We start from the raw sequence: 57,671 nt of genomic DNA, 5'->3' as shown, positions 1-57,671 counted from the left end.
GTGAAAAACTGTATTATCCGGCATCTTATGATAACGTTATTTCAGTGGCATCGGCGAGCTATAAGTTTCCAAAGGTCACTGATAATATTAAGTATGAAGAAAGTGGCAACCCATATGGTGAAAACATACGGGGCTTTTTAGGTCGAACCATAGGATTTAAGGATACCTCAACTTTCAGTGAACCTTTTAGCTATGGGGCATCGCTTACCACCTTAAATAAAGAAGTGGATTTACTGGCCCCGGTTCCTGGACAGTTAGCCATGGGAAAATATATTACTTCAGGGACTATTGAATATGTAATGGAGGCAACATCGCCAGCGGCACCTTTGGTGACAGGGACCGTAGGATTAATGCTTTCCTTGTACCCTTGTTTAGCCATAGATGAAATAGAATCAATTTTGAAACTTACTTCGATGAACATAGATGCTATCGGCGACAATAGTAAATATAAAGGGAATTATGGTGCCGGGATTCTACAAACAGGCGATGCGGTTGAAATGGTGTTTCAAATGGTACAGGAGGGTGAAACCGTCACGATATCAAATCAAGACTTTAGTCGATGGGATTTTAGACTGACCACTTATTCTGAAGAGGTGAGAATTGAAAACCAAAAATTTACTGGAAGTAGTACCCTGAATCTTACGACCAAGGAAAGAATTGTACTCGGACCTAATACCGTTTTAAAGCCTGGTAAAGCGGGAAAGATTTCCTTAAAAATTGATCCAAGCCTTGCCCCGGAATGCGAGTTGAAGTTGCGGGATCCGTCAATATTAGTCGATGGTCGGTAGCCGGTAGTCTGCAGTCTGTTGTCAATAGAAGGAAGCGTATTGTTATTTTCCAGTATCTAACACCTACCACCTTTATGCATAAAGCATAAAGCTTACCGCCTATGGCATCTAAACCGTCTTCTGCACCACCTCAAAAATCTGATTTTCATCGCATTTTAAGGTCTTGGATGGATATTTTAGAAGAAGCGCATAATCGTGCGTAGCCATTAAAATGGTATTGCCATTTTTGTTGATTTCCTGAAGTACTTCCATTACCTCCACACTGGTCTGTGGATCAAGGTTTCCAGTAGGCTCATCGGCTAGAATCAATTCGGGATCGTTAAGCAGTGCTCGGGCAATGGCAACCCGTTGTTGTTCTCCTCCCGAAAGTTGATAGGGATATTTGAAGGCTTTGGTTTTCATCCCGACTTTCCCCAATACTTCTTCAATTTTGGATTCCATTTCCTTTTTGTCCTTCCAACCGGTTGCGGTGAGGACGAATTTCAAATTATCCTTTACGGTACGGTCATTCAATAATTGAAAATCTTGAAAAACCACGCCCAATTTACGCCGGAGAAAAGGAATATCCTTTTCCTTTAAACTCGCCAAATCGAAGCCAACGATTTCACCTTCACCCTTCTGAAGCGGAAGATCGCCATACAGCGTTTTCATAAAACTACTTTTTCCTGTTCCGGTCTTACCGATTAGGTAGACGAATTCGCCTTCATCAACAGAGACAGTGACATCGGAGAGCACCAGATTGTCACGTTGAAAAATAGAGGCATCCTTTAAAAATAAAACAGGTTTCGACATAGTGGGTAACTAGAGTTTGGGTTGTCCAATTGGGTTAACGCATCAAAAATATTGTTATTCTTCTAGTTTGGAAAGTTTTTCTTGCAAGGCTTCAATCTGTTCCTGTTGTTCTAGGGTATACAGCGTTAATTCCTCAACTTTCTCCAATAACAAAAGATTCATTTCCTTCAGCGACATTCCCTCTTTTTTCATCGTTTCAGCAGAAGGAACCTTCGGCAAATGATAGTATTTTTCGATATAGGCTTTCAATTCACCTAAGGTTAGCATCCTGTAATTCAAGAATTCCGTGTCACTTTCACCAAAATACGTGTGAAACACATAATCGGGTGCCACCGCGCCATCGAGATCGACCAACACTTCTTGGGTATGGATTTTTCCTTTCACGGTAAGCAGTTCATCTGGGCGTTCGGTACCAATACCAATTTTACCATCGCGTTCGGAAAGATTTTTAAACGGATTACGTTGTGCCGAAACGCTACAGGTTAAAAAGCTGATCGTAAGTATAATAAGGTATTTCATGGTGAATAGCATAAGTTGATTTTCAATTTTAAAGGTACTCGAAATTTTCAAGAGCGTATTAAACCTTTCTTAAAACATACTTATCGCTACTTTTTTCCGTTTTCAAAACTGAGACAAACTATTACTTTTGTTTTTCAAAACCCCTACGTATGCGTCACAACCTCGCAGTGATTCTAATCTCACTTTTTATATCCACTTTTTCCTTTGCCCAACGTACAGCAGTCGACACCCACGAGCTAGTCGATTATCGTAAGGCCTTGGAGCTATATAATAACAATCAGTATTTAGCCGCCCAGAGCCTTTTTTCAAAGGTGAAGCAAACCACCGATCAAGAAAGCATCGCTGGCGATTGTGCATACTACATCGCCAATTGTGCCGTTCGACTGAATCAACAGGATGCCGATCAGTTAATGGAGGAGTTTGTTGAAGAATATCCTACGAGTATCAAGCGTAACGATGCCTATATTAATGTAGCGAACTATTATTTCGAAAATGGAAAATATGCCTATGCACGAAAATGGTACGACAAGGTAGATGAGGGAAATTTGCCTAGGAGTGAACGCGAGCGCTACTACTTCAACAATGGGTATGCTTATTTTAAGAGCAATCGCTATTCTGAAGCTAAAAAGTACTTCAACAGAGTTAGTAATTCTGAAAAATATGGGTCACAAGCCAAGTATTATTTAGGCTATATGGCGTATGAAGGTGACGACTACCAAGAGGCAAACCAACAATTTGAGGCGATACAGGGCGATGAGCGCTATGCCGAGGATCTTTCCTATTATCAGGCCGATATGAATTTTAAGTTGGGAAACTTTCAAAAGGCGATCGACCTTGGTTCAGCACAATACGACCAAAGCAATCCGCAGGAGCGGAGCGAGCTTTCAAAGATTATAGGAGAGAGCTACTTCAACCTCGAAAAATATGCAGAAGCGATTCCTTACTTAAAGGAATATAAGGGAAGAAGAGGGAAGTGGAACAATACCGATTATTATCAATTAGGATATGCCTATTACAAGCAAGGAGACTATCAGCAAGCCATTAATGAATTCAACAAAATTATCGATGGAAAAAATGCCGTTGCCCAAAATGCATATTACCATTTAGCCGAAAGCTACCTCGAATTGGGTCAGAAGCAGCAAGCCTTAAACGCGTTTAAGAATGCTTCGGAAATGGATTTTTCTTCAGAAATTCAAGAAGATGCTTTTTTAAACTATGCGAAATTGAGCTATGAAATTGGAAATAGCTATGAAAGTGTGCCCAGTGTACTACTTTCTTTTATCGAAACTTATCCTGATAATAAAAACAATGAAGCCTTACAGGATTTATTAATCGATTCTTATATCACCTCTAAAAACTATGAAGCCGCCATCGAGCTGTTGGAAAATAACCGACGTTTCGAAAACAAGTTAGCGTATCAGAAAGTAACCTTTTTTAGAGGGTTGGAATTGTATAATGAAGGTAACTACAGTGAAGCGGTTTCACTCTTCAATAAAAGTTTAAAAGAACCACGCGATGCCTATTACACAGCTCGTGCAACCTTCTGGAAAGCGGAAAGCGATTATCAGGCCTCTAATTTTGAAGAAGCATTGATTGGCTACAAGCAGTTTCGTCAGTTGCCGGAGTCCTCTCGAACGCCTGAATGGAAAAATTATCAGTACAATTTGGCGTACAACCAATTTAAGTTGAAGGAATATGCCGGCGCCATCGAAAACTTCAAAGGCTTCCTCCAGTCCAATTCGTCCGATGGCGCCCGAACAACCGACGCCTATCTTCGGTTGGGCGATAGCTACTTCGTCACCAGCCAGTATTGGCCAGCGATGGAAAACTATAACGAGGCCATTTCAAAAAACACCCCTGATAAGGATTATGCAAGTTTCCAAAAAGCGATCAGCTATGGTTTTGTGGATAGAGTAGATCAGAAAATCGAAGGCCTGCAGTCTTTTGTTTCCGATTTTCCGAATTCTGTATATAAGGATGATGCTTTGTATGAACTGGGGAATACCTACGTAGCCCAGGACAGAAATGCCGATGCGTTGAAAACCTACGACCGACTTATCCGCGATATGCCAAACAGCAGTTATATAGCGAAGACGTTGATGAAAAAAGCGTTGATTCTGGATAATACGGGTAATAGTAATGAAGCCTTGACGCTCTTCAAACGTGTGGCAAACGAATATCCCGCAACACCTGAAGCCATGCAAGCGGTGTCGTCGGCGAAGTTGATTTACATCGATCAAGGGCGTGTAAACGAGTATGCCGAATGGGTAAGTCGATTGGATTTCGTGGAGGTACAGAATGCCGAATTGGACGATGCTACCTATCAAGCAGCCGAACAACCCTATTTGGAGAATAAATCGGAAGTGGCGATCCGTCGCTTTGAAGACTATTTGAACGATTTCCCGAATGGCAAGCATGCATTGGAAGCTCATTTCTATTTAGGTCAGTTGTACTTCGCCAACAATTCTTGGCAGAAAGCAGAACCGCACTATGAATTTGTGGTGAATAAAGAGCGAAGCGAGTTTACCGAGCAAGCCTTGGCGCGAATTTCAGAGGTATATCTTGCCGAAGATAATTACCAGAAAGCACTGACGAACTTGAAACGTTTGGAAGCCGAGGCAGATTTTCCACAGAATATCATCTTTGCGCAAACGAACAGTATGAAAGCGCATTATGAGTTGAAGCAATATGGAGAGGCGGTTACCTATGCTGAAAAAGTACTGAACAATCCAAAAGTGGATACTTCCATAAAAAGCGATGCGCAAATTATTATCGCTCGAGCCGCCATGCAGACAGGCGACGAGGTGAAGGCTGAAAAGGCGTATGCTGAGGTACGAAAGATGGCGACCGGAAAGTTAGCAGCCGAGGCTTTGTATTATGATGCATACTTCAAACATCAAAATGGAAACTATAAAGCTTCAAATGAAGCCGTGCAGTTATTGGCAAAAGATTATTCGGGCTATAAGCGATTTGGCGCTATGGGCTTGGTCTTGATGGCGAAGAATTTCTATGCGTTGGACGATGCTTATCAGGCGACCTATATTTTGGAAAATGTGATCAATAATTTCACCGATTTCCCTGATATCGTGGAAGAAGCACAAACAGAACTGACAGCCATTAAAGCAACGGAAGCCAAGACTAATGCTTCGGTAGAAACCGAAGGCAACTAATTCATCACTCAAAAAAATCAAATTCATTCTATGTTCGAATTCATGAATTCAATGCATAAGTTATATCAGAAGCTAACGAATCGTAGCTATTTTCATTTTTCACTCGTAACCATAACGTTTCTTTTTCTTGGATCCGGAACGTTGATGGCCCAAGAAGAAGGAGAGGAAGAAAACGATCTTGGAACCGAGGTGGTCAATATCGTGAAACCGTATACCCCAACTATCAGTGATGCTTTTAAGGTAATGGAAACACCGGTACTCAACGATTCGGTAGTGACGCAAAAAAAGGAAGTGGAGTATCAAATTTTTTCGGTTCCGGTAGCGTCAACCTTCACGCCCGCAAAAGGAAAGGCCGAAACGGTAGAAAAGGCAAAACCGGTTACTGTTTATGACAGCTACGCAACCTTAGGTTTTGGAAGCTATACCAGTATTTTGGCTGAGCTCTACAGCAATTTTGAGATTAGCAGAACCGATAATGCGGGATTTTATTTTCGACATAATTCATCGCAAGGCGACATCGATGGCGTATTATTGGAAAACAAATTCTACGACACCCAACTTGACGGTCATTATACCAGCCGTCAGCGTTATACCTCCTATCATCTAGAAGGGGGAATCGAACATGAGATTTATAATTGGTATGGTTATTATAATGTTGATCCAACCTTTATTCCAGATCCTGATTTTATCAATACAATAGACCCACAACAGTCGTATTACGGAGGCTATCTTGGAGGTAGCATATTAGTAGATGATTCCTTTTTTGAGAAGGTTTCTGCCAAGTTGCGGTACACGGGCGACGCCTTTTCCAGTTCCGAATTTAATATCACCGCTAGCCCAGAATTTCGATTTCCATTAACCGATTTTGCTATATCGGTGAAAGGCGATGTTGATTATCTTACGGGAAGTTTTGAAAAATCCTATTTTTCGGACCAGGGAATAGCTTATAATACGTTGTTGGCTGGGGTAACGCCAGCATTGGAGTATACCGATGAAGATCTTTCACTATCCATAGGAGCAACTTTAGTAGCCGGCTTGGACCTAGAGAATAGCGCGTCCGACTTTTATATCTATCCACAGATTCAGGCCTCCTATCGACTGGTCGATGAACTGTTAATTGCCTACGGTGGTGCCGAAGGCGGTTTGGAGCAGAATACTTATTATCAATTCAAGGAAACAAATCCGTTTATATCACCAACCCAAGGGATTGTGCCCACAAGCAATTTATATGAAGGTTTTGCGGGAATCAAAGGGAAACTGACCAATTCGGTTGGCTATAATCTTCGTGCAAGCTATGGAAAAGATGAAAACAGCCCATTTTTCTACAGTCAGGTTCCCGCCGTTGGGACAAATCTTGATGAAGGCTATCGCTATGGAAATTCTTTTGGAATTGTATACGACGACATGAATACCTTGTCCATTTTTGGAGAGTTGAAGGTGGAACCTAATGAAAATTTCTCGCTGGGAATCACGGGTGAATTTTTTAGCTACGACACCGAGTCACTCGACGAGGCCTACAATTTACCTATGTTGAAAGCATCCTTGTATTCGAATTTTGAAATTACCGAAAAGCTATATGGAGGTGCCTCCTTGTTTTTCGTAGGAGAACGTGAAAGCATTCGTTTTGCGATTAGTCCGGAGTCCAGTATTCAACCAGAAGAACGAACCCTGGATGCCTATTTGGATGCCAATCTTCACCTAGGATATAGAATTACCGAACGATTGAACATTTTCGTTAAAGGAAGCAACCTACTCAATGATAATTATGAGAAATGGGATAACTTTCCGGTACAAGGCATTCAAGGCTTGCTAGGTGCTACTTATAAATTCGATTGGTAATCATGAAGGTTATTACGAATTACGAATCGGTTGAACAATCCATTCAATCGCATCAACCTATACTGCTTTATTTTTCTTCCAATACCTGCGGAGTGTGTCAGATTCTTCGACAAAAAGTTTCTGATATGGTTAAAAATCAATTTCCGGATATGGTACCACTCGAGGTGAAGGTTTCCGAAACGCCTGAAATAGCCGCCAAGCATATGGTGTTTTCAGCGCCGACTATATTGGTGCTTTTTGATGGGAGGGAAGTGATACGCGAAAATCGAAATGTTAGTTTGCCTCAATTTGAGTCCGCTGTGGCTAGAATTTATTCCCTTTGGAAGAATGCTTCGGAAGAAGGCTAGAATAAAGACGCTTTCCCTATTTTTGCTGAAAATTTCCGACCATGAAAAATATTTTCTTCTTTGGTGCACTGATTTTAATGCTTAGCTGTGCTCCCGAAAAAGTACCTGCCGATTTATTGGTGAAAAATGCAACGATTTATACCGTAGATGATTCTTTTTCTGAAGCTTCAGCCTTTGTAGTGAAGGATGGTAAGATATTGGAACTCGGTTTAAAACCCGAACTAGAGCTGAAATATTCCATAGCAGAAACCTATGATGCCAAAGGACAAACGATTGTACCCGGTTTGTATGATGGTCATGCGCATTTCTATGGCTTGGGAACCGTGCTTCAGCAAATAAACCTTGTCGGAACACAAAGCTATGACGAAGTTCTGGAAAGAGTACAAGCGTTTCAGCAGGAGAAACAGATGGACTATATTATTGGTCGCGGTTGGGACCAGAACGATTGGGAGATGAAGGAATTTCCAACGAAAAAAGAATTAGATTCCTTATTTCCTGATACGCCTGTAGCGTTAACACGGATCGATGGGCATGCAATGGTTGCGAATAATAAAGCCTTGGAAATTGCCGGTATTACAAATGAAACGAAATCGGAGGGTGGTGAAATAGAAAAATTCGACGGCGAACTAACCGGAATCCTTATCGATAACCCAATGCTTTTGGTGGAAGATTCCTTCCCAAAGCCAACGCGTGAGTTCAACATTCAGGCTTTGATGGATGCTCAGGAAATCTGTCTGAAAAACGGCCTTACTACCATCAACGATGCAGGGTTAAATCGAGACGTAATCGAATTGATTGACAGTTTACAGCAATCGGGCGATCTGAAAATGCGCATCTATGCTATGGTCAGTAACTCGAAAGATAATTTAGACTATTACTTAAGTGAAGGGCCTTTTAAAACCGATCGACTGAATGTCCGTTCCGTGAAAGTGTATGCCGATGGTGCGTTAGGGTCACGTGGTGCGGCGATGCGCCAACCCTATAGCGATAAAGAGGGGCATTTCGGTGCTATGGTAACAGAGGCAGACAGCTTGGAAATGCTCGCTAGGCGCATCGCCACAGCAGGTTTCCAGATGAACACGCATGCTATTGGAGATTCTGCTAATATTGCTGTAATTCGCGCTTATGAAAAAGCATTAAAAGGAGAAGAAGGTGCTCGTTGGAAAATTGAACACGCACAGATTGTAAGCAACGGCGACTTCGATCACTTTTCTAAAAATATTATTCCTTCCGTACAACCTACCCACGCTACCAGCGATATGTACTGGGCCGAGGATAGGGTAGGGGAAGATCGGATTAAAGGAGCCTATGCATACCAAACCTTACTGGACAATGCTGGAATAGTTGTGTTGGGAACCGATTTTCCGGTGGAAGAAGTGAACCCCATGTATACATTCTATGCTGCAGTGGCTCGTAAAGACCTACAGCACTATCCTGAAGGTGGCTTTCAAAAGAAAGATGCTCTTAGCAGAAAAGATGCGCTTCGCGGTATGACGCAATGGGCCGCCTATTCGAATTTCGAAGATTCGGAGAAAGGGAGTTTGGAGAAAGGAAAGTTTGCCGACTTCACAGTACTAGATCGTAATATCATGGAAGTTCCAGAGGACAGTATTCCGAAAATCAAAGTGGTAGCAACTTTTATAAACGGTGAAAAGGTTTACGGTGCTCACGTGGAAGCTGTCACTTCAACAGAAACTGAAACGCGTCATTAGATTATAATCCACCTTTCGCCTGAAGGTCTTCGATACACAAAGGATCAAGCTGGGGCACATTGCTTCTGCTTTGAAGAAACCGTTGTAGGACGCTTCGCTGTATGTTATTTGCTTCAAAATACATTAAACAATTTTCAACCACACAGTGACGTCCATTTGAAGGATCCTCATGATTATCATGGATATCATCTTCCAAGATATTAACTAATCCTAGCAGATGTCCAAATTCATGCTGAACGGTGGTGCTTTCTAAAACTTCCAACGAACTTGCTGGATTATTGGCTATTAGCGTTTGTAATGTTTGCTGATAAATTACTATCGAGGTATTTCTATACGCGGTTCCGAGTGTTACCGACGTATCGGTGTCGTTATTAGACTGGCCATCAATAAACAGTACAAAAACCGCTATTGTCCCATCCTCCGTGAACTGCGTTCTATTAGCATCCTCTATATCACGAATCTCGTCAGTGGTATACGGACTCCCGGTTGGAAACCCAATATTGGTTTCTACAATACTGACCCCGCCAGGCTTGTTTAACCGAGCTTCTAAAAACTGCTCTAGTGAAGACAATGTCTGCTCGGTAGGACGTGTTGCTGGTGTATGGGCAATTTCAATGATTAGGTTAGAATAAGGAGCTTCGTTCAATAAATCTTCCGCAGAACGCCCCAACGCTTTTTTGTTCTCAGCAGTTGGATCGTTGGAAGCACCATCATCATCTTTTTTACATGAAACTAGAACGAAAAGTAAACTAAATAGAAGTAGAATTTTAGGGGCAAAGGAGTTCATGTTCAATTTTTTGTATTTTTAACAAACATAACCGTTACAGTTGTAGTATGAAAACAAAGGTTTTGTTTTTAACGCTTTTTATGATGATTTGGTATTCCGGGAATGCCCAAGAAACGATTTCGCAACAACTGCTTATAGATTATTTTGAAGTTAATGGCACACAACGTCAGTATAATGAAGCATATGACAATCTGTTGCTTATGCTGCCTTCGCAATTTGAGGATACTATTGCAGAAAATGTCTGGAGCGAGTTGAAAGTTGAAAAGGAAGCGCAGGTTCTCGCTATGTTACAATTGCTTATTCCCGTTTATGAGAAGCATTTTACAGAGGAAGAAATCCAATCGATGTTATTGTTTTACCAAACCGATGCCGGCCAACAATTGGTAAAGGACCCAAATAAGTTGTCGACAGCACAACAGGAAGCCATTTCAGATTTTTTCCAAACACCTGTCGCCCAAAAGATATCGTCGACACATACAGCACTTTCTACCGATATTGCTGCTATTTCTGAGAAATGGAGTAGTGACCTTTACCGCGATACGATGGACGCTCTTATTGAAAAAGGTTACACTCCGAAGCAATAAAAACCTGTTCCATTACCTTTGTAGAAATCTTCAATTCATTTCTATGGACGAAATAATTCGTCAGTTACCCCAACGTGCCGCCGATGTGGCAAAGGAGAACAAGCAATTCTTCAAAAAACTGAAGAAAAAGCCTCCGAAGCACCTCGATTCTCTAATGCAGGAATTGCATGCCGACGAATTCTCACGAACCGATTGTTTGGAATGCGCCAATTGTTGTAAAACTACGGGACCACTCTTCACCCAAAAAGATATTGAGCGTATCGCGAAGCACTTCAGAATGAAGCCCAGTCAATTTATCGACACCTACCTTCGCATCGATGAAGAAAACGATTATGTACTGAAGGAAGTTCCTTGTACCTTTCTAGGACCTGATAATTATTGTAGTATTTATCCCGTAAGACCCAAAGCATGTCGGGAGTTTCCGCATACCGACCGAAAGAAATTTCAACAGATTTCAAACCTCACTATGAAGAATGTTGCCATCTGTCCAGCCGCTTTCAATATCGTGGAGGAAATGAAAAAACGACTTAAATAATATCTATCGTCGACCCGCAGGGTCTAAAGCACCCTGCGGGTCTAAAAGGCCAATCAATAAAGCAGATACGGCTGTCGCATCTTATCATACACTTCCAAATCGCGCAACCATTCCTTACGAATTTCGGGATAGGTATAGCCTTCTTCAATTTGCTGTTGCAATTTTTCAGTTCCTGCCAATTTCACAAAGAAATCGTTGAAAAAACTAGACTTCTTGCCATAGCCGACATAGGCTTCAATCAACCATTCCAAATTCAATTTGTCTAATCTCCTAGTTTCACGCAAATCCAATCCGTTACAATTTTCGCCTTTAAACTTTGGGTATTTGGCACCTTCATTCGGTTGTGGGGTGAAGGTGAAGGGAAAGTATTCCTTCGGAAGGGAAGGAGCTCCAAAAACCTGAAACTGCATATCGGTACCCCGACCTGCACTTACGATGGTACCCTCAAAGAAACACAGACTTGGATATAAGTTGATTGCCGTATCATTGGGTAAGTTGGGGGAAGGCTTCACCGGTAAGCTATATTGCATTTCCTTGTCGTAATTTTCAACGGGAATGACGGTAAGGTTACATTTAACATTTTTATTCAACCACCCTTCTCCGTTAATCATGTTGGCATATTCACCTATAGTCATGCCATGAACTACAGGTACTGGATGCATGCCGACAAAACTTTTATGTTTCATTTCCAAGATTGGACCGTCAATATAATGGCCATTAGGGTTCGGACGATCCAATACCAACAACGGAATGTTGTTTTCAGCACAGGCTTCCATCACGTAGTGAAGTGTTGAAATATAGGTATAGAATCGCGCCCCCACATCCTGAATATCAAACACCATCATATCGATACCGCTCAACTGCTCTGCGGAAGGTTTTTTGTTGTTTCCATAAAGGGAAACAATCGGCACTCCGGTTTTGGTATCTATGCCATCCTTCACCACTTCACCAGCATCGGCGGTACCGCGAAAGCCGTGTTCCGGAGCAAAGACACTTTTGATATCGATTCCCTTTGAAACCAACCGATCCACCAAATGAAGCTGTTCTCCCTCTACTTCAACAATAGAGGTTTGATTGCCTACCACACCAATTTTCTTGTTCTTTAAAAGCGGAAGGTATTTTGATTCTTGATCGGCCCCAGTTCGGATGGGTTGCTGCTGGTCGACATTTTCGACGGAGGCAATAGAATCTTTGGAAATATCGGCCATAGGCTTTTCACTTTCTTGTGAAGGATGATTTCCACAGGAAAATGTCAGTAATAGCAATGCGAAAAGTGTATTTTTGAGCAAAGTTGTCATATAGGTGAATCTGGAATTTTTCATAGCAAAACGCATCATTGCGTCCAAGGATTATAAAAGTAGTGTTTCGGCTCCGATTATTAAAATTGCCATCACTGCAATCGCTTTGGGCATCATCATGATGTTGGTTAGCATAGCGACGGGCGTCGGATTGCAACAAAAGATTCACGAGAAGGTTTCGGCCTTTAATGGCGATATCATTATCTCTAATTTCGACACCAATTATTCCAACGATTCGCAGCAGCCGATTTCCAAAAACCAGGACTTTTATCCAAATTTTGATGCTGTTGAAGGGGTTTCTCATGTACAGGTTACCGCCTTGAAAAGTGGGGTTATCCGTACTGAAACCGACTTTGAAGGAATTGTGGTGAAAGGGGTTGGAGACGATTTCGATTGGCAGTATTTTGATGAGTTCCTAACGGAAGGTCGTTTACCCAATTATAGCGATAACCTAAACAGTGAAATCCTGATATCGGAATATTTGGCCAACCGGCTACAATTGAAGTTAGACGATAAGGTGGTCACGTATTTTATGCAAGATGGAAATAACGAGCGTGCCAGAAGTCGAGGGTTCGACGTGGTAGGCATTTACAATAGTGGCTTTCAACAGTTCGACGAACAATTTTTGATAGCCGATATTCGTCATATCCAACGCTTAAACAATTGGGAAGACGATCAGATTGGCGCTTTTGAAGTATTCGTCAACGACTTTGATAATATCCAAGCTATCGGCAATGCCGTATACGATCAAACGGCAAGTACTTTAGATTCGCAGACTATTCGTGAAAAGTATGGAAGCATCTTTGAGTGGTTGGACCTATTCGATTTCAACATCGCACTTATTATAGGGATTATGATTTTGGTGGCGGGCATCAACATGATAACGGCCTTATTAGTCTTAATCTTGGAACGCACGCAGATGATCGGAATTCTAAAAGCATTGGGTACTTCCGATTGGAGTGTCCGGAAAGTGTTTTTGTACAATGCGATGTATTTGATCGGGGTTGGACTGTTTTGGGGAAATGTAATCGGATTGGGATTGCTGTTCGCGCAGAAATATTTCAAACTATTTCCGTTGAATCCAGACACTTATTATGTATCGGAGGCACCAGTGTATCTTGATATCAGCTATATTATTTTTCTTAATGTCGGAACCTTTCTGCTCTGCTTGTTGATGTTGCTGATTCCTTCCTATATCATTTCGCGTATTTCTCCTGTAAAGGCGATGCGATTCGAGTAAAATGAAACGAGCCCGTAGTTGTTGCAACCACGAGCTCACGAGATTTCAAACTATCGATATATTATAAGCGATAGCCAACCCCTAAACCGATAAGCCACGGATTGATGTCTACTTCGGCCCCAACGGTTGCTCCTAGAGCTGTCGTAGCATCTACAGTAGCATCGGTGCTGAGAAATAGTTTTTTCACATCAGCATTGATAAACCAATGGTCGTTGAAGCTGTAGTCCAATCCTCCTTGAAGAGCAAAACCTATGTTGTTATCATAACTTACCTCGTCTGCTACAGGTCCCTCATCGGCACCCCAAAAAATAGTATAGTTTATACCAGCCCCAACATAAGGCTTCAAATTGCCGCCAGTAAAGTGATATTGAGCGGTTAAAGTAGGTGGCAGCAACCAAATGGAGCCTAAATCAATATCGCCTACAGCGGTATCAATGGCTGTTACATCATGCTTGGTAGTACCTAAAATTAATTCGGCAGCGATGTTTTCGGTGAAGAAATAGGTAATGTCCAATTCAGGGATGACAGTGGTAGAAATTTCGGCGTCGCCACCAATAACATCAATCGTTGCACTTTCGTCTGGCGTAACAACTACACCACGCAATCGAAATTGCCAAGGAGAAAATTCGTTGGAAGCAGCTGCCTCGTTGTCTTGGCTCATGGCACTGAACGGAATCACGAATGAAAGGAATAATCCAAAAATCACTTTTTTCATAATACTATATTTAGAATGGTTAATAGTGTTTTTAACACTTGCAAAAGTAGTCTCCAATTTCAGCTGGAGATATGACAATTATCACAATTAGGAAGATTTTCAACCTATGCAATAGTGATGTGATGGCATATATTTTCCGATATCTCCGTAGCTGTTTATGTATCAGAAAATTGAAGGATAAGGGGAAGGAGGAAACCCTGTTCTAGACTTCTACATTTCCTTTAAAATTACGTACATTTGCCGCTGCAAAAACACGCCATGAAATACGCAAAAAACATACTGGAAACCATAGGCAATACCCCTTTGGTGCAAATCAATAAACTGGCAGAGGGCATCCCCGGAAAAGTCCTTGCCAAATATGAGACTTTCAACCCTGGTAATTCGGTAAAGGATCGGATGGCACTTAAGATGATAGAGGATGCCGAAGCCGATGGTCGATTGAAGCCTGGCGGAACCATCATTGAAGGTACTAGCGGAAATACCGGAATGGGATTGGCACTAGCCGCTATCGTAAAAGGCTACAAAATGATCTGCGTAATTAGCGATAAGCAATCCAAAGAGAAAATGGATATCCTTCGTGCCGTGGGAAGTAAAGTTATCGTTTGTCCAACCGATGTGGCGCCAGACGATCCACAGTCGTATTACAGTACCTCCAAACGACTGGCGGAAGAAACACCCAATAGTTGGTATGTAAATCAATATGATAACCCCAGCAATACCAAAGCGCATTACGAAAGTACAGGTCCTGAAATCTGGGAACAGACCGATGGAAAAATCACACATTTTGTAGTAGGTGTGGGTACCGGTGGAACCATCAGTGGAGTGGGGAAATACTTAAAGGAACAAAACCCTAACGTGAAAGTTTGGGGAATCGATACCTATGGTAGCGTGTTCAAGAAATACCATGAAACAGGGGAGTTTGACGAAAATGAAATCTATCCCTATATCACTGAGGGCATCGGTGAGGATATTCTTCCCGAGAACGTGAATTTTGATATTATCGACGGGTTTACCAAGGTCACCGATAAAGAAGCGGCGCTATGGACGCGTAAATTGGCACAAGAAGAAGGGATGTTCTTAGGAAACTCCGCCGGTGCTGCCATGAAAGGTGTTCACCAGTTGAAGGAACATTTTAATGAAGATGATGTAATCGTTGTTTTGTTTCACGATCATGGTAGTCGGTATGTGGCCAAGATCTACAACGATGAGTGGATGAAGCAGCAGGGGTTTATATAGTGAGTTGTAATGAATGCTTAAGTGAACTATAATGAAAGTTAGAAGACTGAATAACCTTTTCTTAATACCATTTTTATTACTTTTTTCATGTTCTCCGAATTCTGAAGACTCTCAAGAGTACGACTTCTCCTTTTTGATGAATAAAGAATGGAAAAGAGTGCATTTTAACCTTCCAATGGAATTCGATTTTAATTTAGATGGTGTTTCCTCGACGGATATGATAGAAGAATTTGAATGTTTAGGAAATACCTCATTTAAGTTGTTACATGATAATAGCATACACTATCAATTAAGCTTTCTATCGGTTACATTGTCTACTTCACACCCAAACAATCCAGACTATATTCAAGAATATTATTGTGATGAAGAAGGTGTAGGGATTAATTTCTACGCGTCATTTAAAATGTTAGACGAAAATACCTTTAGAATTGAAAGATATCCTGAGTATAATAATAGTTATTTGTTTGGGGATGAGTTTATTGCCATATTCGAAATTGTAGATGATAAATTGGTGAGGAGGTATTCTAGAAGGCACCCGACATCTTACGATGAGGAAAATCAGGTTTATAACTACGAAATAATTGAAGTAGAAGAGGTTTTTGAGTATTACTAATCATTAAAGCGGGGAGTGATATTAATTGATTTTTCATTTCTTTAAAGAATCGTTCATTGCACCTACCCTCTATTTTTACTACCTTAGTGAACGTTTCATCAATGCGTCACTATTTTGAAAGACACCATTCGACGACCAGCACAAAAACTATTTAAATACCTTCGAACCAAGCCACTTCCGGTCAATGCTCGGGAGATTTTGGCTTTGGAACGGACAAAATTGGCAAACGAACGAACGTTTTTAGCCTATGTTCGGGCATCCCTTTATCTATTGTTGGGCGGACTGGCACTTTTGGGTCTAGAAGACTTTAGAAGCATTCGCTGGTTAGGCTACATAGCCCTTTTTGCATGTGTCGTGTTTTTGGCAGTCGGAATTGTTCGATATATTTCCCTAACACGCCGTCTTCGTAAATGGAACCGTATTCTCTTCACCGATATTCATCCCGAGGATCCCATAAAAAAAGTTAAGGAAAGCGATTAATTTCGTATTTTACTAGTCTCGCTCCCCAGCACAATCTTATAAGGTTATGCGCGAGGAGTTTCTTCATTTTATCTGGAAGTATCAAAAGTTTAGCAAATTAAGCCTTCAAACCGTTTCGGGTGAAACGATTGAAATAAAGTCACCTGGACAGCACAATCATAACAGTGGCCCCGATTTTTTTAATGCCTCCCTTCAAATTGATACCCAAAAATGGGCGGGAAATGTAGAGATTCACCTTCGTGCTTCCGATTGGTACGCGCACGGTCATGAAAGTGACCCTGCTTACGATTCGGTGATTTTGCATGTAGTATACGATTATGATAAGGATATATTTCGAAAGGATGGAAGTGCTATCCCTACGCTGGAGTTGAAAAATTATTTGGATTCAACAATGCTTCAACAATACCAAAAACTCTTTGAAGTAAATCGAAATTGGATTCCGTGTCAGGACATGATTGCTACCGTATCTGAATTCACCTTAAAAAATTGGTTGGAACGTTTGTTTATCGAACGGCTAGAGGAGAAGGCGACTCCAATTAAAACAGAATTGAGTAAAAGTCACTACCACTGGGAAGCCATCTTTCTCAGGCGATTGCTTATCTCTTTTGGGTTGAAGGTGAACCGAGAACCTTTTAGTCTTATCGCCCGTTTGCTTTCCTATGAAGTGCTTCAAAAAACAAAATCGAATTTGTTTCAGCTGGAAGCCTTGCTTTTCGGTATGGCAGGTCTCTTAGTGAAAGATTTGAAAGACGAATACTATCTAGAACTTCAAAATGAATATGCCTATCTCTGTCAGAAGTTTCAGCTTTCACCAACCGTTCAACAAATCCCGAAATTTTCAAGACTACGACCCCCTAACTTTCCTACACTCCGACTTGCCCAATTTGCAGCATTGCTTCACCAACACGACCGACTTTTCGATGCGTGTATGCAGTTGAAAAATAGCGAAGAGGCATATGCCTTCTTTTCCGTAAGTCCTTCCGACTATTGGAAGATGCATTTCAATTTTGGCACCACTTCTTCACCCAAAGAAAAAAGCCTATCAAACTCCTTTATCGATTTGCTTCTCATTAACGCCGTTCTTCCTATCAAATTTCAATATGCGAAGCATCGGTTTACAGAAGACCCAGAAACAATAGTCGCGTTTTCGCTTCACCTAAAACCCGAAACCAATACCATCATAAAACGCTTCAAAAAACTTCAACTTCCAGTAGCTTCTGCCATGGAGAGTCAGGCATTGCTTCAACTATATAATCAGTATTGCATTCGAAGTAAGTGCTTAGATTGCGCCATTGGGGCAAGCCTTTTAAAGCCTTAAAACACTTATAATAATTCGTGGAAATTCTGTAATTTGCAGGGAAATGTCTTTGGTATATAACATACGCCATTATTTGGAGCGACACGGATTTTACGTCTCCTCTCGCTTGGCCGATCGATTGGGAATGCGGGTGAAGAACGTACGTTTATTTTTTATTTACGTTAGCTTCGCCACCTTTGGGGTGGGCTTCGCTATTTACCTTACGTTGGCATTTTGGTTACGGTTAAAAGATCTGGTATATGCCAAACGAACTTCCGTTTTCGATTTATGATTAGACTCGTACGTTCCAAAATAACGGGAGCCTTGCTGCTATTATTGGCCGTTTTTATGGCTGGAGTATTCGGATATCGCTTTTTTTCCGATTATACGTGGGTCGATGCTATCTATATGACGGTCATCACCATTACGACTGTTGGATATGGAGCCGTTAAACCGATGAGTCCGCCCGAAAAGATTTTTACATCCATCCTCATCATTTCGAGTATCTTTATAGTGGGGTATGCCATCTCCGTCATTACCGAATACCTTTTGAGTAAAAGCAATATTGGAAATTTTAAACAGAAGAAAGTGCAGGAACAAATCAATTCGCTAAAAAATCATGTTATTGTCTGTGGCTACGGCCGAAATGGAAAACAGGCAGTAGAGAAACTTCAGGATTATAAACAATCGTTTGTGGTCGTGGAAATGGCGGAAGAGATTATCGAACGTTTGCAGGAACTGGATATCCCATTTGTACAGGGGAATGCTATCGAAGATGAAACGCTTCAGAAAGCTGGAATTGAAAGAGCTTCTACTTTAATATGTGCATTACCGAGCGACGCCGACAATTTGTTTGTCGTATTGTCTGCCCGACAGATGAAAAAAGACCTAAAGATTATCAGTCGGGCAACCGAAGAGACCAGTTATCAAAAACTGAAACTGGCAGGAGCCGATAATGTCATCATGCCCGATAAGATTGGGGGCGACCATATGGCAAATTTAGTGGTAACCCCAGATTTGGTGGAGTTTCTGGATAACCTTTCCGTTTCTGGTGAAATGGATAGTATAAACGTAGAGCAGGTGCCGTTTAGCCATTTTTGTCCCGACGGTCAGGAACGCGCTATTTTGGATTTAGATATCCGTAAAAAAACAGGTTGTTCGGTAATAGGGTATCAGTCGTCGGATGGCGAATATATCGTGAACCCAGATCCATCTATGAAGTTGAAAAAGGATTCCAAACTTATTTTAATCGGAAGGCCGAATCAGATTAAAAACCTTAAAGAATTATATAACGTTTAAGATTATGTTAACTATTTAGCGCCCTATTTATTTGAATTGGGCATTTTTTTTAGCATATTGTCGCGGCTAAAAACAGAAAATCAACTAAAAATCTATGATGAGGAAATTATTTCTTTCACTATTTACAGTGCTTTCACCACTGATGCTTTTTGCACAGGAATTAAGTACTTCAGAAAAAATTGATAAGGTATTTAGTGACTATACCGGATGGTTTGTAGAAGCTATTTTTTACGAGATACCCTTCTCCGATACCTTTCAAATTCCATGGGTGCTAATCGTATTGATAGGAGGTGCATTGTACTTCACTATTTATTTTAAACTGATAAACTTTACCGGATTCTGGACAGCGATTAAAGTAGTCCAAGGAAAGTACGAAGACATTGAAAAACACGGCGCCGATACCTTATATGGCGACCAAACCCCAAATGAGGGTGAAAATATAATTGAAACTATTCGCGACGATAGTGCCGAAGGAGAGGTTTCCCACTTTCAAGCACTAACCGCAGCGCTTTCAGCAACCGTAGGACTAGGGAATATCGCCGGTGTGGCGGTAGCACTTTCCATTGGAGGTCCTGGAGCAACATTCTGGATGATCTTGGCCGGACTTTTAGGGATGGCTTCCAAATTTGCAGAATGTACATTGGGTGTAAAGTATCGTGATGTTGGTCCCGATGGAACTGTATACGGTGGACCGATGTACTATCTCACCAAAGGTTTGAAAGAACGTAGCAGCAGCTTGGCTGGAGTCGGAAAAGTATTGGCGGTTTTATTCGCCATTTTCGTGATTGGTGGTTCTTTCGGTGGCGGAAATATGTTTCAGGCAAATCAGGCTGCAGCGCAGTTTGTTGAACTATTCGATTTCCAAAATGAAAATGCTGGTATGTATTTCGGAATTATCATGGCTTTTTTGGTAGCTATTGTAATTATAGGAGGAATTAAGCGAATCGCTTCGGTAACAGAGAAAATCGTTCCATTTATGGCTGGTATCTATGTATTGGCCGCCTTGATAATATTAGGTGCGAACTTCACATTGATCGATGATGCCTTTGGACTTATTTTCGAAGGAGCGTTCTCTGGACTTGGAATTGCCGGTGGTTTAATCGGTGTAATGATTCAGGGTATCCGTAGAGGAGCGTTCTCGAACGAAGCGGGTGTAGGTTCTGCAGCCATTGCGCACTCCGCGGTACGTACAAAGTATCCTGCAAGTGAAGGTATCGTAGCACTTCTAGAGCCGTTTGTTGATACAGTGGTAATCTGTACTATGACAGCCTTGGTAATTATTATAACAAACTACGATGCTGGTTTCTTAGAATACGGAACGCCGATTACAGAAGGTGTTGAAATTACGGCCTCGGCCTTCGATACCGTAATTCCGCACTTCTCGGTAATCCTAACGGTGGCGGTAATCCTTTTTGCGTTCTCTACAATGATTTCTTGGTCATACTACGGAATGCAAGGATGGAAATTCCTTTTCGGCCGCGGTAGAGTAACCGACTTAGTATATAAGGTTCTATTCTTGATATTCGTGGTAATTGGAGCTTCTATTAGTTTAGGTTCTGTAATCGACTTTTCAGATGCGATGATCTTTGCCATGGTAGTGCCAAACATCATTGGGGTTATGTTCTTGACACCTGTAATTCGAAAAGAATTGAAAAAATATATGAATGCTATCAACAAAAAGGAAGATGCTTTAGACGAAGGAGCAGACGACCTTACGAAGCATATGTAAAAATTTCGTACTTTGCACTAATACAGTAAAATGACTCCCCAGCAACTTAAGTTGTTGCGTCATGCGAAACTGGAAATCCCATCTCGAGTTCAATAGGAACCAACGAGGTGGGATTTTTTCTTTGGTAGTTGTTATCATAGTACTGCTTTTCTGGTATTCCAAAGTGAAGCCTTCGGAAGAAATGACTCTCGACATTACATCTCCTGAGATTGTATCCCTTCAGCGTCATGTCGATTCCTTAAAGCGAATCAAACTAGCCAAAAGTTCCCCGAAGCTATATCCCTTCAACCCAAATTTCATTACAGATTATAGGGCATATGTATTAGGGCTTTCTGCTGAAGAACACGACCGATTGTTGAAATATCGTGCAGAAGGAAAGTGGATCAACGCTGCAGCCGATTTCAAAAAAGTGACGATGGTTTCAGATTCTTTATTGGATAGGATTAGTCCCTACTTCAAATTTCCAGAATGGGTGAACAAACCGCGAAAAGCTACCTTCACTCAAAAGAATTCCTATGTTGAAAAATCTTATACCGAAAAAATAGATCTTAATGTCGCAACAGCCGAGCAGCTTCAGCAGGTTTACGGTATTGGGCCAGCGCTGAGTGAACGTATTGTAAAATACAGGAATAAGTTAGGCGGCTTTTCGGCCGATATTCAACTCCATGAAGTATACGGACTAAGAGCAGATGTGATAGAAAAAGTGCAGCAACAGTTCACCGTAAAAACACCCAAACCCATCGAACGGATGAACCTGAATACGGCTTCCGCCTCCGACCTTGCTACCATTCCCGGAATATCGTTTGAAACCGCTAAGGAAATATGGGAATTCAGGCGATTACGGGAACGTGTGAACGATCTTTCAGAACTTTCGGTATTAGCGACGATCGACCAAAGAAAATTAACACTATTTCAGTTATATTTGTATGCTGAATAAATTCCAGATCATGCCTTCAGCAAATTTCAGGGTATGGCTTCCAATAAAAAAATTGCAGTTCATGAATGACATGTATTTTACAGAAGAGCATCATTTTTTCAGAAAAAGCTTTCGCGAATTCCTTCAGAAGGAAGTAGTACCACACATAGAAAAGTGGGAAGAAACCGGGACCATCGATCGGTTCATCTGGGAAAAGATGGGAGAGATGGGGTATTTCGGAATTTCATATCCCGAAAAGTATGGCGGACTTGACCTTGATATTTTTTATATGGTCATTTACCTAGAGGAATTACAGCGCGTGAATAGCGGTGGTTTTGCGGCCGCTATGTGGGTGCACCCATATTTGGCAATGACACATTTAAATGCCGAAGGAAGCGATGCCATTAAGGAAAAATATATGCCACCGAGTATTACGGGTGAAAAGATCGGTTGCTTGTGTATTACCGAACCTTTTGGAGGGAGCGATGTTTCAGGCATGCGCACCACTGCGGTGAAGGAAGGCGATCATTATATCCTAAATGGTTCGAAGACCTTTATTACGAATGGTATATACAGCGATTATCTTATCGTCGCTGCCAAAACACACCCGGAACTAGGGAACAAGGGGATTAGCATGTTCATTATGGATAGGGATACGCCAGGCATCAGTGCCACCAAATTGGATAAACTCGGGTGGCGTGCCAGTGATACCGGTGAAATTGCCTTCGATAATGTGAAGATTCCTGCAGAGAATCTGTTGGGTGAAGAGAAAAGTGGCTTTCCGTATATCATGCAGCATTTTGCTTTAGAGCGACTGATCATGGGAATCAATGCCCACGCTCGAAGCGAATGGGCTATCGAATATACCCTTGGCTATATGAAAGATCGTGAAGCCTTCGGAAGAACAATCGATAAGTTTCAGGCTTTGCGACACAAAATGGCACAGTTGGCGAGTGAAGTAGAGGTGGTAAAAACATTTAACTATGTTACGGCCAAACGATTGGGACAAAACGAATATGTGGTGAAGGAGGCGTCTATGAGCAAGCTTATTTCAACAAAAGTATCGGATGAGGTAGCCTACGATTGCCTTCAAATGTTAGGCGGTTATGGCTATATTGAAGAATATCCATTGGCCCGAAACCTACGCGATAGTCGATTAGGTCCGATTGGCGGTGGAACTTCAGAAATTCTGCGGGAAATTATTGCCAAGATGATCATCGACGGCAAGGATTATAAGCCGGCCACATAATGTAAAACCTAAATTTCAGCCCCAATGAGCATCGAAACCCTTTCATTTCAACTCAAAAGAATGAAAACACCAATTCTTACGGTATTGCTGCTGATTTTTTTCAGCATTTCGGCAGTAGCCCAAAAGGAAGTTCGTGGAACGGTTGTCGATACACTCGGACAGTTTCCCATTGAGAGCGCCAGTATTTATGTGAAGAATACGACTATAGGAACCATCAGTAATATGGATGGTAAGTTCTCGCTAAATGTTCCGCAGGAGAACCTGCAGGATACCCTGGTTATTTCCTCTATCGGGTATAAAAGCTTTAAAAGTACGGTAGAAGCTTTCGAAAACGGTACTACCATTTACCTATTTGAGGATATCGCATCCTTGGATGAAGTCTTGATCGTTGCCGATAAGCGTCCGAAAACGGGTAACGAAATCGTATTGCGAGCTATTGAAGAATTGCCGGAGACCATGCCGGATAGCGCTTATATCCAGCGTGCATTTCTTCGTCACCGCGAACGAAACAAAAAGGAATATAAGTGGCTCATTGAAAGTGCGCTTAGCGTGTACGATGCCGGTTATGGGTCGGACAGCAGGGATAGTTTATTGATCAATGTAGATGAGGTCCGAAAGAGTTATGATTTACGTGAAGTGGATAGTCTTTTTGCCTATACCGCTTATTTAAAAAGTAGAAATCCGCGTTTCAAAACGCTTCAGAATCGAAATTTGAATCGGGATACTATTGCGACTTCAACCTTAGTGAAAGCGATTAAGTGGAATGATGAACGGGTGAATGGGCTAGCAAATTTGTTTCAGGGAAAGCTAAACTTGGTCAGAAATGCAGGAAACCCTGGAGCGTTGTTTACGGATAAGATGCTTGAGGAACATCAATTTCGGCTAGATACGGTTCTGGTTGAAAATGATGAGAAACTCTATAAGATTGAAATTTCCAAAGGCGCCGATTTTGTTGGGTTGAATACACCTGGAATTTACAATGAAGGGTTTGAGCCTAAGGGATGGATTTATATTTATTGGGACGATTTCGCCATAAAGAAAATTGAATACAATCTGGTTGCTGCTTCCGATGTTCAAAAGCGTAGAAGTAAAAGCCTGTTGGGCACTTTGGAAAATCACAAATTAGTATTGGATTACCGTCGCTATAACGAAAAGATGTATTTGAATTACATCAATTACGAGACCCCAAAGTTAGTCAAGGTCGGCGACAGATCTACCGATGCGCAGCTGGAGGAGAACGCTCAGGATCCGGATGAGCAATTTTACTATACCATTCAGGAAATCCTCTTTACCGAAATAATTGAAGACCCTGGGAAAATTGAAGCAGAACTTCAGAATAAAGAATGGAATGCCGATGTCTTTTCGCCTAAACCGTACCACCCTAGCTTCTGGAGAAATTATAACGTACTGTTGGAAAGTGAAGAGGAGGAGAAATTGATTCAAGACCTTAGCCGACGTGCTACTTTGTTTCAGGAGTAATTTTTAGGCGTAAGCTACTGCTATAATAAAAATGTTTGTTATTTTTGCACCTCCAAAAGAGAGGAGGTGATGACACTATGTTAATTATACCAGTTAAAGACGGAGAAAATATCGATAGAGCGCTAAAGCGTTTTAAGCGTAAATTTGATCGTACAGGAACGATGCGAAAGCTACGTGACCGTCAGCAGTTCACGAAGCCATCTGTAAAGCGTCGTGCAGAGATTCAAAAAGCACAATATATCCAAAATCTTAGAGATCAGGAGGAGAACTAATATTCCATCCTGCTAAATATTGAAATCCGTTGGAAATCGTACCTTTACGTTCCAACGGATTTTTTTATGCCCTTTTCAGACTTTTCCGATTACCTATTGCTAGAGAAGCATTATTCTGCCCATACGGAGAAGGCCTATTTAAAAGATATCGAAACCTTTGCTGGTTTCTTGAAGGAAACATTGGATTGCCCACATCCCAAGGAAGCGAATTATGCCATGATCCGTAACTGGATTGTAGCTTTGTTGGATGAAGGGGTTTCGCCACGGAGCGTCAACCGTAAAATGTCTTCCCTAAAAACCTACTATAGGTTTTTGTTGAAGACCAAGCAGGTTTCGGTAAACCCGATGCAAACACACAGGGCGTTAAAAACACCCAAGAAAGTACAAACGCCTTTTTCTGAAAAAGAGGTTGCTGAAGTGCTAGAGGATTTGGAGGATGCTGACGATTTTGAAAGTGCACGCGATAGATTATTGGTCGAACTTTTTTATACGACTGGAATGCGCCGTGCAGAGCTAATAAATTTGAAGATATCTGATGTATCCAAAACCAATGCAACGGTAAAAGTCTTAGGAAAGCGAAACAAGCAACGCATCGTGCCGTTGCTACCTACCGTATTGGAAAGTTTAGATCATTATCTGAAATTTCGGGGTGCTATTGCAGCTTCAGAAGAGCGATATATCTTCCTGACAACCAAGGGTGTTAAAATGTATGACACGCTTGTCTATCGAATCATTAATTCCTATTTTAGTAAGATATCACAAAAGGCGAAAAAAAGTCCGCATATCCTGCGACATTCCTTCGCCACCCATTTACTGAATCAAGGCGCAAGCCTTACCGCGGTGAAAGAGCTTTTAGGGCATTCCAGCTTGGCATCGACGCAAGTGTATACGCACAATAGTATAGCAAAGCTTCGAGAGGTTTATAAAGGCTCTCACCCAAGAAATACAAAATAGTAATTTAATACTTCTAGCCTATGAAAGTAAATGTGCAAGCGCCCAACTTCGCGGCCGATCAAAAACTGATTCATTTCATCGATCGTAAACTCTCAAAACTCGAACAGTTTTATGATCGAATTGTTTTTGCAGATGTTTTTTTAAAAGTGCAAAAAACCAGTGAAAAGGAAAACAAAATTGTCGAAGTGCTGCTCAGTGTTCCAGGCGACGATCTGATTGTCAAGAAGGAAGCGAGAACCTTCGAAGAAGCAACCGATGTTTGTACGCGAGTACTGGAACGACTACTGAAGAAAAGGAAACAAAAACAACGCGCATTTTCCTAACAAATTTTTTCAAAAAAGTTTTTTTAAAAAGGAAAATTACATACATTTGCAGTCCGTTAGAAATAGCGGACTTTTTTATGCTGAAAAATTGGGGTAAAAAAGGTCTCAAAAGCCGATGTAGCTCAGCTGGCTAGAGCAGCTGATTTGTAATCAGCAGGTCGTGGGTTCGAGTCCCTCCATCGGCTCTTTGAAAAGTTGAAAAATTGTATCAGGAAAATCTAAGATCTTACTGGTTTTTAAGGTTTTGATTTGGGACGAGAACCTGCCCGTCCGTTCAGGCGGGGTTTATCCTGAGCAAAGTCGAAGGGAGTCCCTCCATCGGCTCTTGAATTTTCCTGCGAAGGCAGGAATCTCAAGCAACAAATGTTGTATTGAAATGTTGAAAAAGGAAATATTCTAATTTCGAAATGTGAATTGGAATAACGGGGAGATACTCAAGCGGCCAACGAGGACAGACTGTAAATCTGTTGTCTTTCGACTTCGCAGGTTCGAATCCTGCTCTCCCCACTGGCAATTTTCGATAAGCTGGCGTCAAAAGCTCGCTTTTGAAAGGCGGCGTTTGAAAATTGCAGTGAAGGGTCCTCCCTTCACGGATCACGAGCGTAAGCGAGTAATCCAAGGTTCGTTGAAAAACCGAGGCGTTTTCCGAGGCTCGCTTTTGAAAGGCAGCGTTTGAAAATTGCAGTGAAGGGTCCTCCCTTCACGGATCACGAGCGTAAGCGAGTAATCCAAGGTTCGTTGAAAAACCGAGGCGTTTTCCGAGGCTCGCTTTTGAAAGGCAGCGTTTGAAAATTGCAGTGAAGGGTCCTCCCTTCACGGATCACGAGCGTAAGCGAGTAATCCAAGGTTCGTTGAAAAACCGAGGCGTTTTCCGAGGCTCGCTTTTGAAAGGCAGCGTTTGAAAATTGCAGTGAAGGGTCCTCCCTTCACGGATCACGAGCGTTAGCGAGTAATCCAAGGTTCGTTGAAACGATTAAACTTGTGGTTTGAGAGCGTTTTTCCTCAAGGTGCAGGTTATTTGAAATCATGGTGCAATAAAGTTTGCGATTTTGTTTCATTGCTTTTGTATAGGCTGGAATTTATCGCTATCTTTGCACGCCTTTTCAAGGTTTCAATCTTGAAATAAAGTATAAGCGGGAGTAGCTCAGTTGGTAGAGCGTCAGCCTTCCAAGCTGAATGTCGCCGGTTCGAACCCGGTCTCCCGCTCAAAAGGTAAATGAATCGCAAGGTCTTAATGAGATCGGGTGAGAAGTTTATCCCGAGCGAAGTCGAGGGAAACCCGGCTTGCCCGTCCGAAGTGAAACGGAGGTGGGTCTCCCGCTCAAAAGGTAAATGAATCACAAGGTCTTAATGAGATCGGGTGGGAAGTTTATCCCGAGTAGCTTTCTACTCAAGTGTATTCCTGCTGCCGCTTACACTGGTTATGTAATCAGTGGTGGTACAAGTCAGGAATCTGTCGTTGATTATAATAGCAGCGTACAGGTTCAACCCTTAATGCCGGTGTAGCTCAGGGGTAGAGCGTTTCCTTGGTAAGGAAGAGGTCAGGGGTTCAATTCCCCTCATTGGCTCAACTTTGTTAATAATTGAACACTAATATATAACTAAGATTAAATTAATACAAGATGGCAAAAGAAACATATGATCGGTCGAAGCCTCACTTAAACGTGGGTACTATTGGCCACGTAGATCACGGTAAAACTACATTAACAGCTGCTATTACTAAGGTATTGGCAGACGCTGGTTATTCTGAAGCACGTTCATTCGATCAAATCGATAACGCACCTGAAGAAAAAGAGCGTGGTATCACAATTAACTCTTCACACGTAGAGTACCAAACACAAAACCGTCACTATGCACACGTTGACTGTCCTGGTCACGCCGACTATGTAAAGAACATGGTAACTGGTGCTGCTCAGATGGACGGTGCTATCTTGGTGGTTGCTGCTACCGATGGTCCTATGCCACAAACACGTGAGCACATCCTTCTTGGACGCCAGGTAGGTATTCCACGTATCGTTGTGTTCATGAACAAAGTTGACATGGTAGACGACGAAGAGCTTTTGGAATTGGTTGAAATGGAAATCCGTGACCTATTGTCTTTCTATGAGTACGATGGTGACAACGGACCTGTTATCGCTGGTTCTGCTCTTGGAGCGTTGAACGGTGAGCAAAAGTGGGTAGACTCTGTATTGAAATTGATGGAAGCAGTTGATGAGTGGATCGAGCTTCCAAAACGTGATGTAGAGAAAGACTTCCTGATGCCAATCGAGGATGTATTCTCTATTACAGGTCGTGGTACTGTTGCTACTGGTCGTATTGAAACGGGTGTAGCAAATACTGGTGATTCTGTAGAAATCATCGGAATGGGAGCTGAGAAATTGAACTCTACAATTACTGGAGTTGAAATGTTCCGTAAAATCCTTGACCGTGGTGAAGCTGGTGATAACGTAGGTATCTTATTGAGAGGTATTGAAAAGAGCCAAATTTCACGTGGTATGGTAATCACTAAGCCTGGTTCTGTAACGCCTCACGCGAAGTTTAAAGCAGAGGTGTATATCTTGAAAAAAGAAGAAGGTGGTCGTCACACGCCATTCCACAATAACTACCGTCCACAGTTCTACGTACGTACAACTGACGTGACAGGAACAATTAACCTTCCTGACGGTGTTGAAATGGTAATGCCAGGTGATAACTTGACGATTACTGTTGACCTTATCCAGCCTATCGCAATGAACGTAGGTCTTCGTTTCGCTATCCGTGAAGGAGGACGTACAGTAGGAGCTGGTCAGGTAACTGAAATCCTAGACTAAGATCTAAGTATATATAAAGGCTGAGGTGTCCCGCCTGCGCGGGATGCCTTGACTTTTATTACGGGTTTAACTTGCTTCTGACTTTAGTCAGGATAGGAGAGGCCCTTAAAAACGGGCGTAGCTCAGCTGGTAGAGCAGTGGTCTCCAAAACCAAAGGTCGTGAGTTCGATTCTTACCGCCCGTGCAAATAAATTCCATAACAATGGTCGATTATATAAAAGAGTCCTATAACGAACTGAAAAACCACGTAACCTGGCCAACTTGGTCAGAGGCGCAACGCCTAACAGTGGTAGTGGCTGTCTTTTCCATCATTTTGGCATTAGCTGTATTTGGTGTCGATAAAGTATTTAGCCGTGTTATAGAGATGTATTTTGAATGGATTAAGTCGTAAATATGACTGAAACGAAGAGTGCAAAAAAATGGTATGTGGTCCGTTCGGTAAGTGGCCAAGAAAATAAGATCAAGGAGTATATCGAATCCGAGATTACCCGCTTGAATCTTGAGGACTATATTGAACAGGTCCTAGTGCCTACCGAAAAAGTGATTCAAATCCGCAACGGAAAGAAGGTAAACAAAGAACGTGTTTATTTTCCTGGATATATTATGATCCAAGCGAGTTTGGGCGGTGAAATTCCACATATTATTAAGTCTATCAACGGAGTGATTGGTTTCCTAGGGGAAACCAAAGGAGGAGATCCAGTGCCGCTTCGCCAAAATGAGGTGAACCGTATGCTTGGAAAAGTAGATGAATTGGCCGTTGAAGATGAAAGCATCAATATTCCGTATGTAGTCGGAGAAACAGTGAAGGTTATCGATGGACCGTTTAACGGGTTCAACGGTACGGTCGAAAAAATCAATGAAGAAAAGCGCAAGCTTGAGGTGATGGTGAAGATTTTTGGACGTAAGACCCCATTGGAGCTTAGCTATATGCAAGTTGAGAAAATTTAAGTGTTACACGCTATATAAATAGGTTTTTTCTTACGCTTCCACACAAGAAAAAATCGCAGTAAAATCAAAACAATGGCAAAAGAAGTAGATAAAGTAGTAAAGTTGCAAGTTCGTGGAGGTGCCGCTAACCCGTCGCCACCAGTTGGACCCGCTTTAGGTGCTGCCGGTGTGAACATTATGGAGTTCTGTAAGCAATTCAACGCTAGAACCCAGGACAGGCAAGGAAAGGTTTTGCCGGTCGCGATTACGGTGTATAAAGACAAGTCTTTCGAGTTTGTTATTAAAACACCACCCGCTGCCGTACAGATCCTAGAAGCTGCTAAAGTCAAAAAAGGTTCGGGAGAGCCACACGCCAGAAAGGTAGCTACTATTACTTGGGACCAAGTAAAAGCGATTGCCGAAGACAAAATGCCAGATCTTAATGCGTTTACCGTAGAGTCTGCTATGAAAATGGTAGCAGGTACTGCAAGATCAATGGGAGTTAAAGTTAAAGGCACTGCACCTTTTTAAACAAGAAAAAGAATCTATACAATGGCAAGATTAACAAAAAAGCAAAAAGAAGCATTGCTGAAGGTAGAGGATAAAACCTATACCGTTGCGGAAGCTTCTGCTTTAATAAAGGAAATCACCAACGTAAATTTCGATGCCTCTGTAGACTTGGCCGTACGTCTCAACGTAGACCCTCGGAAAGCAAATCAGATGGTGCGTGGGGTTGTTACCCTTCCACATGGTACCGGAAAAGACGTGAAGGTTTTGGCTTTGGTAACTCCAGATAAGGAAGCTGAAGCAAAAGAAGCTGGAGCAGATTATGTTGGGTTAGACGAATATCTCGATAAGATCAAAGGAGGTTGGACCGACGTTGATGTAATCGTAACCATGCCTAGCGTAATGGGTAAATTGGGGCCTCTAGGACGTGTTCTTGGACCTCGTGGGCTTATGCCTAACCCTAAGACTGGTACGGTAACGATGGACGTTGCGAAAGCTGTTTCCGATGTGAAGGCTGGTAAAATCGACTTTAAGGTTGATAAAACCGGAATCGTTCACGCAAGTATTGGAAAAGCCTCTTTCGATGCGGAAAAAATCGCTGGCAACGCTCGCGAATTATTGACCACATTGGTAAAACTGAAGCCTCAGGCCGCTAAGGGTGTGTACATCAAGAGTATTTTCATGACAAGCACAATGAGCCCTAGTGTTGAAATCGACACCAAGCGTTTCACTGAGCAGTAAAATTTAGAACTTATGACTAGAGAAGAAAAATCACAAGTAATAGAAAATTTGACTGCACAGTTAGCTGAGAACACCATCATTTATTTGGCGGATATCTCAGGGCTTGATGCAGGAGATACTTCAAAACTACGTCGCGCTTGCTTCAAAGCTGGAGTTAGCTTAAACGTAGTAAAGAACACCTTGCTTGCAAAAGCAATGGAGAGCAGCGAAAAAGATTTCGGTGAATTAACCGGAACATTAAAAGGGAACACCTCATTGATGGTTTCCGATACTGGAAACGCACCTGCTAAGGTAATAAAGGAATTCAGAAAAAAATCTGAGCGTCCAATCCTTAAGGGAGCATTTATCGAAGAGGCCATCTTTGTTGGAGACGACAAGCTTACAACGCTTTCTGAAATCAAATCGAAGGAGGAAGTTATTGGAGACATCATCGGATTGCTTCAATCGCCTGCTAAGAACGTTATTTCAGCGCTTAAGTCTGGTGGAAGTACCATCGCTGGTATCGTAAAAACCCTATCTGAGAAAGAAGGGTAAACAACAATAGCACTAATTCAATTACATATTTAAACAATTATTTTAAAACGATAGAAAATGGCAGATTTAAAAGATTTTGCAGAACAATTGGTTAACCTTACCGTAAAAGAAGTTAACGAGTTAGCCGAAATATTAAAAGAAGAATACGGAATTGAGCCTGCAGCTGCTGCAGTAGCCGTAGCTGGCGGTGCCGCTGGTGGTGGTGAAGAAGCTGAAGAGCAAACGGAATTCGACGTAATCCTTAAAGCTCCAGGTGGGTCTAAACTTGCAGTTGTAAAACTTGTTAAGGAATTGACTGGTGCTGGACTTAAAGATGCTAAGGAATTAGTAGACAACGCTCCTTCTCCAATTAAGGAAGGTGTTGCTAAAGACGAAGCTGAAGCAGTTAAAGCTCAATTAGAAGAAGCTGGAGCAGAGGTTGAGCTTAAGTAAGCTCGCACTGTTTCAAACCTTACGGTTTAGGCCATCCGGAAGTCCCGGAGAGGCCTAAACCATTTTGCGTATATAAAGGTTTCCACTTTCTGAGTATACGCACCTCACGTTATTTGTAAATTAAAATACCGTCCATAGATGGCAGCAACGCAAACTGAAAGATTGAATTTTTCTTCTGTACAGAATAAGCCGGACTATCCGGATTTCTTGGACATCCAGATCAAATCCTTCCAGGATTTTTTCCAGTTGGAGACCAAATCAGAAGAAAGGGGTAACGAAGGGCTCTACAAAACCTTTTTGGAAAACTTTCCGATTACCGACACCCGAAACCAATTTGTACTAGAGTTTTTAGACTATTTTGTGGACCCGCCGCGATATTCCATTCAGGAATGTATCGAGCGTGGCCTTACCTATAGCGTTCCCTTAAAGGCGCGATTAAAATTATACTGTACCGATCCAGAACACGAGGATTTTGAAACTATTGTTCAGGACGTGTACCTCGGAACCATTCCGTATATGACTCCCTCAGGTACATTCTGTATCAACGGAGCAGAACGCGTAGTGGTGTCTCAGTTACACCGTTCCCCTGGTGTGTTCTTCGGACAGTCTTTCCACGCAAATGGTACAAAACTGTATTCTGCGCGGGTAATTCCTTTCAAAGGATCATGGATTGAATTCGCGACCGATATCAATAGCGTCATGTACGCCTATATCGATCGTAAAAAGAAATTACCGGTAACAACGCTTTTCCGTGCTATCGGATTTGAGCGCGATAAGGATATCCTTGAAATTTTCGACCTAGCGGAAGAGATCAAGGCTACGAAAACCGGACTTAAAAAATACTTGGGCCGCAAACTCGCTGCCCGTGTGCTAAAAACTTGGCACGAAGACTTCGTAGATGAAGATACCGGTGAAGTGGTATCAATCGAACGTAACGAAATCGTATTGGATCGCGATACCGTTCTTGAAAAGGAGCATATTGACGAAATTATCGATTCTGGAACAAAAACGATTCTTCTTCATAAGGAAGACAATCAGCAAGGGGATTATGCCATCATCCACAATACCTTGCAGAAGGATCCTACGAACTCGGAAAAAGAAGCGGTAGAGCATATCTACCGTCAATTGCGTAACGCCGAACCACCAGACGAGGAAACCGCTCGCGGAATCATCAATAAGTTATTCTTTAGCGACCAGCGCTACAACTTAGGCGAAGTAGGACGTTACCGAATGAACAAAAAACTCGGTCTTGATATCGACATGGAAAAGCAAGTGCTTACCAAGGAGGATATCATTACCATCGTAAAATATCTAATCGAACTTATCAACTCGAAAGCAGAGATCGATGATATCGACCACCTTAGTAACCGTCGTGTTCGTACCGTGGGAGAACAATTGTCATCTCAGTTTGGAGTAGGATTGGCGCGTATGGCGCGTACCATTCGTGAACGTATGAACGTTCGCGATAACGAGGTATTTACGCCAATCGATTTGATTAACGCGAAGACACTTTCTTCCGTAATCAACTCCTTCTTCGGAACCAACCAGCTTTCACAGTTCATGGATCAGACCAACCCATTGGCAGAGATCACGCACAAGCGTCGTCTTTCCGCTCTTGGACCAGGAGGTCTATCTCGTGAACGTGCTGGATTCGAGGTTCGTGACGTTCACTATACCCACTACGGTAGATTGTGTCCGATCGAAACCCCTGAAGGTCCGAACATTGGACTTATCTCATCGCTTTCGGTCTATGCGAAGGTGAATAACCTTGGTTTCATCGAAACGCCATATCGTAAAGTAGAGGATGGTAAAATCGATATCAAAAACGAGCCTATCTATCTTTCTGCTGAAGAGGAAGAAGAGAAATTGATCGCTCAGGCGAACATTCCATTGGATAAAAATGGAAAAATCCTGAACGACCGTGTTATTGCGCGTGAGGAAGGTGACTTCCCAGTGGTAGAGCCAACGCAGGTAAACTACGCCGACGTTGCGCCAAATCAGATCGCGTCTATTTCAGCATCTTTGATTCCATTCTTGGAGCATGATGATGCGAACCGTGCCCTGATGGGAAGTAACATGATGCGTCAGGCAGTACCATTGCTTCGTGCCGATTCCCCTATTGTAGGAACTGGATTGGAGCGTCAGGTAGCTTCCGATTCACGTGTTCTTATTAATGCTGAAGGCGATGGAGAGGTCGAATATGTAGATGCAAATGAAGTAACTATCAAGTACGACCGTACCGACGAAGAGCGTATGGTTAGCTTCGATAGCGATTCTAAAACATATAAGCTCGTAAAATTCCGAAAGACAAACCAAAGTACTTCTATCAACTTGAAGCCTATCGTGAAGAAAGGCGACCGAGTGAAGAAAGGACAGGTATTGTGTCAAGGATATGCTACCGAAAACGGTGAATTGGCCTTAGGTCGAAACATGAAGGTTGCTTTCATGCCTTGGAAAGGATATAACTTCGAGGATGCGATCGTGATTTCAGAAAAAGTAGTGCGTGAAGATATCTTCACCTCTATTCATATCGATGAGTATTCCCTTGAAGTACGAGATACAAAACTAGGGAACGAAGAACTAACACACGACATTCCAAACGTTTCTGAAGAGGCCACAAAAGACCTTGACGAACACGGTATGATTCGTATCGGTGCTGAAGTGAAGCCTGGCGATATCCTTATCGGTAAGATTACACCAAAAGGAGAAAGCGATCCTACACCTGAAGAAAAACTGCTTCGCGCCATCTTTGGCGATAAGGCAGGCGATGTGAAAGATGCTTCCTTAAAAGCGTCTCCATCGTTGAACGGTGTGGTAATCGACAAGAAATTGTTCGAAAGAGCTATCAAGGATAAGCGCAAGCGTGCGAAGGATAAAGAAGATATCGCAAACTTGGAATTGGCATACGAAAGCAAGTTCCAGGAACTACAGGATACATTGGTTGAAAAACTATTTGCAATCGTAGGCGGTAAAACGGCACAGGGTGTTACTAACGATTTAGGTGAGACGGTTTTCCCAAAAGGGAAGAAGTACACGCTTAAAATGTTGAACGCTGTAGACGACTATACACACCTTACTGGCGGAACGTGGACGACTGATGATGAAACCAACGCTATGGTTGCCGACTTGATGCACAACTATAAGATTAAGGAAAACGACCTGCAAGGTAACTTGCGTCGTGAGAAGTTTACTATTTCCGTTGGAGATGAATTACCTTCTGGTATCCTTAAGCTAGCGAAAGTATATATCGCGAAGAAGCGTAAGCTGAAAGTAGGAGATAAGATGGCAGGTCGTCACGGTAACAAAGGTATCGTAGCACGTATCGTCCGTGAGGAAGATATGCCATTCTTGGAAGATGGAACACCGGTAGATATCGTGTTGAACCCACTTGGGGTACCATCGCGTATGAACATCGGTCAGATTTATGAAACCGTTCTTGGTTGGGCTGGTCAAAAACTGAATAAGAAGTTTGCGACGCCAATTTTCGACGGTGCTACCATCGAACAGATCAACGAGCTTACCGACGAAGCAGGTATTCCACAATTCGGGCATACCTACTTATATGACGGTGGAACCGGAATGCGTTTCGATCAGCCTGCAACCGTAGGTGTGATCTATATGCTGAAACTAGGCCACATGGTAGAAGATAAGATGCACGCCCGTTCTATCGGACCTTACTCACTTATTACGCAGCAACCATTGGGTGGTAAAGCCCAGTTTGGTGGTCAGCGATTTGGTGAGATGGAGGTTTGGGCACTTGAAGCCTATGGTGCTTCCAGTACCCTACGTGAAATCTTGACCGTTAAGTCGGATGACGTAATCGGTAGAGCCAAAACCTACGAGAGTATCGTGAAGGGTGAAGCCATGCCAGAACCAGGACTTCCAGAATCGTTCAACGTATTGATGCACGAACTGAAAGGATTAGGGCTGGACATTAGACTAGAGGAATAAAAAAGAAATCAACTTTAGCTTTGTCTGGTTGAGCGCAGTCGAAACCTATTTAGCAAAGCTGAAGTTGAAAACCTTTCAAAATTCTTCAGAAGCTGGAAAACGGCTTCAACTCAAAAACTTTAAAGACTATTTTACAGTATTATGGCAAGACATAAAGAAAACACAGTACAGAAATTCAATAAGATTTCTATTGGCCTTTCCTCGCCAGAAGCCATTCTAGCCGAATCGCGTGGGGAAGTGCTTAAGCCAGAAACGATCAACTACCGTACGCACAAGCCAGAGCGTGACGGACTTTTCTGTGAGCGTATTTTTGGTCCGGTAAAGGACTACGAATGTGCCTGTGGTAAATATAAACGTATTCGCTACAAAGGGATCGTTTGCGACCGTTGTGGTGTAGAGGTAACCGAGAAGAAGGTACGTCGCGACCGTGTAGGGCACATCAATTTGGTGGTGCCTGTGGCGCACATTTGGTACTTCCGCTCGTTGCCAAACAAAATTGGATACTTGCTTGGGTTGCCATCCAAGAAGTTGGATATGATTATCTACTACGAACGCTATGTAGTAATCCAGCCAGGTATCGCCAAAGATGAAGAAGGAGAACCGGTGAAGAAAATGGATTTCCTTACCGAGGAAGAGTATCTAAACATCTTGGATACCATTCCACAGGAAAACCAATATCTGGAAGATAGCGATCCGAACAAATTCATCGCCAAAATGGGTGCTGAATGTTTAATCGAATTGTTGAACCGCATCGACCTTGATGCGCTTTCGTTCGAACTTCGTCACAAAGCAAACAACGAAACATCCAAACAACGTAAGACCGAAGCCCTAAAACGACTTCAAGTGGTGGAAGCGCTTCGTGAAGCGAACAAGAATCGTGAAAACAAGCCAGAATGGATGATCATGAAGGTAATTCCGGTAATTCCACCAGAATTACGTCCATTGGTACCATTGGATGGGGGTCGTTTTGCGACGTCCGACCTGAACGACTTGTATCGTCGTGTTATTATCCGAAACAACCGTCTGAAGCGTTTGATGGAAATCAAAGCGCCAGAGGTAATCCTTCGAAACGAGAAGCGTATGCTTCAGGAGTCTGTGGATTCATTGTTCGATAACACACGTAAGTCTTCAGCAGTAAAAACCGATAGCAACCGTCCGTTAAAATCGCTTTCCGACTCCTTAAAAGGTAAGCAAGGACGTTTCCGTCAGAACTTACTTGGTAAGCGTGTCGACTATTCTGCTCGTTCGGTAATTGTTGTTGGACCAGAATTGAAATTATACGAATGTGGTCTTCCGAAGGATATGGCCGCGGAGCTGTACAAGCCGTTCGTAATCCGTAAGCTTATCGAGCGCGGAATTGTAAAAACGGTGAAGTCGGCCAAAAAGATTATCGATAAAAAAGAGCCCGTGGTGTGGGATATCCTTGAAAATGTATTGAAAGGACACCCAGTGCTCTTGAACCGGGCCCCTACATTACACCGATTGGGTATTCAAGCATTCCAGCCAAAACTTATTGAAGGAAAGGCGATTCAGCTTCACCCATTGGTATGTACGGCCTTTAACGCCGACTTCGATGGTGACCAGATGGCGGTTCACCTTCCACTAGGGCCAGAAGCTATTTTGGAAGCCCAGTTGTTGATGTTGGCATCACACAATATTTTGAACCCTGCGAATGGTTCACCGGTAGCGGTACCTTCACAGGATATGGTTTTGGGTCTATATTATATGACCAAGCTTCGTAAGTCTACAGACGATTTCAAAGTGAAAGGAGAGGGGCTAACCTTCTATTCCGAAGAAGAAGTCGTTATTGCTTACAATGAAAAGAAGGTCGACCTAAACGCCGAAATTAAAATCCGAACCAAGGATTTCAACGATAAAGGTGAATTGGTGCCGCAAATTATTACGACAACCGTTGGACGTGTTATCTTCAACCATGAAGTTCCAGAAAAAGCTGGTTTCATCAATGAAGTATTAACAAAGAAGACCTTGCGTGATATTATCGGAAACATTTTGAAAGTAACCGATGTACCTACTACGGCAGCATTCCTAGATGAAATTAAAACGCTAGGATATAAGTTTGCCTTCGAAGGTGGATTGTCGTTTAGCTTAGGAGATATTATTATACCAGCTGAGAAACAACAAATGATCGAGGATGCGAACGAACAGGTCGATGCCATCGTTGGTAACTATAATATGGGTCTTATTACGAATAACGAACGCTATAACCAGGTAATTGACATCTGGACAGCGACCAACGCACAGTTGACCGAACTGTCGATGACGCGTATTCGAGAAGACCAACAAGGATTTAACTCGGTATATATGATGCTTGACTCCGGTGCACGGGGTAGTAAAGAGCAGATTCGTCAGCTGACAGGTATGCGTGGATTGATGGCGAAGCCGAAGAAGTCGAATTCAGGTGGTGGAGAGATTATTGAAAACCCGATTCTTTCGAACTTTAAGGAAGGGCTTTCTATTTTGGAATACTTTATCTCTACCCACGGTGCGCGTAAAGGTCTTGCCGATACGGCATTGAAAACGGCCGATGCGGGTTACCTAACACGTCGATTGGTAGACGTTTCACAGGACGTTATCATTAACGAAGTAGATTGTGATACGCTTCGAGGAATTGAAGTCTCTGCCTTAAAGAAAAATGAAGAGATTGTAGAAAGCCTATCAGATAGAATCGTAGGTCGTAATGCATTGAATGATGTGTACGATCCATTGAGCAAGGAATTGCTGATAGCTGCTGGCGACCATATTACAGAGGAGATCGCAGAGAAGATTGGAAATTCTGCCTTAGAGAGTGTAGAAGTTCGTTCCCCACTAACATGTGAGGCCAAACGAGGTGTTTGTTCTCAGTGTTATGGACGTAACCTTGCGACCAATAAAATTGTTCAAAAAGGAGAAGCGGTTGGTGTAGTAGCAGCCCAATCTATTGGAGAGCCTGGTACACAGCTTACCCTTCGTACCTTCCACGTGGGTGGTATTGCAGGAAACATTTCCGAAGAGAACAAATTGGTAGTGAAATATGAAGGTCGCGCCGAAATCGAAGACTTGAAGACGGTTAAAGGTGAAGATAACGATGGTAAGGAAGTAGATATCGTGATTTCACGTACTTCCGAAATCAAGGTGGTCGATCCGAAGACCGGTATCGTATTAAGTAACAACAACATTCCTTACGGATCTAGCTTGTATGTGAAAGATGGCGATAAGGTGAAGGAAGGCGATGTAGTTTGCCAGTGGGATCCATATAACGGTGTGATTATTTCAGAATTTGCAGGTAAAATCAAATATGAAAACATCGTACAAGGGGTTACCTATCAAGTTGAAATTGATGAGCAAACAGGATTCCAAGAGAAAGTAATCTCTGAATCTAGAGATAAAAAGAAAATTCCAACGCTTCAGATTCTCGGCAAGAAAGATGAAGTAATCCGTTCGTATAACTTACCAGTGGGTGCCCACTTGATGGTAGACGATGGTGAAAAGATCAAGATCGGTAAGGTGTTGGTGAAGATTCCACGTAAATCTGCCAAAGCGGGTGATATTACCGGTGGTCTTCCACGTGTAACCGAATTGTTCGAAGCACGTAACCCATCGAACCCTGCGGTTGTAAGTGAAATCGACGGGGTGGTTTCCTTCGGGAAAATCAAGCGTGGTAATCGCGAGATTATCGTAGAGTCTAAGATTGGTGAAATCAAGAAATACTTGGTGAAGTTGAGTAACCAGATCTTGGTTCAGGAGAATGACTACGTTCGTGCAGGTATGCCGTTATCAGATGGTAGCATCACGCCAGAAGACATTCTTCGCATCAAAGGCCCATCTGCAGTACAGCAATATTTAGTGAACGAAGTTCAAGAGGTATACCGTCTGCAAGGGGTGAAGATTAACGATAAACACTTCGAAGTAGTAGTGCGTCAGATGATGCGTAAAGTACGTATCGTAGACTCTGGAGATACTACTTTCTTGGAGAATCAATTGGCACATAAAGACGACTTCATCGAGGAGAACGATAAGATCTTCGGAATGAAGGTAGTTGAAAATGCTGGTGATAGTGAGAACCTGAAAGAAGGACAAATCGTAACACCGCGTGACCTACGTGATGAAAACTCCGTATTGCGCCGTAACGATAAGGCCTTGGTTGAAGCACGTGACGCAGTTCCTGCAACGGCTACACCAATCCTTCAAGGTATTACGAGAGCTTCACTTCAAACCAAGTCGTTTATCTCTGCTGCATCCTTCCAGGAAACAACGAAGGTATTGAACGAAGCTGCCGTAAGCGGTAAGATCGATACCCTAGAAGGTCTGAAGGAGAATGTAATCGTAGGACATAAGATTCCTGCCGGTACCGGAATGCGCGATTATGATACCATAATCGTAGGCAGTAAGGAAGAGCTGGAAGCGATGACCCGCGAGAAGCAAGAAGTAAATTATAATTAATAACCAATTGAAGTTTGCGCTCCTTTGTAAGGGGCGCAACTTTTTTAAGATAGTGACTATGGCAGACGAGAAAAAGAAAAATCAAAAACAGGGACAGCTAAATATCGAGATAGATGAAAACGTAGCCCAAGGTATTTATAGTAACCTGGCGATCATCAATCATTCGCAAACCGAATTTGTCCTAGACTTTGTTTCCATTATGCCTGGAGTGCCGAAGAACAAGGTAAAATCGAGAATTGTACTAACCCCACAGCATGCTAAACGGTTAATGCGCGCTTTGGGCGATAATATCCAACGCTTCGAAAAGGCCCATGGAAAGATTAAGGAACAAGAGCAACCGCAAATGCCGATGAATTTTGGTCCCACGGGAGAAGCCTAGAAAAGTAAAAACCAGCCAAACGGCTGGTTTTTTTATTGTTAGATTATTTTTCGGATTCAAATTCACTCACAAAGTGAAGGGTAACATTCGGGTATTTCTGTTGAGTCATCTGTAAGGTGAAGGCAGAATCTGCAAGAAATACCAACTGTCCGCGTTTGTCCTTCGCCAAGTATTTCGCCTTTACGCGTTTGAAATCGGCAAACTCATCGCTCTTCGAATCTTTTGGTTCTACCCAACAAGCTTTGTGCACATTAAGATTTTCATACGAACACTTCGCGCCGTATTCATGTTCTAGTCGGTATTGGATTACTTCAAATTGAAGCGCTCCCACCGTTCCGATAACCTTACGGCCGTTTAATTCCAACGTAAATAACTGCGCAACACCTTCATCCATCAACTGATCAATACCTTTATTAAGTTGCTTACTCTTCATAGGATCGGCATTGTTGATGTATTTGAAATGTTCCGGTGAAAAACTCGGGATTCCCTTGTATTGCATTTCTTCACCTTCTGTAAGCGTATCGCCAATTTTAAAATTGCCGGTATCGTGAAGTCCGACAATATCACCCGGATAGGAGACATCTACAATTTCTTTTTTTTCAGCGAAGAAGGCATTCGGACTAGAAAATTTTAATTTCTTATTGTTTCGAACGTGAAGATAGGGGGTATTCCGTTCAAATACACCCGAGACAATTTTTACAAAAGCCAAACGGTCGCGGTGTTTTGGATCCATATTCGCATGAATCTTAAATACAAAACCTGAAAATTCCTTTTCATCGGGTTGTACCACACGCGTATCGCTTGCCTTCGGTCTTGGTTTTGGTGCTATTTCAACAAAGCAATCCAATAGTTCGCGAACGCCGAAATTATTCAAGGCCGAACCAAAAAATACTGGCTGAAGATTTCCCGCTAAGTAGGCATCCCTGTCGAAATCGGGATATACTTCAATAGCTAGCTCTAATTCTTCACGTAAAACATCTGCAGCTTTCTCACCGATAAGGGTGTCGAGCTCAGGGTTCTGAAGGTTTTCAATTTCAATCGTCTCTTCAATGTTCTTTCGGCTGCTACCACTGAAAAGATTCACATTGCGTTCCCATATATTATAAATACCCTTAAAGTCGTATCCCATTCCAATGGGAAAGCTCAGCGGTGTAACCGTAAGGTTCAACTTTTGTTCAATTTCATCCAACAGTTCAAAAGCATCCTTTCCTTCACGGTCTAATTTGTTGATAAATACAATCATGGGGATGTTCCGCATGCGGCATACCTCAACCAACTTTTCCGTCTGTTCCTCGACCCCTTTTGCCACATCTATCACGACAATTACGCTATCTACTGCAGTAAGCGTTCGGAAGGTATCTTCAGCAAAATCCTTGTGACCGGGTGTATCGAGGATATTGATTTTAATGTCTTTGTATTCAAATGCCAAAACCGAAGTGGCAACCGAAATACCTCGTTGTCTTTCGATTTCCATAAAGTCGCTCGTAGCACCTTTTTTAATCTTGTTACTTTTCACCGCACCAGCTTCCTGAATGGCTCCTCCGAAAAGCAATAATTTTTCGGTTAGCGTTGTTTTACCAGCATCTGGGTGTGAGATGATTCCGAACGTACGTCGCCGATTAATTTCACGTTTTATTGACATTTCAATAGTTTCTAAGAAAGGCTACAAAAATAGCTAAATCTTATGGTAATATGGGTGATTTGGTCGTATAATAGCAGTTTTACGATTCGTACAAATTAACGTTTCGCTAAAGCCTATAGATACTAGTACTACGTGTTAACACGTATATTTTATTCCTACAAAAAAATGATAAAAAACGGGTGTTTTTTTGTAGTTCACCGAGAATATCCTGCAATTCAACTAATACTTAGTTATTTGTAAAACCTTAACACTTTTTCCTACGTATATTTGACTGCCTTATCCCCGCAAATCAACAAACTTAGACCTACTGTTTTACAAGCTATTAAAATTAAATGCTTTATGAAATACATAATTTTTTCTATGTCTCACATTACTAGAGTTGTAGGAATTTTGGCGTTCACAGTTTTTATGTTAGGAGCTGCTGAAGTTACTGCACAATGTGAGGGATCTCTTTCAGTAGAAAAGAACCGGAACAGCCGATCGGCCGATGAAGATGGAGCCATGTTTTGGTTAGAATTGAAAAACACCTCATCCAGAAGTCAGACTTATATGTTGTCTTATGAGACGCTGAAAGAAGCCTGCGGGAACGCTGCTTATGGAGAGAGAGGGCCAAACGTAACCTTAAATGTTGCCATTGGTGAAGGACAACAGCGTTCGAACGGTTATACTGTACGTGCCGGCCAAACGGCTCGCGTTATGGTATTGGTTACGGTTCCAGAAGGAACGCCTATAAACCGCTGGAGTTGTATCGAAATGAAAGCTGCAACCGAGGCATGTACGAACTCCCCACTTACCACAACATTAAACGTATTCGTTCCAGATCCTTCTCAAGGATAGTTGGAGCCCCCACAATATTAAAGTAGGTTTCATCCTAAATAAGATTTTATGAAACGATTTTTACGATTCCCAACCATCATAGCGAAACATCCTTTTATCAAGCAACTTATCGTTGCCTTGATATTCGGTTTGGCAGGAACAACATTTGGGCAACAGGTGTCGGTTAACCAAACCGTAACGCCCGACCCAAACGATTGTAGCAAATTTGATGTCAATGTCGAAATTACAGGTCAAGGACCTGCCTCTCCCGTAGAGGTGGTCTTAGTTATCGATCGTTCCGGTAGTATGGACGATGGTCCTTTCCCGGAGCCTATCGATTACGCCAAGGATGCTGCCGTCAACTTTGTGCAGAATCTCTTCGACCCTGCAAACAACCCAACAGGTCAAAACCGAGTTGCCATTGTTAGTTATGCTACCACGGCTACCACGGATATCGGACTTACGGGGAGTAGTGGCGAACAAAGTGTTATCAATGCTATTAATGGAATCGTAACCAATGGTAACACCAATATTCAGAGCGGATTGGTAAAGGCAGATCAAATTTTGATCAATAACGCAACCTTCGATTGTAAGACATCTCGAAATATCATCTTGCTTACCGATGGTGTAACCAACCGTGATAATTCAGGAAATGCTTGTAGTAATAATGCGTGGAACACCATCTGTCAGCAGAACGCTATCCAGGCAGGTATTAATGCGCAAACTACTACTAATAATGGGGAGCAGTTTACCCAAAACGTGTTTAGTATTGGTCTTTTCAATGCTATTTCAGGCAACCAACAAAATATTGCCACCAACACTATTGATAATATCCAAAATGCAGGGTTGTTCACTACCGAAAGTGGGGCTGATCTTTCAGATATTTATGACGAAATACTCGGTAACTTGGCAGCTGCTGCTAGTCAAATAGGTAATAATCCGTTTTTTAAGAACATTCTAGAGCCTGGATTTGAGTATGTTTCTGGGTCTATTTCAGAATCTAAGGGGAATGCAACCTTCAGCGGAAATGTATTGTCGTGGTATGTGAATCAGTTGCTAACTGAAACTATTACCCTTGAATATACGATCATGGTAGATGGTTCTGGCGATGCTTGCGGCGACCAGAATACAGGTGTATCCTATTTGAAGTATAAGGATCCTGAATGTTCGGTTGTTGAAGATCAATTACCTGGAGAAGACATCTGCGTTCCTTGTAACGATATCGATCCGACCTTTAGTCGTCAGGATTGTACGAATTCTTTCAGCTATGCGGCAAACCCTGCTGGAGCTAGCTGTAGTGGGTCTTCTACATCCTATGCATGGGAGTTTTTCCTAAACGGAACGTCCGTTGGAACCGCAAACAATGAAAGCGGAACGTTTGTGTATAGTGGTGGACAGCCGCTGACAGGTGAACTAACTGCTGAAGTTACTGCTACCAATTCTTCTGGAGCATGTAACTTGCCTAGCGTTACTGAAACCATTTCCACGGGTCTTGCTTGCGATATTGAAGATTGGGCATTTGTTTGTGGCGATGATAAGAAAGTTGATGAATATGGATACAATGCAAACTGTAGTCAAAATACCAATATCACAATTCCAGATGCTGGAAACGTGTATCAATACGTAGTTGAAATTGTCTACAAAGGGAATAACCCGGGTGAAACACTTCAGTTTACAGACTCTAATAACGTAGTTCATACGTTGAACCGCTCGGTTCCTGTCGGAAGTAGCTCAAATATTTGGGTATACCGTGGATTGATTGAAGCGAATACGTCTTCGGTGAACTATACAACTTCTTCAGGTTTGGCTTGTAAGCTTCAATCTGTGGTAGTTTATGCGTTTAGAAATGTTCCGCTTGCTTCTTCTAGTTCAGGAGTTTTCAGTAGCCGAAGTGGCTATAACGATATTCAGACTATTAATGTTACAATACCTTCTTTCTCAGGTCCACGCGACCTCGTTATTGAAACGCCTGTTTCAGAATTGACAGATGATGGAAGATATTTATTGATTCGTGCGGAAGCAGGAGGAGTATCGAACGAAGTCATTATTTATGGGCCTGACAGTTCCTTGCCAGGTGGCTCTTGCTGTTTGAACATTCCATCCATAGTCTTGGATGATGTTCCTGGTAACGCTACTGATGTTACCATTACTGTAGATTCCCGAAATGGCCAAAACGGTCAGTCCGTAAACGGTCAGTCTTGGGTAATTGCTAGTGGGGTGAATGTAGATGGTGACTGTTTCTCTGAATTGGAGCTCTCACTAGATAACAAAGAAGATATTTTATGTAATGGCGATAATACAGGTTCTATTACCGTGGCTGTAGATGGTGGATTGGCACCTTTCGAATACAGCTTGAACGGTGGTACGCCACAATCGAGTCCTATATTCGAAAACCTTACGGCTGGAGTCTATACTGTAACGGTAACAGATGCTATCGGAAATACCGATTCTATCAGTGTTACTTTGGAAGAGCCTGAGCCAATCTCTATTCAAATTACAAAAGAGAATGCCTCGCAAACAGGAGGCTGTGCTAACGGTACTGCTACAGCCAACCCATCGGGTGGTGTAGCGCCGTTTACCTATCAGTGGAGTGCATCTGCCAGCGATCAAACTACCCAAACAGCTACGAACCTTCCATCCGGAACGCATACTGTTGTTGTAACCGATGCAAATGGTTGTACTTCAGAACAAGGAGTAGTAATCGACTGTGTTGATGACTGCGATGCCGTAATCTCGGTGGATAATGTAATGAATGTTCTGTGTGCTGGGGAACTAACAGGTAGTGCTACTGTAAGTGCATCTTCTGTTGCAAATCCTACTGCAACCTATACTTTTGTGTGGAACACTTCGCCTGTTCAAACGGATAGTGGCGTTACTTCTAGCACAATCTCTAATGTCGGAGCAGGAGTTTATACCGTAAGCGTAACGATTGATGGAGCACAATGTTTGCCAGTTGAACAAAGTGTTACTATTACGGAGCCTAACAATGCGCTAAATGTTACCGCTACTTCAACCGATGAAAACGGACCTGACACTAACGACGGAACGGCAACTGCCAACGCAACGGGTGGAACACCTCCGTATTCATATTCATGGAGTCCTGGAGGCGAAATTACCCAAACGATTACAGGACTTAGCGATGGAACCTATACTGTAACAGTTACTGATGCCAATGGATGTACGGCAACTGCTTCAACAACGGTTAATCCAGGAACTTGCCAGAACCTTACAGCTTCTACCACTTCTACACCTGTAACGTGTAATGGCGATAGCGATGGATCGGCAAGTGTATCTGTTTCCGGCGGAGTTGGACCATTTACGTATTCTTGGAGTCCAGGCGGTCAGACATCAACTACTATTACGGGTCTATCAGCTGGCACCTATACAGTTACTGTAACCGACGAGACCACACAGTGTACGGTTACTTCAACCACTACGGTTAATGAGCCAAACGCTCTGAGTTCAGGAATAGCTGTGACCAATGTGAAATGTTTCGGGGATAATACAGGATCACTAGACCTTACCGTAACAGGAGGAACACAACCGTACTCTTTCCAATGGGATAATGGTGAAACTACCGAAGACCTGTTCAACCTCGTGGCCGGAACGTATTCTGTAACGATTACCGATGCCAACGGCTGTACCACTACAGATAGTGCTACTGTTCAGCAGCCATCTGAAGGCTTAGATCTTACCTTCACAAAAACTGATGTATTATGTAATGGTGAATCAACCGGAGCTATCGATATTACAGTAACCGGAGGAACACAGCCATATTCGTATGCATGGAGTAATGGTGAAACTACTGAAGACCTTAGCGATATTCCAGCTGGATCTTACAATATTACGGTGACGGATGCCAACGGATGTACGGTTTCACAAACGGGCATCAACATTGATGAGCCTGCCAATCCAATAAGTATTGTAATTACTAAAGAAAACGCAACTACCGCTCAAGGTTGCACCGATGGTGAGGCTACTGCAACTGTTACTGGCGGAACAGCTCCGTACACCTATCAATGGAGTGCTTCAGCTGGTAACCAAACCACGCAAACCGCAATCAACCTTCCATCAGGCACGCACACCGTTCTTGTTACCGATGCCAATGGGTGTACCTTAGAGCAAGGTGTTGTAATTGATTGTACAAATACGTGCGATGCCGTAATTTCAGTAGATGATAAAACCGATGTCCTTTGTACAAGTGAAGAAACAGGAAGTGCAACGGTAAGCGCAAGCTCTAATGCAAACCCAGGTGCTACCTTCACCTTTACATGGAATACCGTTCCTCAGCAAATAGATGCAGGAGTTACGACAAGTACAATTTCTGGCCTTGCTGCTGGAGTCTATACGGTAAGCGTTACAATCGACGGAACTGTTTGTCAGCCAGTCGAGCAGAGCGTGACGATTTCAGAACCAGCGAATGCTTTGAATGTAACGGCTACTGCAACAGACGAAAGCGGGCCGACTACCGGCGATGGAACAGCAACTGCTACACCTTCTGGTGGAACACCACCATATACATATTCCTGGAGTCCAGGCGGAGAAACCACACAAACTATTACTGGATTGAGTGCAGGTAATTATACGGTAACGGTAACCGATGCAAATGGTTGTACCGCTACGGCTACTGTAACGGTAAATCCAGGTACATGTTTAGACCTGGCTGCTAATGCAACAGCTACTCCGGTTTCCTGCTTTGGAGGAAATGATGGAACGGCTTCTGTAAATGTAACGGGTGGTTCAGGCGATTTCAGTTACTCTTGGGCACCAAACGGTGAAACAACAACTACCATCACCGACTTAGTTGCTGGAGTTTACACTGTCACCGTAACCGATAATGTTACACAATGTACAGCAACAGCTACAGCTACTGTTAATGAACCGAATGATCTTACATCAGGTATAGCAGTTACAAATGTTGATTGCTTCGGAAATAATACGGGTTCACTTGACCTTACGGTAAGTGGGGGTACAGCACCATATACTTTTGAATGGACTCCAGGTGGTGAAACTACCGAAGACCTATTCAACCTAGTAGCTGGAACCTATTCAGTTACGATTACGGACGCTAACGGTTGTACCACTACGAATAGCGCTACAGTTTCTGAACCAGCCAACCCATTGGCCTTAACAATCACCGAGCAAAATGATATTGTGTGCGATGCTATCGGTTCAGTAACGGTTGAAGCTTCTGGTGGTACGCAGCCATATTCGTATAATATCGATGGCGGAGGGTTCCAAAGTTCTGGAACGTTCGGTAACTTAGAAGAAGGCAGCTATACAATTTCTGTACTTGATGCAAATGGTTGTACTGAAGAAATTACCGTTACAATTTTGAAAAACTGTACAGTTGCGATTGAAGACATCAACAATGCCTTTATTAATGAAACTGTTTCAGGAAATGTGTTGACAAATGACTTCGATCTTGAAGGTGATACGCAAACTGTAACATCTACTACCGTAACTACGGTTCAAGGCGTAACGGTTACAATCGATGCTACCACAGGTGAATACAGCTATACACCTCCAGTGGATTTCACAGGTGAAGATTCATTCGAATACACTGTGTGCGATAACGGAAACCCACAAGCCTGCGATACAGCTATCGTATATATTGAAGTAGTACCACAGGATGGTCCTGAAAATAACGCACCAATTGCAAATGCTGATACAAATGTTACGCAGGTGGATGAGCCGGTTTCAGGAAATGTACTTCCAAACGACTACGACCCCGACGGCGACCCTATCGCGGTGACGGGCAACACGGACCCATCGAACGGTTCGGTTGTGGTCAATCCCGACGGCAGCTATACCTATACACCGAATCCAGGTTTTGTTGGAGAAGATACCTTTGAATATACGATTTGTGACAATGGAAACCCAGCATTATGCGATACTACGGTAGTGACAATTCAGGTACTGGATGATGATGGAAACCTAACACATGCAGTCGACGATGCTTACTATACTACAATCGATCAAGAAATTAATGGAAATGTACTAGACAACGATGTAGATCCTGAAAATAATGATCAGACTGTCGATGTGGCGATAAGTCCATCAAACGGGCCATCGAACGGAACGGTAACGCTAAACGCAGATGGTACTTTCACATATGTGCCAAACCCAGGATATACTGGCTCGGATAGCTTTGTGTATTCCATTTTTGATAACGGTAGTCCAGTCGCGACCGACAGTGCAACGGTAGTAATTTTAGTAGGAACAATTGGAAACGAAATCCTAGCAATCGACGATATCAACGATACGTTCGTGAACTTGCCAGTGAGCGGTAATGTAAGTACTAACGATATAAATGCAGATGGTCCTGCAGGTACCGAGATCTATACCTTGGTCTCTGGCCCAACAAATGGAGGAACCCTTGTATTCAATCCTGACGGTACCTATACCTATACACCAGCTGCAGATTATACAGGGCAAGATACATTTGTATATGAAGTCTGCGACGGCGGCAACCCCGTTGCCTGCGACACCGCGACTGTTTACATCGAGGTGCTCCCATTGAACGGCCCCGGCAACGAGGCTCCGATCGCGAACGCCGACACGAACACGACCGAGCAGGACACGCCGGTCTCCGGGAACGTTCTCCCGAACGACTACGACCCAGACGGTGACCCTATTGCCGTAACAGGAAACACGGATCCTTCAAATGGTTCCGTGGTTATCAACCCTGACGGCAGCTATACCTATACACCGAACCCGGGCTTTGTTGGAGAGGATACGTTCGAGTACACGATCTGCGACGACGGCAGCCCTGCGCTGTGCGACACGGCGACGGTGACCATCCAGGTGCTCCCCGACAACGGGAACATCACGGTGGCCAACGACGACTCTTACAACGGTCTTCCGGACACGGACATCACTGGCAACGTGCTGGACAACGACTTCGACCCTGAGGGCGACGCCCAGAGCGTTGACGTCGGCACGACCCCGGTTAGCGGCCCGTCGAACGGTACGCTCGTGATCAACCCCGACGGCACGTTCACCTATACTCCGAATCCAGGCTTCGGCGGCACCGACCAGTTCGTCTACGCCATCGTTGACGACGGCAGCCCTGTTGCCACTGACACGGCCACGGTGTACATCACGATCTCCCCGGTCGGCGACGGTAACGACATTCTTGCGGTCGATGATATCAACGATACGTTTGTGAATCTACCAGTTAATGGCGATGTAAGCACTAACGATATCAATACGGACGGTCCAGCAGGAACCGAGACCTTTACATTGGTCTCCGGGCCAGCGAATGGTGGAGCCCTTGTGTTTAACCCTGATGGAACCTATACGTATACTCCTCCTGCAGATTATGTAGGGGAAGACACATTCGTATATGAGGTCTGCGACGGAGGCAACCCGGCGGCATGTGATACGGCTACAGTATATATTGAAATAGTGGATGATCCAATTATTGGAAATGATCCGCCAATTGCAAATGCTGATACGAATATTACGGAAGAAGGAACGCCAGTTTCAGGTAATGTACTACCGAATGATTTTGATCCAGATAACGATCCTATTACGGTAACCAATAATACTGATCCTTCTAATGGAACAGTTACGGTTAATCCTGACGGCAGCTATACCTATACGCCTAATCCAGGCTTTACTGGGGAGGATACCTTCGAGTATACAATCTGCGATAATGGTAACCCGGCGCTTTGTGATACGACAATCGTAACAATTCAAGTTATTCCTGATGCTGGAAACATAACAGTTGCTAATGATGATGCGTATTATGGTGAGATTGACCAATCTATTACTGGCAATCTACTAGACAACGATTTCGATCCGGAAGGCGATGCTCAAACCGTAAATGCAACAAGTCCGTTAAGCGGTCCGTCAAATGGAACCGTAACCATTAATCCAGATGGAACATTTGAATATGTACCGAACCCTGGATTTACAGGAACAGATCAATTTGTATACGAGATTTCTGATGATGGGACACCAGGAGCTTCCGATGTGGCTACAGTGTATATCCTTATCGAGGAAACACCGGCACCTGCTATCGCAATTGTAAAAGAAGGTGAAGTAACCTATGCCGATGGAAATTGTGCGCAAGTTGGAGACACGATACTATATACATTCACGGTTTCAAATCTTGGAAATGTCCCACTCGGAAATATCCAAATTACAGATCCATTATTACAGGCACCCAACCCGGTAGTCGATATTACCTATGTATCAGGCGATACAAACGGTAACGATCTTCTGGAAGCCTCAGAAACATGGATATATACTGCAACTTATATGCTTACTCAAGTAAACATTGATGCAGGTGAAGTGATTAATCAAGCCACTGTAGAAGGTACTGATGACGATGGAACGATTGTTTCAGATCTTTCCGATGAATCCAGTACAAGTGAAAATGACGAAACTATTGTTGAAATCTGCCGAAATCCTGATGTTGAAATAGTAAAGACAGCAGAATACAACGACGGTGGCGATTGTAGCGATTCAGGTGAAACGATTACGTATACCTTCACCGTAACCAATACTGGTAATGTAACATTATCCGATGTAGTGGTAATCGATACACTTCTAGGTGGTGAGGTACCGGGTCCAGATTCTGGCGATGTTGATGGCGATGGACAATTGGATGTAGGTGAAGTTTGGATTTATACAGGAACATACACTATAACTCAGGAGGATATTGATGCAGGTGAAGTAAATAACACCGCAATGGTAGATGCCACTTGTCCTGCTGGAAGTACTTCTCAGGATAACGATCAAGTAACAACTCCGCTATGTCAGAATCCAGACATCGCTATCGTGAAGACGGGCGTGTTCAACGACGGCAACCAGGACGGCTGTTCCGACGTTGGTGAGACGATTGCCTACACCTTTACGGTGACCAACCTCGGGAACGTGAGCCTTGCAAATGTGGTCGTTGACGATCCGCTGCTTGGCGGCCCGATCGCGGGACCAGACAGTGGTGATGCCGACAGCGACACCGAACTTGACGTGGACGAGACATGGACCTACACTGCAACCTATACGGTTACACAGGATGATATTGATGCTGGTGGCGTGATCAACCAGGCGACCGCCACGGCGGACGATCCTGCCGGCAACCAGGTGAGCGACCTGTCGGACGACACCAGCGAGCTTGAGGACGGCGAGACCGTGACGGAGCTTTGCCAGTCCGCGGACATCGCTATCGTGAAGACGGGCGTGTTCAACGACGGCGACCAGGACGGTTGCTCGGACGTTGGTGAGACGATTGCCTACACCTTCACGGTGACCAACCTCGGGAACGTTAGCCTTTCCGATGTGGTCGTTGACGATCCATTGCTGGGCGGCCCGATCGCAGGACCAGACAGTGGTGATGCCGACAGCGACACCGAACTTGACGTGGACGAGACATGGACCTATACCGCGACCTATACGGTTACACAGGATGATATAGACAACGGCGAGGTCGTGAACCAGGCGACCGCCACGGCGGACGACCCTGCCGGCAACCAGGTGAGCGACCTGTCGGACGACACCAGCGAGCTTGAGGACGGCGAGACCGTGACGGAGCTTTGCCAGTCCGCTGACATCGCGATCGTGAAGACGGGCGTGTTCAACGACGGCGACCAGGACGGCTGTTCCGACGTTGGCGAGACGATTGCCTACACCTTCACGGTGACCAACCTCGGGAATGTTAGCCTTTCCGATGTGGTCGTTGACGATCCGCTGCTTGGCGGCCCGATCGCGGGACCAGACAGTGGTGATGCCGACAGCGACACCGAGCTCGATGTAGATGAGACATGGACCTACACCGCGACCTATACGGTTACACAGAACGATATTGACAACGGCGAGGTCGTGAACCAGGCGACCGCCACGGCGGACGACCCTGCCGGCAACCAGGTGAGCGACCTGTCGGACGACACCAGCGAGCTTGAGGACGGCGAGACCGTGACGGAGCTTTGCCAGTCCGCGGACATCGCTATCGTGAAGACGGGCGTGTTCAACGACGGCGACCAGGACGGTTGCTCGGACGTTGGCGAGACGATCTCCTACACCTTCACGGTGACCAACCTCGGGAACGTGAGCCTTGCAAATGTGGTCGTTGACGATCCGCTGCTTGGCGGCCCGATCGCGGGACCAGACAGTGGTGATGCCGACAGCGACACCGAACTTGACGTGGACGAGACATGGACCTACACTGCAACCTATACGGTTACACAGGATGATATTGATGCTGGTGGCGTGATCAACCAGGCGACCGCCACGGCGAACGATCCTACCGGCAACCAGGTATCAGATCTATCTGATGACGACAGTGAGCTTGAGGATGAAGAAACCGTAACGGAACTTTGCCAAGATGCGGCAATTGCAATAGTGAAAACTGCAGAGTTGATTGAGCAAGGAGAATGTACTCAAGTAGGCGATACAATAGAGTATACCTTCACTGTAACAAATGAGGGCAACGTTAGTCTTGCTAGCATTGTAGTAGACGATCCATTCCTTGGTGGACCAATTGCGGGACCAGACAGTGGTGATGCCGACAGCGACACCGAACTTGACGTGGACGAGACATGGACCTACACTGCAGCCTATACGGTTACACAGGATGATATTGATAACGGAGAGGTTGTGAATCAAGCAACTGCAACTGGAAACGATCCTGCAGGTAATCAAGTGTCAGATCTATCTGATGATAACAGTGTAACAGAAGATGATGCAACGGTTACAGAGCTTTGTCAAGAGCCAATTATAGCAATTGTGAAGCTAGGAATATTTAATGATGAAGATCAGGATAAATGTTCAGATGTTGGTGAAACGATAAGCTACACCTTCACAGTAACCAACCTTGGAAACGTTAGCCTATCGGCTGTAGAAGTTACAGACGTATTGTTAGGTGGTGTGATACCGGGACCAGATAGTGGTGATACCGATAGTGATACGGAACTTGATGTAGATGAAACGTGGATCTATACAGCAGATTATACGATTACGCAAGCGGATATCGATGCAGGTAATGTTACGAATCAGGCAATGGCTGAAGCTGTTGCTCCGAACGGAAATACAGTAAGCGATATGTCTGACGATGATAACCCATTCGAGGACGATCCAACCGTAACGGAACTATGTCAGGATGCTACCATAGCATTAGTGAAGACCGGAGAGTTAGTTTCTGATAGCGAATGTGCTGAAGTAGGAGACCTTATCGAATATACCTTCACCGTATATAACCTTGGTAATGTTACGTTAACGGATATTACCGTTACAGATCCATTCTTAACAGTTGTTGGAGGACCGATAACGCTGGCTCCTGGAGCTACAGACGCAACCACTTTCACAGGAACGTATGTCATCACGCAAGATGATATCAATAATGGTGTGTTTGTAAACCAAGCGACCGCTACAGGTACCGCTCCAAACGGAGATACGGTGACCGATTTATCTGATGATAATAGTGAGTTAGAGAATGATCCAACAGAAACGGAGCTTTGTCAGGAAGCATTAATCGCTCTGATCAAGATTGGTACTTTAACTGATGAGGATGAAGATGGTTGTGCCGATGTAGGTGAAACAATTCTGTACGAATTCGCAGTAACCAATTTAGGTAACGTAGACCTTACCAATGTAATTGTTACCGATGATATGGTAGCGGTAGATGGAGATCCGATTGCAGTATTGGTGGCAGGAAGTACAGACGCTACTACCTTCAGTGCTATATACACAATTACGCAGGAGGATATCGACAACGGATTTGTTGAAAACCAAGCTGAAGTAGTGGGTACTACACCAAGTGGTGATATGGTCATGGACTTCTCTGACGACAACAGCAATTTCGAAGATGATCCAACTATCTTAGGATTGTGTCAGGAGTTGAAAATGAGTGTAACCAAAACAGGTGTATTCAACGATGAGAATGGTGATCAGATACCACAAGTAGGGGAAACTATTTCCTATGCTTTCAGTGTTTCGAATACCGGTACGGTCACGATCTATAACATTACACTGGAAGATCCGCTGCCAGGTATTGAAGTATCGGGTGGACCGATTGCTGAGTTGGAACCAGGTGAAACGGATAACACCACTTTCACCGCAACCTATGCTATCACGCAAGAGGATATAGATAATGGTGAAGTTGAAAACCAAGCACTTGCTTCAGGTACCGATGTAAATGGAAACATAGTGGAAGACCTTTCAGATGATCCTAACAATCCGGATGATGTGGATGCCGACGGCGATGGCGACCCAGACGATCCTACGATCACGTTCTTGCCGAATGTTGAAGCTCCAGACGATTTTGAAATCTTCAACGGAATTACTCCAGATGGAGATGGATTGAACGACTACATGCGAATTGAGGGTATTGAAAACTATCCGAATAATAACATGAAGATCTTCAACCGATGGGGTGTACTTGTTTGGGAAACCGATGGCTACAACAATGACAATAATGCCTTTGAAGGTGAATCTAACGGCCGAGCGACCATTCAATCTGGAGAAGAACTTCCAACAGGAACCTATTTCTATATACTTGTCCGTACCGACCAGGATACAGGTGAAGTATTGAAGAATAACGGATACCTATATATCAATAGATAAAAATCAAAAAAACCTCCCAGGCGCTATGTAATCGCTCGGGAGGTATAAAACACATACCGATGAAACAACGTTATCTTGTTATTATAGTTTTGGTATTACTAGGGAGCTTTGCAGGTCAGGCCCAGCAGGATCCGCAGTACACCCAGTATATGTATAATACGCAAATAGTGAACCCCGCCTATTCTGGCTCAAGGGATATGCTTAGTTTCGGACTGTTACTTAGGACACAGTGGACAGGCTTCGAAGGAGCACCGGAAACCGGAACCTTTACGGTGAACTCTCCCCTTGGAGGAACATGGGACAATATGGGATTAGGACTATCGATTGTACGCGATGAAATTGGACCCTCTATCGAATCGAATGTGAATATCGATTACGCCTACGGGATTAACCTCTCTGAATCGTCTGAACTGAGGTTCGGTTTAAAAGCCGGTCTCGATATCTTGGATGTAGATTTTAGCAAGCTAAATATATACCAAAATGAAGCATCGTTCGATCCTTCCAATAACATCGATAATAAACTGCAACCGCAAATTGGTGCTGGTGTATACTATAATACCGATAAGTTTTATCTAGGATTATCCGTACCAAACTTTTTGACAACAAGTCACTTCGATGAATCTACCTTAGAAGATTTCGATTTCGATGAAGATATTGCACCGGCAGAGCGCCTGCATTACTTTTTAATTGCAGGATACGTATTCGACCTAAGTGATAATTTGAAATTTAAGCCGGCTACTTTAGTGAAGGCTGTGAGCGGTTCCCCATTGGCATGGGACGTTTCCGCTAACTTCATGCTGTATGAGAAATTCACGGTTGGAGCTGCCTATAGATGGAGTTCGGCAATTAGTGGAATGGCAGGATTCCAAGTCACAGATAGTTTGTTTATTGGGTTCGCATATGATTATACATCAACGGATATTGAGAATTTCAGCGATGGTTCATATGAAGTATTTCTCCGATTCGATGTATTCAACAAACCTGAACGCGTGTTAACCCCACGATTCTTCTAAAAACCATTTTTATGAACACGATACTAAAAAACATTCTTTTTGTTAGCGTACTACTGCTCACCGTTAGCGGTAGTTTCGCACAGAAACAGAAGATTAAAAAGGCCAACGAGGAATTCGATAAGTATTCGTATATCGATGCTCGTGAAATTTACCTGAAAGTGGTAGAAGATGGTTACGAGTCGGCGCAAATCTTTAAACGACTTGGCGATACATACTATTGGAATAGCGACTACGATAACGCGGCAAAATGGTATACAAAGCTAATTGAAAATTACCCTGGAGAAGCAGAGGCCGAATATTACTATCGTGCCTCTCAGTCATTAAAAAGCCTTGGTCGCTATGACGAATCAGACGATCTTATGCAGCAGTTAGCTGCTATGGGTGGGAACAAGTATATTCTGAAGAATTATAACGACGATCCAAATTACTTAGAAAGCATTGCCTTCGAAGCTAAAGGGTATGTGTTGGAAAAAGTAGAGGTAAACACTAGTTCTTCTGACTTCGGCCCGGCTTTTTACCAAGATAAAATTGTATATGCATCTTCCGCTGAAGGCGCAAAAATAGCCGAGTGGAACCAACAACCTTTTCTCGACTTATACGTAGCCGATGAAGATAGTATCACTGGAAAGCTATCTAATGCACGATTGCTTAGCGGTGAAGTAAATACCGAGTATCATGAGTCGACCCCAACATTTTCGAAAGATGGCAAAACCATGTATTTCACTCGAAATAATTT

The 57,671-nt window shown here is 43.2% G+C and carries 41 protein-coding genes and 5 tRNA genes (2 of these 46 only partly in view); 40 read left to right on the top strand and 6 right to left on the bottom strand.

The genetic code is table 11. The features are described 5' to 3' along the window. On the top strand, positions 1 to 788 hold the end of the coding sequence (locus I4Q58_RS02365) for a S8 family peptidase (protein ID WP_203293320.1). 874 nt of this gene lie to the left of the window's left edge; 788 of the gene's 1,662 nt are visible here — the last part of the coding sequence; the start codon falls outside the window, past its left edge; its stop codon occupies positions 786 to 788. 108 nt (positions 789 to 896) lie between these two features. Here I4Q58_RS02365 and I4Q58_RS02360 read toward each other — a convergent pair whose 3' ends face one another. Continuing rightward, positions 897 to 1,580 (bottom strand): cell division ATP-binding protein FtsE, encoded by a 684-nt coding sequence (locus tag I4Q58_RS02360; protein WP_203293318.1) that lies wholly within the window; start codon positions 1,578 to 1,580, stop codon positions 897 to 899. A 54-nt stretch (positions 1,581 to 1,634) separates the two neighbouring features. Next, positions 1,635 to 2,099 carry a hypothetical protein gene (locus I4Q58_RS02355; protein ID WP_203293316.1) on the bottom strand — a complete coding sequence of 155 codons (465 nt, stop codon included), beginning with the start codon at positions 2,097 to 2,099 and terminating at the stop codon, positions 1,635 to 1,637. A gap of 149 nt (positions 2,100 to 2,248) precedes the next feature. Between I4Q58_RS02355 and I4Q58_RS02350 the strand changes: the two genes are divergently transcribed. Genes I4Q58_RS02350 through I4Q58_RS02335 form a run of 4 tightly spaced genes read left to right on the top strand, consistent with a single transcriptional unit; the run spans position 2,249 to position 9,167 of the window. After that, on the top strand, positions 2,249 to 5,269 hold the full coding sequence (locus tag I4Q58_RS02350; RefSeq protein ID WP_203293314.1) for a tetratricopeptide repeat protein: 3,021 nt from the start codon (positions 2,249 to 2,251) through the stop codon (positions 5,267 to 5,269). A 51-nt stretch (positions 5,270 to 5,320) separates the two neighbouring features. After that, positions 5,321 to 7,108: a TonB-dependent receptor gene (locus I4Q58_RS02345; RefSeq protein ID WP_203293312.1), complete on the top strand. Its 1,788-nt coding sequence runs from the start codon at positions 5,321 to 5,323 to the stop codon at positions 7,106 to 7,108. A 2-nt stretch (positions 7,109 to 7,110) separates the two neighbouring features. Continuing rightward, positions 7,111 to 7,455, top strand: coding sequence for a thioredoxin family protein (locus I4Q58_RS02340; protein ID WP_203293310.1), 345 nt, complete (start codon positions 7,111 to 7,113; stop codon positions 7,453 to 7,455). Between the two features lie 41 nt (positions 7,456 to 7,496). Next, positions 7,497 to 9,167: an amidohydrolase gene (locus tag I4Q58_RS02335; protein WP_203293308.1), complete on the top strand. Its 1,671-nt coding sequence runs from the start codon at positions 7,497 to 7,499 to the stop codon at positions 9,165 to 9,167. Between the two features lies 1 nt (position 9,168). On the opposite strand, the gene I4Q58_RS02330 is transcribed toward I4Q58_RS02335, so the two are convergent. Next, positions 9,169 to 9,954: a membrane metalloprotease gene (locus tag I4Q58_RS02330; RefSeq protein ID WP_203293307.1), complete on the bottom strand. Its 786-nt coding sequence runs from the start codon at positions 9,952 to 9,954 to the stop codon at positions 9,169 to 9,171. Between the two features lie 47 nt (positions 9,955 to 10,001). On the opposite strand from I4Q58_RS02330, the gene I4Q58_RS02325 reads away from it, so the two are divergent. Both I4Q58_RS02325 and I4Q58_RS02320 read left to right on the top strand, forming a co-directional pair. Continuing rightward, positions 10,002 to 10,538 (top strand): DUF2059 domain-containing protein, encoded by a 537-nt coding sequence (locus I4Q58_RS02325; protein ID WP_203293305.1) that lies wholly within the window; start codon positions 10,002 to 10,004, stop codon positions 10,536 to 10,538. Positions 10,539 to 10,581: 43 nt separating this feature from the next. Next, positions 10,582 to 11,073 (top strand): YkgJ family cysteine cluster protein, encoded by a 492-nt coding sequence (locus tag I4Q58_RS02320; RefSeq protein WP_203293302.1) that lies wholly within the window; start codon positions 10,582 to 10,584, stop codon positions 11,071 to 11,073. 53 nt (positions 11,074 to 11,126) lie between these two features. Here I4Q58_RS02320 and I4Q58_RS02315 read toward each other — a convergent pair whose 3' ends face one another. Next, positions 11,127 to 12,371, bottom strand: coding sequence for an exo-beta-N-acetylmuramidase NamZ family protein (locus I4Q58_RS02315; RefSeq protein ID WP_203293300.1), 1,245 nt, complete (start codon positions 12,369 to 12,371; stop codon positions 11,127 to 11,129). A 4-nt stretch (positions 12,372 to 12,375) separates the two neighbouring features. Between I4Q58_RS02315 and I4Q58_RS02310 the strand changes: the two genes are divergently transcribed. Further along, complete coding sequence (locus I4Q58_RS02310; RefSeq protein WP_203293298.1) at positions 12,376 to 13,611, top strand: ABC transporter permease; 1,236 nt, start codon at positions 12,376 to 12,378, stop codon at positions 13,609 to 13,611. Positions 13,612 to 13,672: 61 nt separating this feature from the next. Here the strand turns inward: I4Q58_RS02310 and I4Q58_RS02305 are convergent, their stop codons facing one another. After that, positions 13,673 to 14,326, bottom strand: coding sequence for an OmpW/AlkL family protein (locus I4Q58_RS02305; protein ID WP_203293296.1), 654 nt, complete (start codon positions 14,324 to 14,326; stop codon positions 13,673 to 13,675). Between the two features lie 258 nt (positions 14,327 to 14,584). Between I4Q58_RS02305 and I4Q58_RS02300 the strand changes: the two genes are divergently transcribed. The 28 genes from I4Q58_RS02300 (at position 14,585) to I4Q58_RS02165 (ending at position 40,894) form a co-directional block, all read left to right on the top strand. After that, positions 14,585 to 15,562 carry a PLP-dependent cysteine synthase family protein gene (locus tag I4Q58_RS02300; RefSeq protein WP_203293294.1) on the top strand — a complete coding sequence of 326 codons (978 nt, stop codon included), beginning with the start codon at positions 14,585 to 14,587 and terminating at the stop codon, positions 15,560 to 15,562. 31 nt (positions 15,563 to 15,593) lie between these two features. Continuing rightward, positions 15,594 to 16,175, top strand: coding sequence for a hypothetical protein (locus tag I4Q58_RS02295; protein ID WP_203293292.1), 582 nt, complete (start codon positions 15,594 to 15,596; stop codon positions 16,173 to 16,175). Positions 16,176 to 16,289: 114 nt separating this feature from the next. Next, entirely contained in the window at positions 16,290 to 16,655 is a 366-nt protein-coding gene (locus I4Q58_RS02290; protein WP_236002801.1) for a DUF202 domain-containing protein, read from the top strand. Between the two features lie 46 nt (positions 16,656 to 16,701). After that, positions 16,702 to 17,973: a DUF2851 family protein gene (locus I4Q58_RS02285; protein ID WP_203293290.1), complete on the top strand. Its 1,272-nt coding sequence runs from the start codon at positions 16,702 to 16,704 to the stop codon at positions 17,971 to 17,973. A 43-nt stretch (positions 17,974 to 18,016) separates the two neighbouring features. Continuing rightward, positions 18,017 to 18,244 (top strand): PspC domain-containing protein, encoded by a 228-nt coding sequence (locus I4Q58_RS02280; RefSeq protein ID WP_203293288.1) that lies wholly within the window; start codon positions 18,017 to 18,019, stop codon positions 18,242 to 18,244. Next, positions 18,241 to 19,251, top strand: a complete 1,011-nt coding sequence (locus I4Q58_RS02275; RefSeq protein ID WP_203293286.1) for a potassium channel family protein — start codon at positions 18,241 to 18,243, stop codon at positions 19,249 to 19,251. Before I4Q58_RS02280 ends, I4Q58_RS02275 begins: the two co-directional genes overlap by 4 nt. 97 nt (positions 19,252 to 19,348) lie before the next feature. Then, positions 19,349 to 20,980: an alanine/glycine:cation symporter family protein gene (locus I4Q58_RS02270; RefSeq protein WP_203294340.1), complete on the top strand. Its 1,632-nt coding sequence runs from the start codon at positions 19,349 to 19,351 to the stop codon at positions 20,978 to 20,980. 61 nt (positions 20,981 to 21,041) lie between these two features. Then, entirely contained in the window at positions 21,042 to 21,917 is an 876-nt protein-coding gene (locus I4Q58_RS02265; RefSeq protein ID WP_203293284.1) for a helix-hairpin-helix domain-containing protein, read from the top strand. Positions 21,918 to 21,978: 61 nt separating this feature from the next. Next, positions 21,979 to 23,145 carry an acyl-CoA dehydrogenase family protein gene (locus I4Q58_RS02260; RefSeq protein ID WP_203293282.1) on the top strand — a complete coding sequence of 389 codons (1,167 nt, stop codon included), beginning with the start codon at positions 21,979 to 21,981 and terminating at the stop codon, positions 23,143 to 23,145. Positions 23,146 to 23,205: 60 nt separating this feature from the next. After that, complete coding sequence (locus tag I4Q58_RS02255) at positions 23,206 to 24,624, top strand: carboxypeptidase-like regulatory domain-containing protein (RefSeq protein WP_203293280.1); 1,419 nt, start codon at positions 23,206 to 23,208, stop codon at positions 24,622 to 24,624. A gap of 77 nt (positions 24,625 to 24,701) precedes the next feature. Further along, positions 24,702 to 24,896 (top strand): 30S ribosomal protein S21, encoded by a 195-nt coding sequence (gene rpsU, locus I4Q58_RS02250; protein ID WP_203293277.1) that lies wholly within the window; start codon positions 24,702 to 24,704, stop codon positions 24,894 to 24,896. Positions 24,897 to 24,962: 66 nt separating this feature from the next. Next, positions 24,963 to 25,850, top strand: a complete 888-nt coding sequence (locus I4Q58_RS02245; RefSeq protein ID WP_203293275.1) for a tyrosine-type recombinase/integrase — start codon at positions 24,963 to 24,965, stop codon at positions 25,848 to 25,850. A gap of 20 nt (positions 25,851 to 25,870) precedes the next feature. Then, positions 25,871 to 26,173 (top strand): HPF/RaiA family ribosome-associated protein, encoded by a 303-nt coding sequence (locus tag I4Q58_RS02240; RefSeq protein ID WP_203293273.1) that lies wholly within the window; start codon positions 25,871 to 25,873, stop codon positions 26,171 to 26,173. Positions 26,174 to 26,284: 111 nt separating this feature from the next. Further along, a tRNA-Thr gene (locus I4Q58_RS02235) sits at positions 26,285 to 26,358 on the top strand. A gap of 239 nt (positions 26,359 to 26,597) precedes the next feature. Then, positions 26,598 to 26,680: transfer RNA gene (locus I4Q58_RS02230), tRNA-Tyr, on the top strand. 626 nt (positions 26,681 to 27,306) lie between these two features. Further along, a tRNA-Gly gene (locus I4Q58_RS02225) sits at positions 27,307 to 27,379 on the top strand. A 290-nt stretch (positions 27,380 to 27,669) separates the two neighbouring features. Then, a tRNA-Thr gene (locus I4Q58_RS02220) sits at positions 27,670 to 27,741 on the top strand. A gap of 54 nt (positions 27,742 to 27,795) precedes the next feature. After that, on the top strand, positions 27,796 to 28,983 hold the full coding sequence (gene tuf, locus I4Q58_RS02215; RefSeq protein WP_203293271.1) for an elongation factor Tu: 1,188 nt from the start codon (positions 27,796 to 27,798) through the stop codon (positions 28,981 to 28,983). Positions 28,984 to 29,094: 111 nt separating this feature from the next. Then, positions 29,095 to 29,167 (top strand) — tRNA-Trp (locus I4Q58_RS02210). 18 nt (positions 29,168 to 29,185) lie between these two features. Then, positions 29,186 to 29,374 (top strand): preprotein translocase subunit SecE, encoded by a 189-nt coding sequence (gene secE, locus I4Q58_RS02205; RefSeq protein WP_203293269.1) that lies wholly within the window; start codon positions 29,186 to 29,188, stop codon positions 29,372 to 29,374. Between the two features lie 2 nt (positions 29,375 to 29,376). Next, on the top strand, positions 29,377 to 29,931 hold the full coding sequence (gene nusG, locus I4Q58_RS02200; protein ID WP_203293267.1) for a transcription termination/antitermination protein NusG: 555 nt from the start codon (positions 29,377 to 29,379) through the stop codon (positions 29,929 to 29,931). Positions 29,932 to 30,003: 72 nt separating this feature from the next. After that, positions 30,004 to 30,441: a 50S ribosomal protein L11 gene (gene rplK, locus I4Q58_RS02195; protein ID WP_203293265.1), complete on the top strand. Its 438-nt coding sequence runs from the start codon at positions 30,004 to 30,006 to the stop codon at positions 30,439 to 30,441. 21 nt (positions 30,442 to 30,462) lie between these two features. Continuing rightward, entirely contained in the window at positions 30,463 to 31,158 is a 696-nt protein-coding gene (rplA, locus tag I4Q58_RS02190) for a 50S ribosomal protein L1 (protein WP_203293263.1), read from the top strand. 12 nt (positions 31,159 to 31,170) lie between these two features. Beyond that, positions 31,171 to 31,692, top strand: coding sequence for a 50S ribosomal protein L10 (rplJ, locus tag I4Q58_RS02185; RefSeq protein WP_203293261.1), 522 nt, complete (start codon positions 31,171 to 31,173; stop codon positions 31,690 to 31,692). A 57-nt stretch (positions 31,693 to 31,749) separates the two neighbouring features. Next, positions 31,750 to 32,124 (top strand): 50S ribosomal protein L7/L12, encoded by a 375-nt coding sequence (gene rplL / locus I4Q58_RS02180; protein ID WP_116693344.1) that lies wholly within the window; start codon positions 31,750 to 31,752, stop codon positions 32,122 to 32,124. Positions 32,125 to 32,262: 138 nt separating this feature from the next. Continuing rightward, positions 32,263 to 36,075: a DNA-directed RNA polymerase subunit beta gene (gene rpoB, locus I4Q58_RS02175; RefSeq protein ID WP_203293259.1), complete on the top strand. Its 3,813-nt coding sequence runs from the start codon at positions 32,263 to 32,265 to the stop codon at positions 36,073 to 36,075. A gap of 141 nt (positions 36,076 to 36,216) precedes the next feature. Further along, a complete protein-coding gene (rpoC, locus tag I4Q58_RS02170) occupies positions 36,217 to 40,515 on the top strand; it encodes a DNA-directed RNA polymerase subunit beta' (RefSeq protein WP_203293257.1) in 4,299 nt (1,432 codons plus the stop codon). Positions 40,516 to 40,573: 58 nt separating this feature from the next. Continuing rightward, positions 40,574 to 40,894, top strand: coding sequence for a DUF3467 domain-containing protein (locus I4Q58_RS02165; RefSeq protein WP_203293255.1), 321 nt, complete (start codon positions 40,574 to 40,576; stop codon positions 40,892 to 40,894). 43 nt (positions 40,895 to 40,937) lie between these two features. Here the strand turns inward: I4Q58_RS02165 and I4Q58_RS02160 are convergent, their stop codons facing one another. After that, the gene (locus tag I4Q58_RS02160; RefSeq protein WP_203293253.1) at positions 40,938 to 42,536 is read right to left on the bottom strand and encodes a peptide chain release factor 3; all 1,599 of its coding nucleotides are present in this window, start codon (positions 42,534 to 42,536) and stop codon (positions 40,938 to 40,940) included. A gap of 339 nt (positions 42,537 to 42,875) precedes the next feature. Here I4Q58_RS02160 and I4Q58_RS02155 point away from each other — a divergent pair, with 339 nt between their 5' ends. The 4 genes in view from I4Q58_RS02155 to I4Q58_RS02140 are tightly spaced (at most 59 nt apart) and all read left to right on the top strand, a layout consistent with a single transcriptional unit that may run on beyond the window. After that, the gene (locus I4Q58_RS02155; protein ID WP_203293251.1) at positions 42,876 to 43,373 is read left to right on the top strand and encodes a hypothetical protein; all 498 of its coding nucleotides are present in this window, start codon (positions 42,876 to 42,878) and stop codon (positions 43,371 to 43,373) included. A 48-nt stretch (positions 43,374 to 43,421) separates the two neighbouring features. Beyond that, positions 43,422 to 55,922 carry a DUF7507 domain-containing protein gene (locus I4Q58_RS02150; RefSeq protein ID WP_203293249.1) on the top strand — a complete coding sequence of 4,167 codons (12,501 nt, stop codon included), beginning with the start codon at positions 43,422 to 43,424 and terminating at the stop codon, positions 55,920 to 55,922. 59 nt (positions 55,923 to 55,981) lie between these two features. Beyond that, positions 55,982 to 56,935, top strand: a complete 954-nt coding sequence (locus I4Q58_RS02145) for a PorP/SprF family type IX secretion system membrane protein (RefSeq protein WP_203293248.1) — start codon at positions 55,982 to 55,984, stop codon at positions 56,933 to 56,935. Positions 56,936 to 56,946: 11 nt separating this feature from the next. Continuing rightward, a protein-coding gene (locus tag I4Q58_RS02140) for an OmpA family protein (RefSeq protein ID WP_203293247.1) crosses the window boundary here: on the top strand, positions 56,947 to 57,671 show its beginning. Its footprint extends 1,204 nt past the window's final position; only the first 725 of its 1,929 coding nucleotides appear in the window; its start codon is at positions 56,947 to 56,949; the stop codon falls past the right edge of the window.

The sequence above is a fragment of the Luteirhabdus pelagi genome (assembly GCF_016827595.1).
Lineage (GTDB): Bacteria > Bacteroidota > Bacteroidia > Flavobacteriales > Flavobacteriaceae > Luteirhabdus > Luteirhabdus pelagi.
This window is presented reverse-complemented; position numbering and strand designations above follow the sequence as displayed.

Excerpts from the sequence above, each read along its gene's own strand:
- I4Q58_RS02360 (WP_203293318.1), bottom strand. The coding sequence starts at position 1,580 with ATGTCGAAACCTGTTTTATTTTTAAAGGATGCCTCTATTTTTCAACGT.
- I4Q58_RS02355 (WP_203293316.1), bottom strand. The coding sequence starts at position 2,099 with ATGAAATACCTTATTATACTTACGATCAGCTTTTTAACCTGTAGCGTT.
- I4Q58_RS02350 (WP_203293314.1), top strand. The coding sequence starts at position 2,249 with ATGCGTCACAACCTCGCAGTGATTCTAATCTCACTTTTTATATCCACT.
- I4Q58_RS02345 (WP_203293312.1), top strand. The coding sequence starts at position 5,321 with ATGCATAAGTTATATCAGAAGCTAACGAATCGTAGCTATTTTCATTTT.
- I4Q58_RS02340 (WP_203293310.1), top strand. The coding sequence starts at position 7,111 with ATGAAGGTTATTACGAATTACGAATCGGTTGAACAATCCATTCAATCG.
- I4Q58_RS02335 (WP_203293308.1), top strand. The coding sequence starts at position 7,497 with ATGAAAAATATTTTCTTCTTTGGTGCACTGATTTTAATGCTTAGCTGT.
- I4Q58_RS02330 (WP_203293307.1), bottom strand. The coding sequence starts at position 9,954 with ATGAACTCCTTTGCCCCTAAAATTCTACTTCTATTTAGTTTACTTTTC.
- I4Q58_RS02325 (WP_203293305.1), top strand. The coding sequence starts at position 10,002 with ATGAAAACAAAGGTTTTGTTTTTAACGCTTTTTATGATGATTTGGTAT.
- I4Q58_RS02320 (WP_203293302.1), top strand. The coding sequence starts at position 10,582 with ATGGACGAAATAATTCGTCAGTTACCCCAACGTGCCGCCGATGTGGCA.
- I4Q58_RS02315 (WP_203293300.1), bottom strand. The coding sequence starts at position 12,371 with ATGACAACTTTGCTCAAAAATACACTTTTCGCATTGCTATTACTGACA.
- I4Q58_RS02305 (WP_203293296.1), bottom strand. The coding sequence starts at position 14,326 with ATGAAAAAAGTGATTTTTGGATTATTCCTTTCATTCGTGATTCCGTTC.
- I4Q58_RS02300 (WP_203293294.1), top strand. The coding sequence starts at position 14,585 with ATGAAATACGCAAAAAACATACTGGAAACCATAGGCAATACCCCTTTG.
- I4Q58_RS02295 (WP_203293292.1), top strand. The coding sequence starts at position 15,594 with ATGAAAGTTAGAAGACTGAATAACCTTTTCTTAATACCATTTTTATTA.
- I4Q58_RS02285 (WP_203293290.1), top strand. The coding sequence starts at position 16,702 with ATGCGCGAGGAGTTTCTTCATTTTATCTGGAAGTATCAAAAGTTTAGC.
- I4Q58_RS02280 (WP_203293288.1), top strand. The coding sequence starts at position 18,017 with ATGTCTTTGGTATATAACATACGCCATTATTTGGAGCGACACGGATTT.
- I4Q58_RS02275 (WP_203293286.1), top strand. The coding sequence starts at position 18,241 with ATGATTAGACTCGTACGTTCCAAAATAACGGGAGCCTTGCTGCTATTA.
- I4Q58_RS02270 (WP_203294340.1), top strand. The coding sequence starts at position 19,349 with ATGAGGAAATTATTTCTTTCACTATTTACAGTGCTTTCACCACTGATG.
- I4Q58_RS02265 (WP_203293284.1), top strand. The coding sequence starts at position 21,042 with ATGCGAAACTGGAAATCCCATCTCGAGTTCAATAGGAACCAACGAGGT.
- I4Q58_RS02260 (WP_203293282.1), top strand. The coding sequence starts at position 21,979 with ATGAATGACATGTATTTTACAGAAGAGCATCATTTTTTCAGAAAAAGC.
- I4Q58_RS02255 (WP_203293280.1), top strand. The coding sequence starts at position 23,206 with ATGAAAACACCAATTCTTACGGTATTGCTGCTGATTTTTTTCAGCATT.
- rpsU (WP_203293277.1), top strand. The coding sequence starts at position 24,702 with ATGTTAATTATACCAGTTAAAGACGGAGAAAATATCGATAGAGCGCTA.
- I4Q58_RS02245 (WP_203293275.1), top strand. The coding sequence starts at position 24,963 with ATGCCCTTTTCAGACTTTTCCGATTACCTATTGCTAGAGAAGCATTAT.
- I4Q58_RS02240 (WP_203293273.1), top strand. The coding sequence starts at position 25,871 with ATGAAAGTAAATGTGCAAGCGCCCAACTTCGCGGCCGATCAAAAACTG.
- tuf (WP_203293271.1), top strand. The coding sequence starts at position 27,796 with ATGGCAAAAGAAACATATGATCGGTCGAAGCCTCACTTAAACGTGGGT.
- secE (WP_203293269.1), top strand. The coding sequence starts at position 29,186 with ATGGTCGATTATATAAAAGAGTCCTATAACGAACTGAAAAACCACGTA.
- nusG (WP_203293267.1), top strand. The coding sequence starts at position 29,377 with ATGACTGAAACGAAGAGTGCAAAAAAATGGTATGTGGTCCGTTCGGTA.
- rplK (WP_203293265.1), top strand. The coding sequence starts at position 30,004 with ATGGCAAAAGAAGTAGATAAAGTAGTAAAGTTGCAAGTTCGTGGAGGT.
- rplA (WP_203293263.1), top strand. The coding sequence starts at position 30,463 with ATGGCAAGATTAACAAAAAAGCAAAAAGAAGCATTGCTGAAGGTAGAG.
- rplJ (WP_203293261.1), top strand. The coding sequence starts at position 31,171 with ATGACTAGAGAAGAAAAATCACAAGTAATAGAAAATTTGACTGCACAG.
- rplL (WP_116693344.1), top strand. The coding sequence starts at position 31,750 with ATGGCAGATTTAAAAGATTTTGCAGAACAATTGGTTAACCTTACCGTA.
- rpoB (WP_203293259.1), top strand. The coding sequence starts at position 32,263 with ATGGCAGCAACGCAAACTGAAAGATTGAATTTTTCTTCTGTACAGAAT.
- rpoC (WP_203293257.1), top strand. The coding sequence starts at position 36,217 with ATGGCAAGACATAAAGAAAACACAGTACAGAAATTCAATAAGATTTCT.
- I4Q58_RS02165 (WP_203293255.1), top strand. The coding sequence starts at position 40,574 with ATGGCAGACGAGAAAAAGAAAAATCAAAAACAGGGACAGCTAAATATC.
- I4Q58_RS02160 (WP_203293253.1), bottom strand. The coding sequence starts at position 42,536 with ATGTCAATAAAACGTGAAATTAATCGGCGACGTACGTTCGGAATCATC.
- I4Q58_RS02155 (WP_203293251.1), top strand. The coding sequence starts at position 42,876 with ATGAAATACATAATTTTTTCTATGTCTCACATTACTAGAGTTGTAGGA.
- I4Q58_RS02150 (WP_203293249.1), top strand. The coding sequence starts at position 43,422 with ATGAAACGATTTTTACGATTCCCAACCATCATAGCGAAACATCCTTTT.
- I4Q58_RS02145 (WP_203293248.1), top strand. The coding sequence starts at position 55,982 with ATGAAACAACGTTATCTTGTTATTATAGTTTTGGTATTACTAGGGAGC.